The organism is Devosia limi DSM 17137, from assembly GCF_900128975.1.
In the GTDB taxonomy this organism is placed as follows: domain Bacteria; phylum Pseudomonadota; class Alphaproteobacteria; order Rhizobiales; family Devosiaceae; genus Devosia; species Devosia limi.
In genome coordinates this window covers 1-55578 of record NZ_FQVC01000015.1, presented here as the reverse complement: position 1 = coordinate 55578, position 55578 = coordinate 1, and the positions used below count along the sequence as shown (strand labels likewise).

The following is a 55578-nucleotide window of genomic DNA, read 5'->3' as shown; positions in this document are numbered from 1 at the left end:
AGATAGCCCCAAAGGACCTCCTGCCGGTCATATCGGTCTTTCCGTGTGGTCGCTGGCGTAAGCATCTTATTTGCCTTCCGAGGCGAGAACCTCGTTCATCTTCGTGGCCACAAGGCTCGTTGCCTCATCCACCGACACGTCACCCGCCAGAGCCTTCTTTAGCTCCTGGTTCATTATGCTGGACCAGCCGGGCGTATTGAACGAGTGGGCAACCACTTCGGCATAGTCCACCATGTCGAGGAAGGCCTGCAGGTTGAACTGCGGAATGGCGTCGACCCAGATCTGGGCCTGATCCATATGCGAGGGGATCACCGCGCCGGCCGAGGCCTGAATCTGCGCGGCTTCCGGGCTAGCGAGGAATTTCAGCAGGTCCCAGGCTTCTTCCTTATGCTCGGAACCCGAATAGATCGAATAGCCCAAAGTGCCCGAGCTGCTCGCCCGGACCGTGCCCTGCGGCAGCACGGCGATATTGGCGTTTTCGAGCGTGTAGGGATCGTCGGCGAATTCACGCGCACGCCACGAACCATCAAGGATCATCGCGGCCTGCCCGGTCTTGAAGCGGGTCTGGGCATTGACCTCTTCGGTCTGCTGCACGGTGGGCGAAACCTTGTCCACCAGGATGAGGTCGGCCATGAACTGCACGGCGGCCGCTGTCTCTGGCTGGTCAAAACCGGACTTGAGATCGTCGGTGAGAACGTCCCCGGCATTCTGTGCGATGAAGTTGTAATAGCCGGCGCGCGTGCCCGCATTGACCACGAAGCCATAGACGCCCTTGCTGGGGTTGGTGAGCTTCTTGGCGTTTTCACGCAGGGTTTCCCAGGTCCAGCTGTCATCGGGGTAGGCCACGCCCGCAGCGTCGAACAGCGCCTTGTTGTACCACAGGCCAACGGTGTCGAAATCCTTGGGAATGGCGTAGAGCGAGCCTTCATAGGTGAAGGCTTCGAGCAGAGCCGGCGCGATGGGGCTCAGATCGACGCCATCGGCCTTGATCCGCTCATCGAGGTTCTCGATGAGGCCCGAACGCGCCAGTTCCAGAAACCGGTCCGGCAGCGCGTTCCAGAACACGTCCGGCGCATTGCGGCCCACGATCGAGGTTTCGAGCTTGGTGACATAGTCCGAGCGCGGCACCACTTCGATGGATACCTTGATGTCGGGGTTTTCTTCCGAGAAGCGGGCGGTGATCTGGTCAAGCGCCGGCTTCTGGTTGGCGTCCCAGATCGAGAGGCGCAACGTCACTTCGGCAAAGGCGGGGCCAGCCAAAGCGACAAGCATCCCCAGTGATGACATGCCGATCAGGGATCTTTTCATTAGCTTCATAGTCTTCTCCTCCAGTTTTTATGGTTTGACGCAACGCGGCTAGGGGCAGGGGACTGCCCGCAGGCCAGCGCGGCCGCATGGAAAAATCAGCCGGTCTCCGACGCGAATGGGCCGGTCGGGATTGCCCGGCAGATGCAGATAGGCCAGCGTTCTGGGCGCATTGGCATTGGTCATGTCCAGAATGCGCGCGCTGCCGGTGGCGCGATTGGTCACGACGATCCGGTCCGCTCCCACCGATTGCGGATTGCCGCTGAAGAAGCGGCCCGGCTCGCCGATATGGTCGGCGCCACAATGGGTTTGCGGATGGTCTGCGCTGGCGAGGTAATAGCCGCCGGCCTGGAAAATCAGCGCCTGACCATTGTGGATCGTGATCCCTTCGGTGATAGGACACAGCCGCGCATCAGCCGATCTGGGCCGCTGTTCGGCCAGCGCTGTGTCGGACAGGTCGAACCAGTTGATGCCACCGCCCTGCGATGCGCCGATGGCGTATCTGCTATCGACCAGACCGTCGGCCAGAAGCCGCGCATAGACCAGCCCACCAACGGGGTGGGTGGCAACGCGGCGCGGCGCGGTGGGATCGGCAAGGTCCAGAATGGCAAAAAGGCCCGCGCCAGCCACGGCAATGCCTAGAGACAAAGCCTCGGGGATCATGACCTGCCTTATGCCGGCGCCGTCGCGCCACGCGCCGACCTGCTCAAGCGCCGTCCCGCGCCGCTGCCAGACGCTAAGCCCGCCGGTGCCCTGCGAGACATAGACAAGCCCGCGCGCCGCAAAGACATGCTGCGTGATCCCGTCAACGTCATGGTGGGCGACCACATCCCCGTTTTCCGCGTCGAGCATATAAAGCCCGCCACTCCCTGCCGCCGCAAAAAGCACTTCGTCATCACCGGCGACCCAATGGACCTGACCTTCCGTATCGAGCAGGCTTTCGCCACTGGTCGCCTGCGGAATATCGGGATCGGGATAGCGCACCGGAAACGGCGAGGTCAGCGGCGTGTCGTTGGTGGTGCGGGCCGCTGTCAGGTCGCACCGGTAAAGGTCCGAAGTCGCGCTGGCGATCAGCAGCGTATTGCCTGTTATCGCCATGCCCGTTGCGGGATAGCGGTCCTTTTGCATCGACAGGGTCGCCAGTTGGCGATGCGTCTCATGCTGCGGCAATACGGCAAAGGCCAGCGGCGTCGGCCGCAGGGGATCGGTCAGGTCGTGGACGAAAACCCCGTTCTCGGCATCGGCATGCACCAGCAGCCCGTCATGCTGCGTCACGCGCCAGGTATCGGGCGAATTGACGAAGCTCGGCGGGCTCTTGATACGCGCAACGCAATGCGGATTTTGCGGGTCGGCGACATTGTGGATTTCGATCCCATGCCCCTGCCCATAACCAGTCTTGAGCATGTCGAAGGTGATATGCCGGGCTGGCTCGAAATGACGCGGATCGCGTTGCAGCGCGGAGTGATGGCCCGTGGCCACGTAGGCCAGGTCCTGCCGCACATAGACGCCGTCGCCAAAGCCATCGAGGGCCGAGCGGCCAATAATGGTCGGGCGCGCAGGGTCGCTGAAGTCGACCAGAACCAGCTCTTTTTCATACCACACACCGGCATAGGCAATCGTGCCGACACTGGCAACGGACTGCGCCTCCCCGACCAGTATGGAGGACAGAAAACGCGGCGCGGACGGCTGGCTCAGATCGACAAATTCTAGCCCGTAATGTCGACAGCTCAGGATGGCCAGGTCGGGGCGGGCAAGATGGACACCGGTGGCAAATTCCACCGGATCATAAAGCGCGACAAGGGCTGGCGCTTCGGGGCGCGAGGTATCGACGATATAGACGCCGCAATCGCGCGCCGTCACCACCGCGACACCTCCGTTGACGGCCAGCTGGCGGGCGCTGACCAGTCCTTCAAGCCTGCCGATTGTCTTGAAGCTCTTCGCATCGAGTATGTTCAGGCTTGTACCAGACAGCGCATAGACGTGGTCGCCTGCCACGACGACTTCGATGGTTGGACCCAGGCCCAGAGGCGCCACGTCCAACTGACGGCCGGAGACAGGACGATACAGCTCATCGCTGAAATCGGTCATCGACCGATATGGATAGTTGTAGGTGTTGGTGTCGTTCTCGGACATTACCCTGCCCTTCTTCCTGTCAGCCGTAGTTATGCGCGCGCCCAGCGCGGCAGCCAGTCCCCGTGCGCCTCGACCAGTTGGTCGACCAGAGACCAGATCTGATCGAGATCTAGTTCGGCGGCAGTGTGGGGGTCCATCATTGCGGCGTGATAGATGTGTTCCCGGTTTTCGGTGATCAGGGCCTTTACCGTCAGTTCCTGCACGTTGATGTTGGTGCGCATCAGCGCGGTGAGTTGCGGCGGAAGTTCCCCGATATAGGTCGGCTGAATGCCGCTGGCATCAACGAGGCAAGGTACTTCGACAGCGCATCCATCTGGAAGGGACGTAATAAGGCCGGTGTTGCGGACATTGCCGTACACGACGCTGGGGGTGCCGGTGCAGACCGAATTGATGATGTCGGCGGCATATTCGTGCGTTTCACGAACCTCAATGGCGGTACCAGCCTTTAGCCGGTCGGCTTCAGCCTGCCAGTGCCGGGCCTGCGCAATGCAGCGTTTCGGGTATTCGTCCAGCGGGATGCCAAACTTCTCGATCAGGTCCGCGCGACCATCCTTGATGAAGTAAGGGACATATTCTGCAAAATGCTCTGAGCTCTCGGTAACAAAGTAGCCGAGGCGAGCCAGCATTTCATAGCGCACCTTATTGGGGCTTCGCGGATGGCGCATGCGCCTTGGAAATGTGCCGGACCTGTAGCCGGCGAGCAGGTCCGGATAGAGGTTTCGGTATGAACCGTCGGTCTGCCGCTGCTCAAACTCCAGAAAAAATGCCATGTGATTGATGCCCGCTGACCGATAGCGCAAGGTCGCCGTATCGATCTGAAGGTCGTGAGCAAGTTCCTGAGCCGTGCCCTGCACTGAATGGCACAGGCCAACCTGGCGAATGGTGGGATAGCGCTCTGCGATGGCCCAAGTGTTGATAGCCATCGGGTTCACATATTGCAGCAGCAGGGCACCGGGACACACTTCGAGCATGTCCTCACAGACTTTCCACAAATGCGGCACAGTGCGAAGGCCCCGCATGATGCCACCAATTCCCAGTGTGTCAGCGATTGTCTGGCGCAGCCCGAAGCTGTTGGGAACTTCGAAATCTGTAATCGTGCACGGATCGTATCCGCCGATCTGAAAACAAACGACGACAAAGTCGGCGCCTTCAAGTGCCGCACGCTGATCAGAGTATGTGGTGATAGTTGCCTTGCTGCCGATGGCCTGGGCCAGTTTGCCCGCGATGACGGCACTCTCCTCCAGCCTGATGGGATCAATGTCCATTAGGGCAATGCTGGAGTTGGCGAGTGCTGGCCGCATCAGGATGTCGCCCACCAGGTTCTTCATGAACACGGTAGACCCTGCTCCAATGAAGGTAACTTTCGGCTTATTGGCTAGAATGGACATAATCTTCCTGCTGGGCATGACTGGACGAGCACGGCTATTGCCGCGCGGACTTTGAAGAGTGTGTGGGGGCAGCGGCCTGTGCAGTTCATCTGGCCGCAAGGGCGGCAGCTGATACCTGTATGGCGGACACTAGTGGTCGTCGAGCGATGGGATATTCATTGATGTCCCTCCTTGGGCGCCGATCTTCGGGTCTAAACGCCCATTGTTGATCATGAATTGCCAAAAAGCGGCAGGAACAGCAATTCGGATTTTACATGAACTCTTCCGGAAAAGTAACCTTACGCCTTTAGCCGGTAGATTCCGCCGTGCGGAAGTCTCATCATAATTCGGGGCTTGGCCGTCAAGAATTCGGCGTCTCGCGGAACGGTGCGGCGACGGCCAATGGACCTGTCGATGGAGGCGACATGTATCACGAAGACACACGGACAAAATCAAGAGCGCCGGTGACTAGGCCGGACAGAAGCTTCTATTCCTCGATGTCGGCATTTGGACGCTTCGGCATGCGTTGGTTTACGCCGCAATTGATGACTGCTCCCCACAGTCACGGGCACATCGAGTTCAACTGGCTCACCGAAGGATCCATGACTTATGTATTCGACGGGCGGCAGGTGCACACGCCATCGAACAAGCTTGTGCTATTCTGGGCCGGCGTGTCTCACCAGGCCGTCGGAATCCCGAGCGACGCTTCGACCGGTATTAGGCAGTGCAACATCTACTTCCCACTGGACAGTTTCCTGTACCTGCCCAAGCTTGGACAGATGACTGAGTGCGTCATGGGCGGTGGTGTTGTCGCGCTTTCTCCCGATGCGGTCGATGCCAATACATTGCAGCGATGGTATCGCGACTACCGCAGTGGGGACACCGACCGCGCGGACCTACTAAAGGTTGAAATTGGCGTTATGTTGCGTCGAGCCTCCATGGTGGGTTGGGAAACTTTGCTTCCCCCTTGGATCGTGGCGCGGGACACCAATTCGCATAGGGCAACACCACTGCGCCATGTAGTGGCGATGATCCGTTTCATCTCCGAACACATCAGCGAACCATTTGACATTGCCGAGATCGGCCTAGCTGTGGACCTGCATCCCAACTATGTACAGACCCTTTTTAAGCGTGTGATGCACATTTCCATTCACCGATTTGTGGTCCGCATGCGCCTGATACGGGCACGGGAGCTTCTGTTCAGCAGCAATCTCTCAGTGGAAAATATCGCCTTCGCAGCCGGATTTTCGTCAATAAGCCAGTTCTACGAGCAGTTTAATCGAGCCTATGGCCTGCCGCCGTACCGATTGAAGAAGGAATATCTCTAACAACCGTCGGTGGGGACGATTCGATCCGCTTCGGGACAAACGGCAGGCCTGACGAGCGATCGGAATGGGGAGCGAAGCCAATGCCGTCCCGTGCAACTAATGGCAGCTTCAGGATTTTGAAATTTGGCTGCAAATGGCGGAGATGGGGTCGTTAGCGCCCATTAAGGTCGCCGGCGATCGCATGAGGGCTTTCGCCCGATTGAGGCCCAAAAGCGACCGAAACCGGCACCACTACCTCGCCGAGAGTCACCCGGGAAGAGCATCGACCGTTATGTTCCGCTGCTATCAGCAATATAGCCGGCAAGCCGAGCAAATTCGCCGGTCTGGACTAACGAGACCGCGAATCTTACAGGACAGATGTTTATTTGCAAATTTTGAGGCTGATAATTGAACTCGTTGAATACGTTGATTTGCGCTGCCGTGCTTTTGTGCTCATCGTCCACCATCAATGCTGCGGAACTGGCGGTTGCATCCAGTAACATCGGAAACGGTCTGGAGCTTCTGCGGAGTCAGATCGATCAATTCGAGGCTCGGACGGGCCACAAGGTGTCTCTGGTGCCAATGCCAGACTCGTCTTCTGATCAGTTTGGTCAATACAAAATTTGGTTGTCCGCGCAAAGCGGGGATTCACGGCACTGCCGGAAACCCTCAAGACCCTGCGGGATGCCATTGCCGCGGGCGAACTTGATGAACAGCTGAAGGTCTCGCCGTTTGTACGCGTGATACCCAAGGCCAAGCCGGCAAAGGTCTGACCATTGCACGCTCCGACAATCGCATACCTCATCGCCACAAGCCTAAGGCCGGTGATACGCCAAACTGCCCACCAGCTCACGCTGTTGGGCCTTATCACGGACACTGATGATTATTCCCAAAAATGGCTTGGCAACCACGATGCTTACCAGCGGCTCAGTGCGTTCAGCCTGCTTGAGTTGGCCAGCGTGGTTCACTCTTTGGAATTCGGTCTAGGCCTGCAGGAGTGCATCTACGCGGATCAATGGGAAGAAGCCAAAACCGACCGAGATCGCTGGCAATCGCGTGTTCGGCTCAGCGCGCTGCGCCTGCAACTGATCCGCCTACGCCGTTGGAAGCGCGAAAGCGGCTGGCAGGCTCTGATGTTCGACTAACTGCCCATACCGGTCTTTCGTGAAGCCCAGCAGCCCACGTTGCTGCCCCCCCATCATGCTCTCCTGCGCATCATCCCGCTGTGGTTAGAAAAACTTCAGATCACCGCCTGGAGCGACGGAATACCCCTCTCCCCTTATGGCGTTTAGCAATTCCTCTGCTCGGTCCTCGCCGATGAACCAAAAATAGCCATTGATAGCAGATGACTGACGACTGCCAAATCGCTCCAGCAGCTGCCGAGGGATAAACTCGTGCATCGAACTTTGAATCCATGGCGGATAGTCGCCATCGGAAGCCGCTGGAATATCCTCATAGCCATCGAACTTATGGTGTCCAAACTCCCAAATGGCCACTCCATCGTCATCGTAAAACTCATCGATGCCTTCCAAAATTTTACGACAACGTCCCACTCCCCAGCTGGAAGAAGGATGCGAAACTCACCCCAAGTTTTGGCGTTGGAAAGCGCGCGGTAAATGTCATTTGCTCGACGAGCAACTTCAATTGGAGCGATCACCAGTCCTCCATTCGGGTGGACCCGATACACTAGGTTTTTTGTGTTTGGGGGCACAAATTCTACTCGATTTAATCGGCTCCTAGATCAACAAAAAAGCTGCGCCATGCAGCCGAACAATCATCAGCTTTGCGTGGGTATCACACGTGCTTCGTATGTGACGCCATCACCAATGCTTGCTATGCGCCAAGGGACCTCGCTCAGAGCAGCGCCTGCAACCGTGGCCTGATCTCCATTTCCCTTGCCCGGCTTTAAGAGGATCAGTCGAACTTCCGTACCAACCGCAATGCTGCCAGACTCCCACAAAGATTTGAGCCCGCCGTAGTTCTTTTGAGGTTTCCAAACTGGGTACGTCCCGTCAGCCTCCCTTGTACCCAACCAAGACGTTAACACTGGCACTCCATCCTCGGCTCGGCCGCCCCAAAAACCCCTGCCTGAATTGGTTTGCACCCCTGCGCGTTTCAATGCAGCAGCAAACGGCCCAAACTTGTAGCCACTGGCCTCTTCAGCCTCGCGCTTAAGCTTGTCGAAATAGCCCACCACGACTTCGATGCTTTCGCAGAAAACACCCCGCTCCTGACTTCCGAAATGCATCATTATGTCTTTTGCGTGGGTGATGATCGCAGCCTGATCTTCAGCACTTAGCAGCAACCTGCCGAAGCTAGAAACCTCGATTGCGTCGCCGATTTTCCGACGCACGTAGAAAAGATCACCCTGCACCACAGCAGCGTTAGGGGCCTCCCACACACCCATTGACGTGGCGCGACGACCGGAAAAGTCAAAATCTATGAGCCAATCGCCTGGATTGAGCAGATCGGACATGCCTTCGTATGGCTCTAAACCTGCGAAACCTGCATCAAGCTTAAGGACATTGTGCTGTTCCTGCGCTTCGCTGCTCAGAGGTCGAGTTGTAATCACGACCTTGACGGAGCTCCAAGCACCATGCCCGGCATGGTTCCGGACGGCCTCAAACAGATCGAAGTTGAGACGCGCCCCCGAAGGCGCAATCGCTCTACGCTGATCCCACAAGATTTGTGCCTGAGCTAATTGCTGGTCACCTATTTCGTAGGCCTCATCACCTTCAAACATCATATCAAACCAGTGTTCAGCTGACACAAGTAGATGACTCTCGTCAGTTAGCACGTTTGCTTCTATCCATCCTGCAGTGCTGGTGACCTCCACCGCAAGTCCATTCGATGACGCGTTGGAGGAGCCAATGACGGCACCCTTTGGCGTCCAGTATACTTTGCCGTGCAGCCTTGGGTGAGAACGGACGACCGCACCATCAACCGCCAACAGCTTTCGTATCTCAGATGGGTTGCATGCTCCCGAGTCCAGATTACAGATGATCTTCAGATTTTTGCCTGATTGACCAATTCCAATGCGTTCTGCCGCGCCAGCGCCCCAAAAAGCGACTGCTACTTTGGCAACATCACTAGTCCCAAGCAGAGATTTTATGGCACCTACAATGCCAGATTGATCTAGGAATACTGTGCTCATTATTGACGCCCTGACATTTACGGAGCGACTTTAGCTAATATCGTGAATTAGGAAAGCATTCTCGCAGAATGTGGGCGCCACTTTCCCTCGGCCAGCCGACGGCGGACATGATTGCGGTACGCCTCTGGACTTAGAACAGGCTTCATTTTGTGGCGTGTGTGGTTGCAGTACCTGCAAGCCGCTTTGATGTTGACCGAAGAGCTGGCCCCGCCTTCTGACTTCGGGATCATATGTTCAGCGGTGCAGGCAGATTGCATCGAACCACGAGGCGCTGAAGCTTTGACCATCTGGCAACCGCAATAGAAGCACTGCCCATTTTGAAGGATGAAGGCGGCATCCCGAAGTTTGATGATTTTGTTTTTAGCCATGTGCACACCGGTTTCATTTGTCCCCCGCTGAGTGCTAGGGCAATGAAACAGATTTGCAGCCGGTGTAATCGCCGGCTCCCGCATTGGGCCGCATAAACGGGCAAAGGAGAGCGCCAAATAACGCCACCCTGTAGTATGCACGCTAAGCCTAGCTGAATTTGGTGGGCCCGACAATATGCAGGGCAATGGATGTTCAAGAGCGCCCACGATCCTTGATGTTCCTTTGATGGAACGCGGGCATACACGCCTTGTCTGTTTGACAGATTTAACGTCCTATTTGCTGGCTTAACCAAGGGGCGCGAAATGTCGTATGTGCCGAGATTGAAAGAGGAAGAAGCGCTTGTTCTCATCTTACGGGCTCTAGCAGACGAACGGAAAGGCCAAGCAACTGTTCGCGAAGTCAAGGAACTCATAGGGGAAAGAAAACTTCGTGCATGGAGCAACGAAGATGCAGCGATGAATGTTGTCCGAAGTGGTGCGCCAATGTGGCATCAGATCGTCCAAAATGCTTCCGACCGCCTCGGTGCAGATCGTCACTTTTATCGTGCCCGGTTCATCAGGATTGTTTCAAGCTCCCCGCATAAAGTTTTGCAGATTACGGATGATGGGCGGAAGTTTGACGACGATCTACATGGCTTCGAAGAACGGCTGCTCGAATACGGTTTCAAGCTCTACGACTATTTTGACGAATCGCCGCTTGACGAAGGCGGTGCGTGGAGCACGCTCAAAAAGGAATTGACGAAAAGAGAAATCAGTTATGAGCGTGGCAATGAACGCGACGACCTTTTGCGATCACTGCGTTCGCGGGAATACGCGGTGAAGCATCACCTCAATTATGAAAATGCTGACCTACACACAATAATCTCTGGCGCGCTAAAGAAGCTTTGTGACCTGCCTGTCGCTAGGTCAATCGATGCCTGGATGGCAGGGCGCAACTATGTGGGTGAATTGGCGAATATTGAATCTAGACGAGAAAGCCATCTCGCAAAACTGAAAGAATTCGGTTTCTGAAACCGTGAATTTCAGGCCTGATCCATCAAAGCGCCTGGTTCAGCCCCCAATGCCTTTGCTAGCTTCTCAACCACATCCAAGCTGACATTGCGCTGGCCATTCTCGACCTCACTCAAATAGGCCCGTTTCACACCGGCTTCGAACGCCAGCTGCTCTTGCGTCCAGCCCTTGTCTTTGCGGGCCTGGCGAACGTTACGGCCAAAAGTCTCGATCAATGTCATGTCCGCAAACTCTGTTGCGGGACAACGCTTCTCGATCCCCTATAGGGGACATTTATGTTTACTCTCAGACAGCCTGGCTGTAATGTTTCCTTTAGAGGACATTTCAGGGGTTTTGCATGAGAGCTTTGGTCTTGGCGGCGGTTGTGGCAACCGCAATGTGTGGAGTTTCCATAGCGGCAGATACTGCTGCGGCAGTGCCGGTGAGCATGGCCACCCAAGCCAATGGGATCAATCCATATGACCTGCTGGAGCTGAACCAACAGCAGCTAGCGCAGCGCTTTCCCAACATGCCGCAGCGCGAACTTGAAAAGCTGATGTTTCGGATCGCCGACATCAATTCGATGCGGTCGCTTCAGCGCTGAACGAATAGCAGGCAAACGGATCCCTCTGCGCGCTTGCTGACTTGCCCTGCTTTCCGGCCTGGAAAGTGGGGCTTTTTGCCATTTGGAGCAAGTTCACGCGGCCTCTGCACGACACCCTACGAAGCCTCAATTTTGCCCTTTGATGTGCGGCGCTAGTTAGCTGTACGAATGCGGCGCCGTCGTGCAATAAGGGTTCCGCTAGCATTGCTCATTTGCTATCCAAAGGCAGTGGTCCCGTAGCTCAGTTGGATAGAGCGTAGGATTCCTAATCCTAAGGTCATGAGTTCGAATCTCATCGGGGTCACCACGAACACGCCCACCCGCACCGCCTCATCTGTCAGCGCCGCCGCCCATCGCGGTCCGCGAGAACGCTGACAGTCCCATCCTGTCCCTTTGATCTGTGTCAACGCCGTCTGCCACAACGAGCGTAGGGTGCGCCACCATGGAGGTGCGCATGCAGATAAGAGATAAGGTCGCAGTCGTCACCGGAGCCGCGTCTGGGATAGGCCTCGCCATTGCCCGGCTGTTTGTCGCCGAGGGCGCAAAGGTCGTGGCTGTCGACTGGCACGCCGAAGCCATTGCCGCAGCGGTCGCCGACATAGGCGGCACCATTATCGGCATGACCGGCAATGTCGCCGTCGAGGCCGACTGCGTTGCCATGATCGACCGCGCCATTGCCGAATACGGGCGCATTGATATTCTGGTGAACAATGCCGGCGTCATGGACCTGTTCCAGTCGGTTGCCGACCTCGACAATGAGACCTGGCGTCGGTGCATGTCGGTCAATGTCGATGGTCCGATGTATGCGATGCGGCGCGCCGTCCCCTTAATGCTGGCGCAGGGAGGCGGTTCCATTATCAACATTGCGTCGGTGGCCGCGACCGGCGGCGGTGCGGCCGGCGCCGCCTATACCGCATCAAAGCACGCGCTGATCGGTCTGACCAAGAGCACGGCGTTCCAATATGCCAGGCTTGGCCTGCGCTGCAACGCTTTGGCGGTTGGCGGCGTCAGCACCAATATCATGGATAGCGTCGACAACAGCAGGCTTGATCAGGCCGCCTTGGGCCGCCTGGGCGCATACCATTCAAGCAGCCCTGGCACCCTGGAGCCGATCGATATCGCCAACGCCGTCTTGTTTCTCGCCTCCGACGCGGCCCGCCACCTCAATGGCGCGGTGCTTCCGGTCGATATGGGATGGAGTGCGGCCTGAAGCACGCTGCGCCGGTTTGTCTGGCGCCCCCCCCTTCTGTCTAACGATTACGGAGACGTTCGATGATGCTACCAAAAGGCACGACAATTGCGGTCGCCGATGTCGAGAAGCTCAACCTGTTTCGCAATTCGGGTGACGAGGCTGGACTGAACCTGACGCCGGCCGCGCATCCCGGTGTCGACGAGGACATTCAGGGCTCTGGTTCGCGGCAGAACAGTACAGGCAATCCAGACAAAAATCAGGCCGCCGAGGATGGCTTTGCTGCTGGCATCGTCGCCCTGCTCAACAGGGGCATACTGGAGGGCAAGATCGACGGCCTGGTGATCATCGCCGCGCCGCGGGCCCTCGGCGAGATGCGCAAGCACTACCACAAGGCGTTGACGGCCAAGCTGCTGGGTGAGATTGCCAAAGATCTGACCGGGCACCCGATCAGCGACATCGAAACAGCGATCCGGGCAGCATGAGCATGTCCATACGCATTGCCCTGGGCGTCGCCATATCGCTATGCTGCGTTGCTGGCCTGGCCGCACAAGAGTTCGACCCGGTCGAGAACGGGCGGGCCTTGGTGACCATGTATTGTGCCGATTGCCACGCGACCGCATCGAGCGGCGAGAGTCCCCTGGCAATTGCGCCGCGGTTTCGCGACCTGCACCTGCGCTACGACGTGGAGTTTCTCAGCGAGGCTCTGGTGGAAGGCATCGTCACCGCCCATCCCGAAATGCCCCAGTTTGAGTTCGACCCCGATCAGGCAGCGGCGATTGTGGCTTACCTGAAGTCCCTGGAGCCTTAGCCCAAGCCTGCAGGGGCCATTCACCGTCGCACCGCCGGCGCGCGCCCGCGCTGCAGGCTCGCTCCGTACTCGGAACGGGGAGACACCACCTGTTGCGCCCAGGCCGCCCGCGCGCGCTCGGGCGTTCCGGCCACTTCCGCCCCGTTGCACCGGAGCAAGCAGGCATATCGGCCGCCTTCGCCCCTTGTGGCCCGTGCTCGACGCGACCATTCCTGCGACAGGCCCGGTGTTTCCTGCGGCAAATCTGGCCTGACCGCAGCCGCAGACCCGGCGCTTCACCACGGCGTTGACTGCAATTCAACATATCGATAAAGCTCGATACATGGAATCAAATCACGCCCTCACCGTTTTCGCCGCCCTGTCCCAGGCAACGCGTCTCGATACGTTTCGCCTCCTCATGGAGCATGAACCTGAAGGCCTGCCGGCGGGTGACATCGCGCGGCGCCTCGCGGTTCCGCAAAACACGATGTCGACGCATCTGGCCATTCTGACCCGCGCCGGGCTTATCGAGTCCGAACGGCACAGCCGGTCCATCGTCTATCGAGCGGTGGTTGATCGCGTGCGGGAGATCGCGAGTTTTCTGGTGCAGGACTGCTGTGGCGGTCGACCGGACCTGTGCGAACCCCTGATTGCCGAATTCACGCCCTGCTGTGCGCCAAAGGAGCCGAGCCATGCCTGACCGCATCTACAATGTCCTGTTCCTGTGCACCGGCAATTCGGCCCGCTCGATCCTGGGCGAGGCCATGCTCAACCATATCGGCCAAGGCCGCTTCCACGCCTATTCGGCGGGTTCGACCCCGAAAGGCGCGATCCACCCGATGACCCTGGAAACACTCGCAAAGCTGGGCATCCCCACCGATGGCCTGCGCTCCAAGGCCTGGAACGAGTTCGCCGTGCCCGGGGCACCGAAGATGGATTTCATCTTTACCGTCTGTGACAACGCCGCCGGCGAGACCTGCCCGGTCTGGCCCGGTCAGCCGATAACAGCCCATTGGGGCATCGCGGATCCCGCAGCGGTCGATGGGCCCGCGTTCCGGCAGCGTGCTGCCTTCGAGGATGCGCTGCGCTACCTGCGCAACCGCATCGGCGCCTTCGTCAACCTGCCACTCGCCAGCATTGATCGCATGGCCTTGAACTCGAGGCTCGAAAGCATCGGCGCCATGGAGGGAACCACCGCCAGGGCGCCGGACGTGGCTTGACGCGATCAGGCATCGACCACCGCGCCTGATGCCGGCTTTTTCCCGAACAAACCTGGTTATCCCTCCATGTCAGTCAATCCGGCGCCCCTGCGCCTTTCCTTCCTGGACCGCTACCTCACGGTCTGGATCTTCGCCGCCATGGCGCTCGGTCTCGCCCTGGGGTCCCTGATCCCCGGTCTTCCCGCTGCCCTCGATTCCATGGCGGTCGGCTCCACCAATATTCCGATCGCCATCGGCCTGATCCTGATGATGTATCCACCGCTGGCAAAGGTGAAATACGAAGCCCTGCACGAGGTCTTCGCCGATAAACGCGTGCTGGCGCTCTCGCTCGTCCAGAACTGGATCATCGGGCCGGTTCTGATGTTCCTGCTGGCCGTGATCTTCCTTCGCGGCCACCCGGAATACATGACGGGACTGATCCTGATCGGGCTGGCCCGCTGCATCGCCATGGTGCTGGTCTGGAACCGGCTTGCCGGTGGCTCCAACCAATACGTGGCCGGGCTCGTCGCCTTCAATTCGATTTTCCAGATCCTGTTCTTCTCGAGTTATGCCTGGTTGTTCCTGAGCGTGCTGCCGCCCCTGTTCGGGCTGGAAGGCAGCATTATCAATGTCGGGTTCTGGACCATCACCGAAGCGGTGCTGATCTATCTGGGCGTTCCATTCCTCGCCGGGTTCCTGACACGGTTCTTCCTGATCCGCGCCAAGGGCAATGCATGGTATGAGCAGGTCTTCCTGCCCCGCATCAGCCCCATCACGCTCCTGGCGCTGCTCTTCACCATCGTGGCCATGTTCAGTCTCAAGGGCGGCGATGTGGTGCGCCTGCCGTTCGATGCGCTGCTGATCGCAGTGCCGCTGACCATCTATTTCCTGATCCAGTTCACCGTGAGCTTCTTCATGGGCAAATGGATCGCCAGGGATTATCCGCGATCCACGGCAATCGCCTTCACTGCAGCCGGCAACAATTTCGAGCTGGCCATCGCCGTTGCCATCGCGGCATTCGGCCTGGCATCCCCGGTCGCCTTCGCCGCGGTCATCGGACCGCTGGTGGAGGTGCCCGTTCTCGTCGCCCTGGTGCATTTGGCACTCTGGTTCGGCCGGCGATACTTCTCGAATTCGCCGGAACTGGCCGCCCCCAACTAAGCGTTGCGGACATTGCCCGCGCCACCGCCAATCTCACCCCTGCTGGAATGGTCATGACCGTCACCATCTTTCACAACCCCGACTGCGGCACGTCGCGCAATACGCTGGCCATGATCCGCCAATCGGGTGTCGAGCCGCTCGTCATCGCCTATCTGACCAACCCGCCTGACCGCGCGCGCATCCTCGCCTTGGTGCGGGCCGCCGGCATCGGGCTGCGTCAGGCCATTCGACAGAAGGGCACCCCCTATGCCGACCTTGGCCTCGATAACCCCGCCCTGACCAACGACGACCTGCTTGACGCGATCGCAGCGCATCCCATCCTGCTCAATCGGCCATTTGTCGAAACACCGCGCGGCGTGCGGCTCTGCCGTCCGTCGGAACTGGTCCTGGACATTCTGGAAAACCCGGACATCGGCCCCTTCAGCAAGGAGGACGGCGAAGTCATTATCGACGAACAGGGCAAGCGCCTTGCCTGAGCTGGCCGCTATCGATGACGGCCTTTCAGTTGCCAGCAAGCAAGAACCAGCAGCGGCCAGCATGACCCGCCCTACCGAGCCAGCATGAGCAGCATGCTTGTCAATTAGCAGTGGACACGCCGCCGCGATATCCGTCATACCGGAATGGAGCGCGGAGTGTGACAGTGAATTCCAGTCCCAAAATTGGCCCGGTCATTCAGACCGAGCGCAAGGCCAGGCGCCTGACCCTTGAGGCTTTGGCGGGGATGTCTGGCGTCTCGAAATCGATGCTCAGCCAGATCGAACGCAGCGAGGCCAATCCCACCTTTGCGGTATTGTGGAGCCTGACCCAGGCTTTGGGACTGGATTTCGCTGACCTCATCGCCGGCGGTGCTACCACCAATGAGCATGACGTCATTGAAGTCACGCCCGCCTCCCATACGCCGGAAATCCGGAGCGGTGACGGACTTTGCCGGCTCAAGATATTGAGCCCGCCCAGGCTGGCAGGGCACACGGAATGGTACGCAGTCGAGATAGCGGCAGGCGGCCGGCTGGACAGCGACCCCCATGCCAAGGGCGCGGTGGAGCACTTCACCGCCTGGACGGATGGCATCATCATCAGGAGCGGCCGCGGCGAGGCGGAAGTCAAGCGCGGCGAGACCGCTCGCTACCCGGCCGACGTCCCGCACGCCATCGCGAATGGCGGCACCGAAACCGCCACGGGCCTGCTGGTCTTGCTGTATCGCTAGAAGTCCATTGCCCCGCCGGAATTTCCGATATATTGGATTAGTGGCCAAAAGGGAGGTTCCAGTGGAATCCGGTTTTCTCAAGCACCTGCAAAGCGAGCTCGATACAATAGCAAGCGCCGGCATGCTGAAGCGCGAACGGCAAATTACCGGACCGCAGGGCGGCCGCATTGCGGTGGGCCCTCGCACAATGGTCAACCTGTGCGCCAACAATTATCTCGGCCTCGCCGACCATCCCGAAATCGCGAAGGCCGCGATCGACGCTATCCAGCACTATGGCTTCGGCATGGCGTCCGTCCGCTTCATTTGCGGGACGCTGGATCTGCATCGCGAGCTTGAACAGGCAACGGCCAGGTTTCTCGGCAAGGACGATTCCATCCTGTTCGCGGCATGCTTCGATGCGAATGGTGGACTGTTCGAGAGCCTGCTCGGGCCAGAGGACGCCATCATCTCGGACGCCCTCAACCACGCCTCGATCATCGATGGCGTACGCCTGTCCAAGGCCAGGCGATATCGCTATGCCAGCAGCGACATGAACGATCTCGAGGCCCAGCTGAAACAGGCGATATCGGATGGCAGCCGCTTCCGGCTGATCGTCACCGATGGCGTTTTCTCGATGGACGGCCACATCGCCAAACTGGCCGAAATCCGCGCCCTGGCCGACCGATACGACGCCATTATTGCGGTCGATGACTGCCACGCAACCGGCCATCTCGGGCCCGGGGGACGCGGCACCGGCGCCCTGACCGCCACCCATGTCGATATCATCACCGGAACGTTCGGCAAGACCCTCGGCGGCGCGATGGGCGGCTTTATCGCCGGGCCTCAGCAGGCCATCGATCTGCTGCGGCAACGCGCCCGGCCCTACCTCTTCTCCAACGCACTTGCACCAGCCGTCGCGGCAGGCTCATTGAAGGCGCTCGAGCTTGCCGACAAGTCCGATGATCTGCGAGCAACGCTGATGAGCCACACGCGCAGGTTCCGCACTGGACTGGCCGCAGCCGGCTTCGACCTGCTGGAGGGTGAGACCCCGATCATTCCGGTCATGCTTGGAGAGGCTGGCAAAGCCCAGGATCTGGCTGCGGCCCTCGATAAACGTGGTGTCTACGTTGCAGGCTTCTTTTTCCCCGTGGTGCCGAAGGGCAAGGCGCGCATTCGCACCCAGATGTCGGCTGCACTGAGCGAAGCGGACGTGGACTTCGCGATCGGCGCATTCGCCGAGGCCGGCAAGGAATTGGGGATCATCGGATGAAAGCACTCGTCAAGGCCAAGTCGGAACGCGGCATCTGGATGGAGGATCGTCCGATCCCCCAGATCGGACCAGAGGATGTCCTCGTCAAGGTTCACAAGACCGGCATTTGCGGGACTGACATCCACATCTACAACTGGGATGAATGGGCCGCCAAAACCGTGCCTGTCGGCCTCATCACCGGCCACGAATATGCCGGCGAGATTGCCGCCCTGGGCGCCGATGTCCGCAATCTGAGAGTTGGCCAGCGGGTTTCGGGCGAGGGCCATGTGGTGGGCATGAAAAGTCGCGCCAGCCGGGCGGGGAAGTTTCACCTCGATCCCGAAACCAAAGGTATTGGTGTCAACCTGCCGGGCGCCTTTGCCGAATTCGTCAGGATACCGGCCTTCAACATCATCCCCCTGCCCGACGGCATTGATGACGAGATGGGGGCGATCCTCGATCCCCTTGGCAACGCTGTCCATACCGCTCTGGCATTCGACATCGTGGGAGAAGACGTTCTGGTGACCGGCGCCGGCCCGATCGGCATCATGGGTGCCGCCGTTGCCCGCCATGCCGGTGCCCGCCGCGTGGTGATAACGGACGTCAATCCTGAACGGCTGAGACTGGCGGCCGAAGTGGCCGATGTCGTTCCGGTAAACGTCGCCAACGAAGACTTGCGCGAAGTAATGTCCAGGCTGGGCATGAAGGAAGGTTTCGATGTCGGCCTTGAGATGAGCGGCTCCCCGGCCGCACTCGACCAGATGATCGACCACATGGTCATGGGTGGCCGCATTGCCCTTTTGGGTGTGCCGGCACGGCCCTTCAACTTCGACCTGGGCAAGATCGTCTTCCGGATGATAACGCTGCGCGGCATTTACGGACGGGAAATGTTCGAGACCTGGCACAAGATGCTGGCAATGCTGGAATCGGGGCTCGACGTCCGCAAGGTCATTACGCGCCGTATGCGCGTCGACGACTACGCACAGGCTTTCGAACTGGCTGCGGCAGGCGAAAAGGGCAAGATCGTGCTGGAATGGTAGCACCCTCTGCATAGCGCCCCACGATGACCAAGCCGGGGACTGGCCGGGGCATGGTGTTATGCGCTTGGCTTGCCGCCGGCACGCCGCAATGCTACGCGATAGACAGACAAGCGGGCGCTCAACACTTGTAGTTAAGAATTCGTTATTAAAATCAGCGCCTTACAAAGGCCATTTTACCGAGTTGTGGTTGAGCAGACAATCTTGCCAGCTCTGTACCAGCGTAAGGATCATTCATGTCCGTTATGTCCCGCACCAAGCCGATGCTGGTGCCTGCACTTGCCCTGATGGCGATTGCCGCTCTGGCCGGCTGCAGCAGCGGGCCGGCCAGCGTCGGCCTGGCCCCCGGCCTGAGCGCGCGCATGGATGCGCCCGGCGCCAGCCTCGACCGCGTTCAGGCATTATCGATCGTCAATGCCTACCGCGCCACCAATGGCCTGCCACCGCTGGCGTCCGACGCTGGCCTGGATGGCACTGCGCAGGCTTTGGCCTCGCAATATGCGGCAACCGGCAATGCGCCCAAGACCCCTGCTGGCGTTGTCGGCATGAAGCTCAGTGCCGGTTACGCCACCTTTGCCGAAACCTTCTCGGGTTGGCGCAACAGCCCGGCCGACGCCGCCGGCCTCAATGCCAATGCGACCAAGGCCGGCGTCGCAGTCGCCTTCAACCCCAATTCGAGCTACGGCATCTACTGGGTTCTCGTCCTTGCCAACTGAGCCTGAACGCATCGACGCCCGCGGGCTGAAATGCCCGCTGCCGGTGCTGAAGATGGAGAAGCGGCTGGCCAGCCTGCCCGGCGGCGCGTCGCTGCTGGTGCTGGCCACCGACCCCATGGCCAAGATCGACATCCCGCTGTTCTGCCGCCAGAACGGCCATGCCTGCACGGCCAGCGCCGATGGCGATGTGCTGAGCTTTCTGATCGTTCGGGGCTAGGCAGGGCGGCAAAGGCTACCAAAGCCACGCCAGTATTCATCCCACAGAGATATCCGTCCCCACGGAGTCAGTCCCGCGCGGGCAGGAATCCATTCGTCCTACCGCTCCGCACCAGGAAGATTCCCGCCTGCGCGGGAATGACCCGGTGGGTGGAGTGTGTCGATGGATGGCACGGCGGGCAAAAATGCGCAGTCACCCGCGCTTCAGCCTTAGTTGAAATTCGGCCGCGGCAGTGGAAACGGTGCGTCCGCAGTAGCTGTTACCGTCAGCCCTGGACGCAAGTCGGCTTCGAGGGCCGCTGCGGTGCTCGGCGCGGGGAAAGTTGCCAGATGCGGCGGGCGCGGACGCGGCAGGTCGATGCCGGTGCGCACGCGGCCAAGATTGACCGCGGTATAGGTCTGCGGCGCGACGACGTCATTGAGATAGCTGGGCTGGCCCTTCATCCCCATCGGGAAGGCTGCCTGCTGCGCCTTGGTGAATTCTGCCGCTTCCTTGCCGCAGATCTGTGCGCGCATGTCGACCGGCGCTGCTCCGGCGTTGTTGCCCAGGGTCAAGACCGACTGCCCGGTCCCGCCAGCGCTACCCGACAGCCCGCGCAGCACCAGTTCGGCCGCCCGCTCATTGCGCTCGCGCGCCGATGAGCCACCCAGCACCACTGCCAGCAGCTGGCGGCCGTCGCGCTCCACCGTGGCCACGATATTGAGCCCCGAAGCGCAGACATAGCCGGTCTTCATGCCGGTCGTACCGGCAAACTTGGTCAGCAACTCATTGTTGGATTCCAGCCGCGCCTTGCCCAGCTGCACCGATTCCGTTCCGAAAATCGGCAGATATTGCGGGAAAGTCTGGCGAATATAGAGCGACAATATTGCCAGATCGCGGGCCGACATCACCTGTGTCGCATCGTGCAGGCCATTGGGATTGGCGAAATGACTGGCCGTCAGCCCCATGCGGGAAGCAACATCGTTCATTTTGCCGACGAAGGCCGCTTCGCTGCCGGCGATGGTCTCGGCAATCGCCGTTGCCATGTCGTTGGCCGACTTGACCAGCATCAGGTAAAGCGCATCCTTCATCGTGACCGCGCTGTCGACCGGCAGGCCGGACTTGCTCGGCGCCTGGTTGATGGCATTGCGCGATAGGATCACCGGCGTGTCCAGCGTCACCGTGCCCTTGGCGATTTCCTCGAACGCCACATAGGCGGTCATCATCTTGGTCAACGAAGCCGGATGCCAGGGCTGGCCCGCTTCATCGGAATACAGCACTTCCAGCGTCGTCATATCCACGAGCAGCATGGGGTTGGCCCGCGCCGCGCCAAGGGCTGCGGAAAGGCTCAGAAGGCTGGCGAGGGCAATAGCGCCAATGTGTCGGGCAAGCTGCACGAGGACGAGGCTCCGGATTGTTAGGCTGATTTCGGTCCCTCTCTTAACAGCGGCTTAATGCGACCTCAATGCGGCGCCCCGTCGCCTGACGGGATTTTGCCCCCCCCTCAGGTCAGATCCGGCAGATTGTTGCGGGTCCGCCACCGATGAAACAAGGTCCGTCGCGGCTCAGGCAGGCGTTGGTCAAGAACATCCAGCGTTTCCATCCGATCAATCCGGAAACTGCGATAATCGTTGCGCAGGACGCACCAGCTCACCAGGATTTGCCGGTTGTCGTAATAGCCCAGTGCCAACGGATAGATCACCCGATCGCTCGCCTCCCCTGCCTGCGTCCGATAGCTTATCCGCACCTGCCATTCCTCGCGAATGGCGCGACGCAATTGCCCCAGCCGCCAGTCGGTGCCAGTCACCGCCCGCGGCATGGCAAAGAGCCCGACCGCGTCCATGTCGCCGCGGCGCTCTGGCGGCAGTACCGCCGCAATCTTGGTCGTGGCGTCGCGCGCCGTCTGGCTCATCTCGGCATCGGGTCCATGGACCAATGTGCGCAGCCCCAGCACCAGCGCCTCGACCTCCTCCTCTGAGAACATCAGCGGCGGCAGGAAATAGTCCGCCCGCAGCACGAAGCCCAAGCCGGCTTCGCCGTCGATTGCCGCACCCATCGTTTTGAGCGTTTCGATATCGCGATACAGCGAGCGCAGCGACACCCCGGTTTCCTCTGCCAGCACCTGGCCTGTCACCGGCCGGCGCCGACGGCGCAATGCCTGCATCAGGACCAATAATCGTTCGCTTCGTTTGGCCATGTTTGACTGCTGACAAAAACTGGTGTGGAGACTGGTTACGGTCGAGCCATGATGAATAACGGAGATCGCCGATGACCACTATCGTCACCATTCTCACCGATGGCTATGCCGATTGGGAAACCGCCCTGCTCAATGCCGCCGCGCGGCAGTATTACGGGCTCGAAACCAAATTCGCTACGCCCGGGGGCAAACCGGTTGTCTCCAGCGCTGGCCTCAAGGTCACCCCGGACATGGCGGTTGAAGATATCGATCCAGCCCAGATCGATGCGCTGGTGGTCAATGGCGGCACCATCTGGTCCACGCCGAATGCGCCCGATATTTCGCTCGCCCTCAAGGCAGCCCGCGATGCCGGCAAGACGGTAGCCGGCATTTGCGATGCCACCTTGGCCATGGCCAAGGCCGGGCTGCTGGACACTGTGCGCCACACCTCCAACTCGACGGAAAACTTGCCACCGACCGGCTACAAGGGCGCCGCCCTTTATCAGGACCAGCCCTACGCCGTGCGAGACGGCAAGATCGTCACCGCGGCGGGCAGCGCACCGGTGACCTTCATGGGCGCCGTGTTTGAAACGCTGGGCCTGCGCAATGACGAACTGGACTATTACATCGGCATCCACGGCGCTGAGCATCGCCCGGCCACCTAGACCGCGAGCATCAACATGTCGCTCGGACGACCTGCGCCGCCTGCGGCAGGTCGTCCGACAACAGGGTCAGACCGCCCTAGGCACAACCAGTAACTATGTATATATTACTGCCCAGGTTACCCTCGCAGGCAGGCACAGAAATGTCACTGACAGACACGAGCAAATCGGCGAACTGCAATGCCATGTCCGATGTGCTCAACCGCATTGGCGACAAATGGAGCGTTATGGTGGTGGGCATTCTATCGCGCTCCGGCACCATTCGCTTCAATGAACTGAAGCGCTCGATCAATGGCGTCTCCCAGCGCATGCTGACCCTGACGCTGCGCAATCTCGAGCGCGATGGCCTGGTCACGCGAACCATCTATCCGGAAGTGCCGCCGCGCGTTGAATATGGCCTGACCGAATTGGGCAAGACCCTGACCGGCCCGATCAATGCTCTCTGGGACTGGTCGGCCCAGCATCACGGCGCCATCATCGACGCCCGCGCGGTCTATGACATCCGCCAGACTGCCATTGCCGACGAAGACGCATCGCGCAAGGTGGCCTACGCCGCCCGGGATTAATCAACGATCAACCGGCTGAATACCAGACAGGCGGTGGAAGCGCGTCCACCGCCCTTGCCTGGCCTCAGATCAACGCCTTGATCTTCTTTTTCTTCCACACGAACTGGTACCAGCCCGCCTGCAATACCAGCATCATGGTGAAGCTGGCCGCATAGGCGACCCAGATGCCGGTCAGCCCCAGGCTGGTTCCGCTCAGCCACACCGCCCCCGGCAGTTCGATGAAGAGGATGCAGGCCAGCGACAGCAGCATCGGCGCATAGACCGTACCGCTTGCCCGCATGATGCCCGAGAACACCACGCTCCAGCCAAAGCATATCATGCTCCACAGCACGACATGGAGCAGCGTCTCGGTGAGCGCCACCACTTCAGGATCGGTGATGAACAGCGCCACCAGGTGTTCGCTGAACAGATAGGCCAGTGCCACCAGCGCCCCGGTGATGACCAGGTTGAGCAGCAGCGCGGTGCGGGTGATCGCTCCCAGTTGCCCGACCTGCCCGGCACCGATCGCCTGCGCCGCAAAGATCGAGGCAGCAATGCCGATCGACATGGCGGGAAACTGCACATAGCTCATCACCTGCCCCAGCGCGCCATAGGCGGCCGTGGCGTCCGAGCCAAAGCGATTGACCAATCCAACCACGACAATCCCGGCGACCGACGAGATCACCATCTGCAGTCCGGCCGGAACGCCCAGCTTGAGGATCAGGCCGAGCAGCTTGAAATCGGGGATCATCGCCCTGAGCAGCACGGCATCGGGCGCCAGCGGCATCTTGCGCGCCCGCATGTAGAAAAACAGGAACAGCAGCACCGACACGAAGCCCGAGATAAACGCCCAGGCAGCGGCATTGACCCCCAGTTGCGGCAGCCCGAACCACCCCTGGATCAAGGCCGGCGTGACCAGCAGGCTGACCGTCATGGAAAGGATCAGCGAAAACAGCGGCGTTACCGTATCGCCCACCCCGCGCAGCACCGAGGTGACCACGAGGAAGATGAAAAACCCCGGCATGCCGATCAGCATGATGCGCGCATAGCCGACCGAAATGGCCCGGATATTGTCCGGCGCCCCCAATACGGTCATGATCTGCTCGGCCCAGACGCCCCCAACAATGGCGACGAGCACGCCCAAAGCGATCGTCGCCGTCAGTGTGGTGCCGGCGACCTGCTTGACCTTGTCGAGATTGCGCGCACCCCAGGCCTGACCGATCAGGATGGTCGAGCCTGCCGACAACCCGATGATGAAGCTCATCAGAAAGAACATGATCGGGAAGAACGTGGCAGTCGCGGCCAACGCCTCGACACCGATCATCTGGCCGATATAGATCGAATTGACCGTACCTGACAGCGCCTGCAGGATATTGGAGGCCATCAACGGCACAAGGAAGATAGTGAACCGCTGCCAGAGCGGTTTGGAAACGGGGTTCATTGAGAACTCTCCAGAAAGCCTCGAATAACTACACAGCGTCGCCGGGCCCGGATTGCAGCTTTGCCATGACCCTAAAGGGTCGCAATCTGCAGGGACCACTTCACACCCCGAAAAATGGGGTGCCGGCTGGACGGGCGCTGGAGGCATGGAAACGGCACGGCGAAATCTCTACGCCCCGCACCGGGAGGCGTCAACGGGCAGCACACCCCGCCCGATGCGTCGCACGCATGGCCAAGCTTTGCGCCGCAGCCGACAGAAAAAACCCACCAAGGAGATCCCGCTACCCGTCGGTAGTTCCAGCCGGCAGCGCCAACGCCGTCGCGGGGCGCGCATCCCGGCAAGGGCCGCCTTCGTATCGCCGCGGGTCATCACCAGATTGAATAAGCGCGATCATCAAGTGTCATGACGGACGCTCGCTTTTGCCGTGCACATGCCTCCGCGCCCAGCTAGTAAAATTTCATGCACGCTCCCGCCCCGCCCGCCTCATGGACCCTTGACCAATTCTTCGCCGGTGCTCGGGCCTGCATTCCCGTTGCTATTTCGGTTGCGGCCTATGGCATAGTCTGGGGCGTGCTCGCCAAGCAGGCCGGATTGAGCCTGTTTGAAGTCGCGCTGATGAGTGGACTGGTCTTTGCCGGCTCGGCCCAGTTCGTGGCGCTTGACCTCTGGACCGCCACCCCGGCCAGCCTGCCCATCGGCCCGCTGATCCTGGCCGCACTGATCGTCAATCTGCGCTATCTGTTGCTCACCGCCACGCTGCGCCCCCTGTTCCGGTCCAACGAGATGCCCCGCGGCACCGCGATGATGTGGCTTGTTACCGATGAGAACTGGGCCATGACGGTCGGCGAAATGGCCAAGGGGCGCGGCACCCCTGCCTTCCTGCTGGGCGGCGGCGTTCTTGCCTGGTGCTGCTGGATGGCCTCTACCGTTTCCGGGCGACTGCTCGGATCGATCATCGATGACCCCACAACCTACGGGCTCGATTTTGCCTTCACCGCGACATTCCTGGCCCTGCTGCTGGGGATGTGGAAAGGCCGGGGCGATCTCATACCCTGGCTTGTCGCCGCCATCGCTGCCATCGCCGCCGCTCGCCTCATCGAGGGCAGCTGGTACATCCTGATTGGCGGCATTGCCGGCAGCCTGGCCGGTGCCGTTGCAGAAAGGATGCGCGTCCGTGCTGACCAGTCCTGAGGCCCTCTTTGCCATTGCCGGCATGGCCATCGTGACCTTGCTGGTCAAGGCCGGCGGCCTGCTGCTTGCCGATCGATTGCCCCGCCATGGCTTCGCCGCTTCCTGGCTACGGCATATTCCGGGTGCGGTTCTGGCCTCGCTCGTCGCGCCCGCCATTGTCACTGGCAGCGCCGCCGAACTTCTGGCGGCTTTGGCGACGGCACTGGTGTTTTTCGTCACCCGCAATCTGTTCGCTGCCATGGCGGCCGGCGTCGCCGGCGTCTATTTTGCCAGGCTGGCCCTGGGCATTTGAAGGAACGCCTTGGCAGGTTGATCGTTTAGTCTGGCTAGGCATCTGTGTGCGGAGACAGCGATGAAAACCGTTACCGCCTTGTTTGACGACTATCAGGACGCGGCAGCAACCGTCCGCGCGCTAGAGGCCGCAGGCTTTCGCGCCGACGAGATTTCGCTTGTCGTCAGCACATACGAAGATCAGGTCGGCGAGACCTATATTGAGGATCAGGCCGCCGATGGCGCCGGCGCCGGTGCTGGCATCGGCGCCCTCCTCGGTGGCACCGGCGGGCTTCTCGCCGGGCTGGGTGCTTTGGCAATTCCCGGCCTCGGTCCGGTCATAGCGGCTGGCTGGCTGGTCTCGGCTGCGGTCGGGGCAGTCGCAGGAGCCGCACTGGGGGGCGCCACCGGCGGCATTATCGGCACCTTCACCGGCTCGGGGGTCCACGAACAGGATGCCCATGTCTTTGCCGAAGGCGTGCGCCGCGGCGGCAGTGTCGTCTCGGTGCGCACTGAAGAGAACCGCGCCAGTAGTGCCGAGGCGATCTTCGGGCGCTCCAACCGGGTCGACATCGCCGAACGGCGCGCCCGCTATGAAGAAGAAGGCTGGCGCGGCTTCGACCCCGACTCGCCGCCCTATGATCGGGAGGCCATGCGCGACCGCATCGACTTCATGCCCGGCCCCTATTGACCACAATATCCAGTGTTTCTCTGTGCCGCAGACAGTTGCGGCGCGCGCACGGCTGCGCTAGACAAGCCGCCGTGCCCCTCTGGCGGAATGGTAGACGCAGAGGACTCAAAATCCTCCGTCGCAAGACGTGCCGGTTCGAGTCCGGCGGGGGGCACCATTATTTCATCCCCAAATTGCCGCGTTTTTTGAGGTCACAGGCGCGTTACGCCAGGACCGATGCCCGCGCTCTTCCGCTTGCCATGCGGTCCCCGAAATGATGGGTTTCGGGCATGGCGACGCAAGAGAGCCACCCGCCCCCTGCCGGGCCGACATCAGGAGAATGCAAATGCCAAACGACAAACACCACGACGAGAAGGTGCGCCTGGCCGGATGGACCGCCGGCGCTTCAGAGCAAGACAAAAGCAAGAACCCGCATCGCGGCAAGAAGAACGACGATGAAATCAACTGGGACGAGGCTTGGGAACAGGGCAACGCCGGACAGGACTACACCATCTGGAAATGAGTGCACGCCGGGTCGGAGGGCCTGCCCGGCACTCCGCAGCAGCAGAACTGTACCGAGCAGCGCAAATGCGACTGGCTTTGGTTCAGCGCCAGGTGTTCCCTCCATGTACTGAAAGTAAATTTGCTAATCTGGCAAATTCTATTCAGTCTGCCCCCCTTGCTCAGCGGGGAAGAAATTGACCTACGATTCCAAGCGTCTGCTTCTTGTCACCCATGTCAGTCTTCGCCTGGACGGCGACCGGCTGCTTATCGACGACCAGACCGCCGCCGGCCTGCGGCAATGGTGCAGGCATTTCGACGCGGTGACCTATTATGGCGTGGAAGCCGATGCGGACGATAGTTCCGTCACTTGGGTCGATGTTTCAGACCGGCCCTTTGGCGATCGGTGTGAGTTGCATGCCTTGCCGCGCGCCTACAAACCGCAGCAGATGGCCCGAAGCTATCGACAAACCCGGGCGACACTGGCACGGGCGATCGCATCGCATCACTATCTCTGTTTCACCATAGGGGGCCTTGTCGGCGATTGGCCCGCTGTGGCAGCGCTTGAGGCGAGCAGACAGGGCCGCCCTTATGCAGCCTGGCTCGATCGGGTTGAGCCCGCAATCATCCGGCAAAGTCTTGGCAATGCCTCGCTGAAACGGCGGCTTGGAGCATCGGCCACATTGCCGCTGATGGAACGCTACCATCGACACTTGCTCAAGCGCAGCCGGGTGGCCCTCCTGCAAGGCGGCGATACATTCGAGCATTACAGGCCCTGGAACGAAAATTCCCACTGCATCTACGATACCCACACCACGGCCGACGACCAGATCGGCCCCGCCCAATTGGAGCAGAAGCGCCAGCGCGTTCGCAGCGAGCAACCGCTGGCAATCATCTATGTTGGCCGGGCCGCCGAAATGAAGGGCCCGGACGACTGGCTGGACGTGCTGGAAGGGCTTGCCCGCCAGAACGTGCCATTCCAGGCGCGCTGGATTGGCGACGGCCCTGCCCTTGCCGACATGCGGCATCGGGTTGACGGCGGGCCCTTGCGCGACCGCGTGCAGCTGACCGGTTTCGAAGGTGACCGCGACGCTGTGTTTGCCGCATTACGCGCCAGCGACATCGTGTTGTATTGCCACAAGACCCCCGAATCCCCCCGTAGCCTGATCGAGGCCCTGGTCGCCGGTTGCCCGATCGTGGGCTACGAAACCGCCTATCCGCGTGAACTGACAAGGCTACGGGGCGGCGGCGCCTTTGCGCCCCAGGATGATGTGGAAGGCCTGGTGGCCACCATTGCCAGACTGCATCGCGACCGCGCGCTTCTCGAGCGTCTGGTGACCGCGGCGGCGGCGAGCGGCTCAACCTATGACGAGGACACGGTTTATGCAGCTCGAGCCGCGCTGATGCAGCAGGCAGGCTCGGCTCCAAGGCAATGAACTATGTTTGAGCGTCCGGTTCACGCTCGGTGAGCCGGACGGCTTTTCCAGGAGAGCCTGGCCGCCCTGTTGATCTGGGCATCCGACGGCACGACTTCCCCCGGAACGGCCGGTCGCGACAGTCGCCCCCCCTGATCCCCGGCGGGTCTGGCCGACCATCCCGGCCGGTTTCCAACTTTGTGATCGCGCTCTCGCAATAAGCGGACGCGTTAACCTTGTTCCTTACCCAGTCATTAATTTTCTCGTTGCATTTTCCGGACTGAATTAACGACGAGGAAAGCATCATGAAGCGCGCAATCCCCTTGCTGCTCGCCAGCGCAGCCCTGATGGCCGCCCCTGCCCATGCAGCCGATCTCGGCTGGAACAATGGTGGCGGCTCTGCCCCCGTGTTCAGCTCGACTTCGGCGTTTAACTGGTCCGGCTTCTATGCCGGTGTGAACGGCGGCTTCGGCTGGGGCAGCCTGGAACGCCAGGCAACTGGCGGCGGCCCAATCACCAAGAACAATACCGGCGGCTGGGACATCGGCGCCCAGGCTGGTTACAACATGGACATGGGTGGTTTCGTGCTGGGCGGTGAAGCCGACCTGCAATGGAGCTCGATCAACCACAGCGACGACCTGGGTAGCGGCAATACCCTCAAGGCAAGCATCGATGGCTTCGGTACCATCCGCGGCCGCGCTGGCGTGACCTTCGATCGTGTCATGCCCTATGTCACCGGCGGTTTCGCCATCGGCCGCGGCAGCGTCGCTCATACCAACAATACCGGTGTCGTCACCTCCCAGTCGGCCACCCATATGGGTTGGGCTCTGGGTGGCGGCCTTGAAGCTACGGCAACCGACAATGTCACCCTCAAGGCCGAATATCTTTACGTCGATCTGGGCACTCAGAGCTATGCTGGCCTGCCCGGCGGCAGTGTCGATGCCACCCAGCGTTTCAGCGTGGTTCGCGCCGGTTTGAACTTCAAGTTCTAGGCATCGGTCCGCCTGCTTCGCGGCGGCGGCTCCGAACACTGGGCAGTTCAAGCAACGGAAGGTGGACGGGAACTAAATCCAATCGCCTCCATGATTGCGTTTTCGGCGCAGGCACCGGCCTGCGCCGAAAGCTCTAGAGCAAGTCCGAGAGTGCGCGGTCGATTCCGGCTTTCTGTTCGTCACTGACCTGTTCCATAGGCGACTTCGGATAGTACATGGCGATACCCTGGCGATGTTGGGCATATTTGGTGCAAGCGGGCAGGTTATCGTGGTTGAAGGCATTGTAGAGCGCGCCGAGCTTGAAGTGCAGATCCTTGGCGAGTTCATAATCTTTTGCCGCGACCGCGTCCCACAGCTTAACCACTGCACTGGGCGCAGCGGCTGTTAGCGCGGTGATAGCGCCGTGGGCGCCAAGCGCGAAGGCGGGGTAGAGCATCGCGTCGATACCAGTGATGATGACGTTGTGTGGCTTGAGGCGCGTCAACAGGTCCGAGACGGACTTCAGGTCGCCATTGCTCTGCTTCATGCCGACGACGCCCGGCACTTCGTCCATGATACGCAGCATCAGGTCGACGCTGAGGTAGTTCCACTGGATGACATTGTAGATGAGGATCGGTATGTCGGTGGTGTCGGCGATGGCCTTGAAATGGTCGATGGTGGCCTGCGCACCCGGTTTGAACAGGTAGTGTACGGGCGTTACCTGCAAGGCATCGACTTTTAGGCCGTCAAGCACCTTCACCCTGTCGATGGCTTCTTGGGTGCTGTTGACGATCAGCCCGGCCAGAAGGCCCCCGCGCCCCTTGAGGGCATCCGAAGACGCGCGCATGGAGGTTTCAAACTCCTGGCGATTGAGCGTGTGGCCCTCGCCAGTGCTGCCGCCGATGACAATGCCGCGGGCACCGGCATCCATGATGAAGTCGACCTGCTCGGCAAAACCGCCGGCGTCGAGCGCGCCGTCTTGGCCGAACGGGCTGGTGATGGGCGGCAGGATTCCCGTGATGAGGTGGCGCTGCTCGTTGGATAGTGCGGACAAGTGTCTTCTCCCCTAGATCAAATGCTGAATCCCGTATTGCGGGATTTAAATCCGAATATGAGATCATGTAGCAGCGGCTCGACCTGCCGTCAATTTCGCTTTGCCGCCTCTTGTTACGCGCCGCTATTGTGCTGCGACCGGCGATTGGCTATTCCGGATACCGGGAAACCGAGGAGCTAGACATGTCCGAAACCAGAGCGTCAGGCGACGAAAACCTCAAGTCGTTAAACAAAGTCGCCGCAATCCTTGACTGTTTCTCGACTACGCATCGCGCCATGTCACTGGCCGATATCTGCAAACAAACCGGTTATCCGCGCAGCACGACGCATCGGCTGCTCGCGTCAATGCGCGAAGTTGGCCTCTTGGACCAGGATCGCGAGCGCCAGAACTATCGTCTTGGCATCAGGTTATTTGCGTATGGCAATATCGTGCTGGCGAACATGGATCTTCACCGGGAGGCGCGCCCATTTGCCGAAGCGCTGGGTCGCATGACCGGCCTGTCTGTTCATCTGGCTGTTTTTGGCGGCGAACGGGCCGTCGTCATACACCGGGCGGAACCAGCGCCGGGCGGGCTCACGCCACTCAATCTCCTGGAAAATGCACCGATGCATTGCACCAGCATCGGCAAGGCCATTCTGGCCTACCAGCCCGAATCTGTCCTTGAGCGCATCATCGAGGCGGGGCTGCCGCGCTATACCGACGCCACAATCACCACCGGAGCAGGGCTGCGCCAGGAGCTTCAAAAAGTGCGCGAGCGCGGATACGCCGTTGACAATGGCGAGCACCAGCCAGGCCTGCGTTGTATTGGCGCGCCAATCCATGATCAGTTTGGCCGCGTCTTTGCCAGTATCAGCGCAACCGGATCTGCCATGCAGTCGCCTGGAGACCGGGAGGCCTCTGTGGCCGCAATGGTCATGCATCATGCCGCGCAGATTTCCAGCCATCTCGGATATGAGCCAACGCCCAAATAGCGGCCTTGACATATCCAGCCACTTGAATGATGTTCCGGTATCCGGGATTGAATTCCATGGAGCTCGGGATGCGAGGGGGCATGCCGAGATAGGATTGGGAGGAACACCACTATGAAAAAAACTCTTGCCGGCCTGGCCGCGCTACTGATGATGAGTTCGGTGGCACTGGCACAGGAATATACTGTCCGCCTGCCGAACGTTGACCCGCCGCTCTCAAATGTCGGCGAACTGACCTATCCCAACCACACCTACGCGATGATGCGCACCTTCAAGGACGCGCTCGAAAGCCTGTCGGGCGGACGTATTGCCGTGGAACTCTATCCGAGCGGCACTTTGGGTGATCTGCGTGAAAACCTTGAGGCCGTGCAGGCCGGTGTGTTGGAGGCTGCCACCCCGAATGAAGCGACGATCTCGGGCTTCTTCCCCAAGATTCAGTTGACCACAATTCCCTATGTCTTCTCCAATGCCGTTGTGGCTTGGGATGTGCTGGACGGTGATTGGGGTGACGCCCTGTTCGACGAGATGGCTGCAACAACCGGTCTGCGTGCCGTGGCCATTGGCGAAAACGCGGGCTTCCGTATCTGGGCCAACAATGTCCGCCCGGTGGTGGAGCCGGCAGACATGGAAGGCCTCAAGATCCGCACCATGGAAATCACTGCACACCAGGAAATGGTGTCGGGCCTTGGCGCCCTGCCCACGGCTATTCCGTGGCTGGAAGTCTATGGCGCGCTGCAGACGGGCGTTGTCGATGGCGCAGAACTGCCAATCATCGGCACTCTGCAGCAGAACCTGCAGGAAGTGCTGAAATACGCCACCATCGACCAGCACGTGTATAGCCTGGTCTTCATCGTGGTGAACGAGCAGTGGTTCCAGGACCTGCCACCCGAACTGCGCCAAGCCGTGATTGTGGCTGGCCGTCAGGCTGCCGTTGCGGGGCGTGGTCTATCCCAGACTCTGGTTAGCGATGTGGTCGAGGAGTTCCGCAATCGTGGCGTCGAGGTAACATCTTCAAGCCCTGAGCAGATTGCAGCATTCCGCGACACCGCCCAGCCGAAGGTTCTCGACTGGATGGTTGGCCAGTTCGGTCAAGAACAGGTGGATGGCTTCTTGGCCGCCGTCGCCACGGCCGAGGCCGATCTGTCGGTCGAATAATGCGTCCCTCTGCCAAGAAGGCAGGCGCCAAAGCGCCTGCCTTTACAAGGCGTGTCGAACACGCCCGTCTAAAATGAGGAGGAGCAACGCATGTCTGCCTTTATGAAGTTTGCAGACCTTACGCTGGCCTTGGCCAAGCTGCTGACAATACTGATCATCGCCACCATGGTATTTTCGGTCCTGGTGGGCGTGTTCTTCCGCTTCATCATCCCCATTCCGATGGCTTGGCCGCCCGAACTGGCGCGATTTCTTATGGTTGCCGTTACCATGATCGGAGCCAGCGTTGCTATTCGCCAGCTCGATCATGTGGGCATCACGCTGCTGGTCGATGCCTTACCCGTCCGTGTCAGGGGGGTGATCTACATCTTCGGCAATATCATGGTTGCCGTGTTCCTGGCGGTGTTCACTTGGTTTAGCTGGCGGCTGACGCTCGAAATGGGTCCGCGCCAGACATCGTCCTCGCTCGGCGTGAATATGGCCTTCGCCTACGCCGCCATGCCGATCGGCGGCGTGATGATGCTGATACAGATCATTGCTGTCTCGATAGAGGGTTGGCAGCGAACGCTCGAGAACCAGTCTCCCTTCGTTCCGCCGCCCGGCGCCTGATCGGAGCAAGGAGAACTTAGTATGACATTCGCCGCGATTGCGTTCGTTTCTTTATTGCTTGTCGGCATTCCAATTGCCTTTGTCGTGGGTCTGGTCTCGCTGTGGCTGATGTTTGAAGCTGGCGGTGCACAATTCCTGCTTCTCGTGCCGCAGCGTGTCTTTGCGGGCCTCAATGTTTTCACCATCATGGCGATCCCCTTCTTCTTTCTCGCCGCGGAGCTGATGACCGCTTCCAAGGCGATTGATGACATCGTGAGATTTGCCGATGCGCTGGTCGGCCGGCTGCGTGGCGGCCTCGCTCATGTCAATATTTTGGCCAGTGCGTTCTTCTCGACCATGTCCGGCTCGGCCCTTGCCGATATTGCCACCCTTGGCTCCATCGAAATCAAAGCCATGGAAACCATGGGGTATGACAAGCGCTTTGCTACGGCCCTGACGGTGGCATCCTCGATCGTTGGTGCAATTATCCCCCCCAGCATCATCCTGATGCTCTATGCATCGATTGCCCAGGTCTCGGTCGCCTCGATCTTTCTTGCGTCGATCGTGCCGGGCCTGCTCCTCATTCTCCTGCTGATGGGCCTCGTCGTCTTCCTGGCGCGAAAATATGATTTTCCGCGCCGCGAGACCCGCTATACGCCACGGGAGTTCATGGAAATTTCCTTCAACGCGGCCTTGCCGCTCGCCATGCCCATCATTATCCTCGGTGGCATCTTGAGCGGGATCTTCACGGCCACTGAGGCCGCCGCCGTATCGGTCGCCTATATTCTGATCATCGGCCTCTTCCTCAAGCGCACGCTGAAGTTTTCCGATATTCCGGGCTGTTTGCTCAGGGCAGGCGTGATGACCTCGGTCATCTTCATGGTGCTGGCCACCGCCAATGTCTTTGGCTGGTTCATTGGTCTCGAACGCATTCCCGAGAACATTGCCAGTGCCCTGATCGGCGTTGCATCCGATCCGCTCTCCCTGTTGCTTCTCATTGTTGGCGTCCTGCTCCTGGTCGGCATGTTTATGGATTCGGGTGCTGCCCTTATCGTCATGGCGCCTATCCTGGCGCCCGTGGCAGTCAGTGGTGGTGTCCATCCGATCCACTTCGGCATCGTCATGGCGCTCACGCTGGTCATCGGGCTGACCACGCCACCTGTTGGACCATGCCTGTTTGCAGCAGCCAGCGTCAGCAAGCTCAAGATCGAAACGATCAGTCGTGCCATGCTGCCATTCTACGCCCTGCAGGTCGTCTTCCTGCTGCTGCTGATACTCGTGCCAGAAATGTCCTTGGCCCTGCCGCGTCTTGCCGGCTTCATCAACTGATCGCTCTCCCGGGAAGCACCATGAAGAAACTGATCAACGACCCCCGCCACCTCGTCCGCGAAGTTCTGGAAGGCATAGCCGATACCACGCCCGGATTGGCACTCCTCGACACTGAGAACGTGCTCATACGTTGGGATGAAAGCGTGCCCGACCAGCGTCCTGTGGCCGTCCTCTCCGGTGGCGGCAGCGGTCATGAACCCGGTCATGCCGGCTATGTTGGCACTGGCATGTTGACAGCGGCGATTGCCGGGGACGTCTTCACGTCTCCAAGCGTCGATGCGGTGCTGGCTGGTATCAAGGCGGTCGCCGGTCCTCGGGGCGCTGTCCTGGTTGTCAAGAATTACACCGGTGACCGCCTTAATTTCGGCCTTGCCGCAGAAATGGCGACGGCGCAGGGCATCCCCACCGAGATCGTCGTCGTTGCCGATGACGTGGCGCTGCGGGATATCGTTCCGCGCGAACGCCGCCGCGGCATTGCCGGCACCGTACTGGTCCATAAAGTCGCCGGTAGCGCTGCGGCAAGCGGACTGCCGCTGGAACAGGTCGTCGCGCAGGCACGGGCGACCGCGCAAGCTGTCGGTACCATGGGCGTGGCGCTGGGAGCCTGCACGGTCCCTGCCGTCGGCAAGCCCGGCTTCACCCTGGGTGAAGACGAAATCGAGATTGGTCTCGGCATTCATGGCGAGAAGGGCGTGGAGCGTGTGCAAATGCAGTCCGCAGACATGCTGGTGGACCGCGTTGTTGATACCATTATCCTCGACAAGGGACTGGTTGCTGAACAGCGTGTAGCGATCTTGGTCAACGGGCTTGGCAGCACGCCGCCCATTGAACTGACGATTGTTGCCCGGCGCGCGTTGGCGCGGGCTCGGGAGAAGGGGCTGGTGGTCGAGCGTCTCTACTCAGGCGTGTTTTTGTCGGCGCTCGATATGCCGGGCTTTTCAATCAGCATGCTGCCACTGACCGATACGCTTCTGCACGCTCTCGACGCACCGACTGAGGCGCGCGCCTGGAACTGCGACGGACGCATTGCGCACCAACGTCGCATCGTGGCCACACCGCAAACTGCCAGCACTGAACTGAACCAGCCAAGGGGAAAGGATGCCCACACCATCCGCGCCGTTGCAGAGGCCATCGCGACCGAATTGATTGCGCAGGAACCGTTGCTCGCTCATCTCGACAGCCAGGCCGGAGATGGTGACCTGGGCGCCAGCATGGTGCGCGGAGCCGAGGCCATTCGGGCGCTTCCCGACAATGCCTTCAATACGCCTGCGTCTGCCTGCACCGCCATTGCCGATGCGCTTCGTCGCGCCATCGCCGGCAGTTCCGGCCCGTTCTACGCCGTCGGCCTTGTCCGTGCGGCCAGTATTCTGGTCGACAAGGCGGAAGCTTCGTCAGAGGACTGGTTGGCCGCCTTCACCGCGGCTGTCGATGCTGTTGAAGAGCTCGGCGGGGCACGCGTGGGCAATCGGACCATGGTGGATGCCTTGCGTCCCGCCGCTGATGCCTGGCGCATCGAACTCGAGCGTGGAGCACAACCCGCCGCCGCATTCGACGCGGCAACAATGGCGGCACAAGATGGTGCCGACCTAACTGCCTCGATGGCTCCCTCCCTTGGCAGGGCCAGCTATCTTGGCGACCGCGCCAAGGGCATCAAGGACGGCGGCGCCGTCGCCGTAGCAATCTGGCTCAATGCAATTCGCGAGCAGATTGGCGGCAAAGCCGATTAGGATCCGCCGAGGACTTCGACGCAGTGTTCGCGAATTGAGCTGAAGTGAGGGTCGCCGTCGACCGCTTCGTCCGACCTCAGCAAACTCATTCTGCTATTGGCATTGGCCGCTGGCGCTTTCGTCATCGCTCCTGTCCAGACCGTGGTCCGCTGCACAACTTCACGCGTGTGGACGGGATTGGAGCGAGGGCCTCAACCGGCTGGACCTGCCGGTCTTCATGCCACGGCTGCCGTCGCATCTGGTGCTGACCTCGGAGCGGGGATTGATGCCGATCGACATGAGCATCCTCCGGATGGTGTGTTCAGCTTCAGCATGCACGCCTGCGCCCCGAGCACAGCCAGTTCTAGCCTGCCCAGGCACCTCGATTTCTCGGGTCAGTATCGTGCTCGAACCGCCGACCTGAATGTGCAGAAAAGTCCGGCGCCGACGATGGGCGAACGACCGCACTCCGGACCTCGGCTCAATCAGCTCTTGGCAAAGGTGACGCTGATTGAAACTCGGAAAAGGCCGGCCACCGGGCAATCCACGGCGGCCGACCTATGCGGTATGGGCTACCGTCAGCCGACCGAGTAGCCACCATCGATAACGAGCGTGGTGCCGGTAACGAAACGCGCCACTGGAGAGCACAGATATAGGGCCCCATTGGCAATGTCCTCCGGCTCGCCCCAGCGCTTGATGACCGAACGCGACATGATCTGCGCTGTGCGCGCCGGGTCCGCTTGCAGGTCTGCCGTCAGTGGTGTGGCGATCCAGCCGGGTGCCACTGCATTGACGCGGATATCGTCGGGACCATAGGCGATTGCCAATGACTTGGTGAGCTGGCTGATGCCGCCCTTGCTGGCTGAATATCCGGGCACCATGCCGCCGCCGAAGATGGACAGCATGGAGGCCAGGTTGACGATTGCCGCGCCTTTGCCGGCGGCCAGGAGTGGCCGCGCGGCCGCGCAACACCGCATGGTGCCGTTCAGGTTGATGTCGACAACTGCTTCAAACACCGCTGGATCGAGCTCGGCGCCGCGCTGGATCACCCCGGCGCAATTGACCAGAATATCCAGCCGGTCGAGGCCGGCAAACAGGTCCGAGACCGCAGGGCCGTTGCGCACATCGAGAACGCGCAGCTGGGCGCCCTCGAGATTGGAGCGCTGCCGCGCAGCCTCGATGTCCGCCGACGAAACACCCGTGGCGATGACCTCAGCGCCCGCATCAAGAAAGGCCCGAGCCACGCTCGCGCCAATCCCCGAGCTGCCGCCCGTAATGACGACCTTCTTGCCCGCGTACCACTGCGATGCCCAATTGCCTTGATTTGGGTGCATTGCGGCCTACCGGATGAACTGGTCGACATAGTCCGCGCCCAGGCCAACGGCCTGGTAATGGGCGCGGCACATATCAATCTTGGTGAACACGTCCTCATAGCCAACGTGCCTGTTGGCTTCGTCCAGATAGATCATCGAACCGGTGATATTGAAGAAGGTGATCATCTCGGCGCAGTCCTCGGGAACCACCAAAGTGTGGATTTCGCCCGGCGGCTCGAACACATAGGAGCCGGTTTCGGCGACCCAGTCGTGCTCGCGATAGAACCACCGACCGCTGATCACGTAGCCATGGACCGGGTTGGGGTGCAGATGACGCGACAGGACCCCGGCGCGTCGTACCCGCAGCAGGTTGCACCACTGCCCCTGCATCGTATTGAGCATCAGCGGGCGGAACCACACGCCTTCGGCCTGTGGCACCCATACCCGTTCATCATCGGGCATTGCAGGCACGGCGATCTCAGCCGCTGCCATGGGATGAACCGAACCATTCAGTGATTGATACATGTCTTGACGTTCCAGTTTGGGAGGGGACTAGCCGGCGGTCGCCTTGGCGCGCGACCGGATCGCACGCAAGATCAGCGGCGACAGCCAGATGGTTAGGAAGACGGCCGCAAGGGTTCCCGCAATGGGGCGGTCGACGAACGCCACCAGATTGCCATTGGCCTTGATCATGGAGTTTACGAAGCTTTCCTCGACGATCTTGCCGAGCACCAGCCCAAGCACCATCGGCGCAACCGAAAAGCCGTTCTCTTCCATCAGCCAACCGATGAGGCCCAGGGCCAGCACGATCCACAGATCGAATACAGCGTTGTTGACCGCAAAGGCCCCCACGATCGAGAACATCACAATGATCGGCAACAGCACGCGCGCATCGATGGACAGGACATTGCGCGCCGCCCGGATCGCCAGCAGGCCAAGTGGAATCAGGATCAGGTTGGCGAGAATGAACACGACGAAGATCGCCGCAACGATGTCGCCGCTTTGGGTGAACACGGTCGGCCCGGGCGTGAGGCCCTTGATCAGCAGCACGCCGATGACGATGGCCGTGATGGAATCGCCGGGAATGCCAAAGACCAGCGCCGGTACATAGGCACCGCCAAGCGAGGCGTTGTTGGAGGCGCTGGCATCGACGACGCCTTCAATATGGCCGGTGCCGAACTTCTCCGGCGTCTTGGAGAAGCGACGGGACACCGCATAGGAGATCCAGCCGGCAATATCGGCGCCGGCACCGGGCAGAATGCCCAGAAGCGTGCCGATGATGCTGCCGCGCAGGGCGTTGCCCTTATATTGGCGAATGACGGCAAAGCCCTGACGAAGGATGGCGCCCTCGACCTGTGGCACTGGCGGCAGGCGCTCCTGGATCGTTGTCGCCTTGCGGAACAGTTCGGCAACCGCAAACAGGCCGATCAGGGCCGCAATCAGGGACACGCCGCCCATCAGGTTGACCGAGCCGAATGTGTAGCGGGGGAAGCCCGTCACCACGTCGAGCCCGACCGTAGCAAGCAACAGCCCGAGGAACAGGGAAATGATGCCCTTGATAGGATTGCTCGCGCTGACCAGCGTGGCCGCCGAAAGCCCGATCAGCGCGAGCCAGAAATACTCGTAGCTGGAAAAGCGCAGGGCAACCAAGGCAAGCTGCGGTGCTAGAAAGATCAGCAACAGGGTGCCGAAAATGCCGCCGATGGCCGACGCCAGCAGATTGACGCTCAAGACTTTCGAGAGCTCGCCCCTGCGGCCCATCTGATAGGCCTCCCCGACATAGGCAGCAGAGGCCGGGGTGCCCGGAATGCGCAGCAGGGCGCCGGGAATGTCACCGGCAAAGATCGCCATGGCAGAGCAAACGACGATGGCGCCGATGGCAGGAACCGGGTCCATGTAAAAAGTCAGTGGCACCAGCAACGCTGCTGCCATGGTCGCGGACAGGCCCGGCATGGAGCCGACAAACAGTCCGAACGCGGCCGATGCCAGCAGCACCATCAGCGTCGTGGGTTCGAAGACGAGTTGGATTGCAGTGAGAAAATTCATGGCAGCATCCGCTCAATCAAGCCGTAGGGCAGTGGCACGCGCATCAGCACGGCAAAGAGCACGTGGAGCACGACACTCAGGGCCAGCGCGGCGCCAAGGCTCGCATACCATCTGACGCCAAACGCCAGCAGCAGCACAGTGGTCACAAGCATCGCGGTGGCAAGAAAGCCGAGCTGCGCACTCAACACTGCATAAAGCACGATTGCCGCCACGATGGCGCCGACAGCCAGAACGCTCCTGGGCTTGCGCGTCCACCCAGGCAGGGCCACGACCGGCAAGGCGGTTCGCTGCTTGATGCTGCTGATAGCCAGAGCCACTCCGCACACGAACAGGACCCCGCCGATCAGACCGGGATAGAATGAAGGACCAACGGGCACGCCACCGGCCGCCGGGAAGCTGCGCGATTGCGCAAAGACAAGGGCACCGAGACTGGCAATTGCCAGTCCCGAGCCAAGATCACTGACCTTGAGCATTGATCAGTCTCGCTGACGCAGGCCGAGGAGCCCCATGATCTCGCCATTGCCCTTGTGCTCGTTGGCCAGGAACGTGGCGAAGTCGGCGCTATTGCTATAGGTCAGGCCAAAGCCGCGATCGGTCATGAAGGTCTGGAATTCGTCGGAATTCCAGGCGGCCTCGACAGCGGTTTCGAGCACGGCAATGGCCTCGGCGGGCACGCCAGCCGGTGCAACCAGGCCGCGCCAGGTACCAGCCACCCATGGCTTGCCAATGGCCTCTTCGACAGTCGGAACATCGGGGAATGCCGCCATGCGAGTGCCAGCGAGCACGGCGAGCGACTTGACCTGGCCGGCCGCGATCATCGACTGCGCTTCGGGCAGAGACGATGGCACGAGGTCCACGCCACCCGATGCGAGTTCCTGGAAGCCCGGAGCAGCGCCCTGGCTGGGAACGACGGTGATGAATGTGGGGTCGATACCCTCGGAATGCAGCAGGCCCGACAGGGCCAGGTGGTAGCCGGCGCCCGGCGCCATGCCCGAGAGCTTGTAGGTGCCGGCAGGCGCAGCCTTGATCGCGTCAAGTGCCATGCGCAGGTCGGTCCATTCGCTGCCCGAAGAGACGTTGAAGGCCGAGGCGTCGAGATTGACGAGCGCGATCGGGGTCACGTCCTCATAGGTGAATTCGGCAGTACCGGACCAGTAATAGGTGGCGAGCTCGGCAGTCGCCAGACCGATCGTGTAGCCGTCTGGCTGCGCATTGATCATTTCGGTATGCCCGATGACGCCGGCGCCGCCCGTGCGGTTGACGACGTTGACCGGCGTGCCCAGCTGCTTTTCGATCTGCGTGGCCAGCGCGCGGGCCACAGCGTCGGTGCCGCCACCGGCCGCCCACGAAACCAGCAGGGTGATCGGGCGCTCGGGATACTGCGCCACAGCGGGCATGGCCGTGCCGGCCAGCAGAATTGCCGCGAGCGAAATTGCCTGGGTCTTGTTCATGATTTTCTCCTCCATGAATTTGCGAGAACTTGGTTAGAGCTTGAGCCGCGAAGTGAGATCGTGCTCGGTCGCTGCGAGGACCGCGTGCATCGCCTCGTAGGCGGCGTCCTGGTCTCCCGCGGCAATGTGCTCGGCGACTTTGCCGTGCGCCGCCAGGTTGCTCGGGAAGACTTCAGGATTCTGGATGCTGATCTGGAAGAACGCGCTGAGGATCGCCGTGATGGCCGGCGAGAACGCGGTCAGGATCATGTTGTGGGATGCGCCAAGAATGGCGGTATGGAATCGGATATCGGCATCGACGGCGGCGGCCGGATCGTCGACGGCCGCGACCATCGCCTGGTAGATGCTGGTGATGGCCTGCTTGTCGGCATCGGTGGCGTGCCGCGCGGCGAGACGCGCTGCCTCGGGCTCGATGATCTTGCGGGCGACCAGAATGTCGCGCACCAGTTCGGGCGTCACGGCGTCGGTCTTGAGCAGCCAGTTCAGGACGTCCTGATCGAACAGGTTCCACTGCTCGCGCGGCAGGATGACGGTGCCGATGCGGGGGCGGGCGGACACCATGCCCTTGCTGGCCAGAACCTTGATGGCCTCGCGCAGCACGCTGCGGCCCACCCCGGTCTCATTGGCCAGGTCGGCTTCGACTGGCAATGGCGTATCGGGCGGGAAAGCGCCCGATACGATCTTTTCTCCGAGCACGGAGACTGCGGTGGCAATCTTGCCCTTGCCCAGATTGCGGGCTGCTGCCGGTTTTGCCACCGCCCGTGCCATCAGAACTTGCCGTACTTGACGTAGGCTTCCTGCGGGTCCTGCCCCTCCAGAATGGCCTTGCGCACCAGGCTTTCGGTATTCATCGCCACTTCGGAGCGCGAAATGACCTCTTCGGCATGGGCTTTGGGAATGACGACGACGCCGTCTTCATCGCCCAGGATATAGTCGCCCGGATGGATCACCACATTGCCGATGGTCACAGGCTCTTCCATGGCTTCCGGGCGCCAGTTGCCGACAACGTCGATCGGCGAGGTGTAGCGGCAGAACACCGGGAAACCGATCTTCTTGATGAAACTGACGTCGCGGGCACCGCCATCGACCAGGTAGCCGAGAACGCCGCGCAGCTTGAGCGCCTCGGCCGAGAGTTCGCCCATCAGGGCCCGGTTGGAATCCTGCGGCTGGCAAACGACGACATGGCCAACGGCAGCCTTGGACAGGAAGCTGGTCCATTCGAGCAGCGATTCATGTGCTCCAACGCTGGGGTCCGGACGGCCGCGCAGCGTAAACACCGGGCCGGCAATCTTGACGTGGTTTTCCAGCGATTTGATCGAGTGCGGCAAAACGGCCGGCGGGAGCCCCATGTCACGCATGATGTCGTAGACGACACCGGAATAGCAGGTGGCAAGGCGCTCAGTCAGGCTGGTCATGATCCCTCCGAAGGGGCCGCAGGATTGCGGCATTGGCGATTGCATAAACTGTGGCACAGCTCTAAATGGTTGGCAACCATTCATCAGATGAATCAATTTCGACAAGGATTTATCGTTATGTTACAAAGTGATAAGCAGACCTTGCAGGGCATTTACCCGATGCTCTATGCGTTCTGGACCGCGCAAGGAACGCTTGATCAAGAGGCCATGACCCTTCAGGTCGAGTACGCCATTTCGAGCGGGGCCGATGGGATTGCTGTGCTCGGGCTGGTGACCGAGTCGCACCGCATGGATGGTGCGGAACGACTGGCGCTGACCCGCATGGTGGGCCGCATTCTGGCGGGACGACTGCCCTATTCCGTTACCGTGGCCGGCCACAGCATGGACGAGCAGATCGCCTTTGCGCACGCCGCCGTGGCGGCTGGTGCCGACTGGCTGATTCTGCAGCCGCCGAACCATCAAAAGCTCAGCGAAGACGCTCTCATCGACTGGTTTGTGACGGTCGGAGAAACCATCACCTGTCCGCTTGGTATCCAGAACAATCCCGAGCACCTGATCAACGCACTTTCGGCCGAGGGGCTGCTGCGGCTCAGCGAGCGCATGCCCAGTTTCACGGTGTTGAAGGGAGAGGGGCCGGTGGTCGGCGTCGAGCCATTGATCGCGCGCACGCATTCCAGCCTCGCCACTTTTGGCGGCCACGGTGGCATCGAGCATATTTCCCTATTGCAGGCAGGAGCCGTCGGGCTCATTCCAGCCCCCGACTGCTTGCCGCTGCAGGTCAGGATCCACCGTCTATGGCAGAATGGCGATGTTGAATCGCGGCGGCAGGCCGTCGCCATTCAGGCCGAGATCTTGCCCCTGATCGTCTTCATGAACCGCTCGCTGGATGGTCTGCTCTGCTACGGTCGTCAGTTCATGGCCCGCCGTCTTGGCCTGTCCGCGACCTTCGACCGGTTTGGAACGCAGCTCCCGACTGTCTTCGGCCTGCAGCAAATCGACGCTTTCTTCGCGGCCCTGGCGAAAAGTGAGGCCGACTGGCTTAGTTAGGCTCACCCGGAAATTGTCCACCGCCTCATGGCACGGCCCCGCTGAGCGCCGAAGCCATGAAGGTTGTTCATTCGAGGAGGGACCGGGAAGCCGGGGTTGCGAAACACCGCTTCCATAAAGGCTTCCTACGCGAAAGCGCCACGCAGGCATGCAGCATGGTTTGCATCGCGTGATGCGTTGCTCATGACGTGAGCAGCATCTAGTCTCGCTCCCGACACTGGAAGCGAGGCCGGCCATGACGCCCACACCGACACTCGAGCGCTGGCCAGCCGCCAATGGGCTGGCCAGTATCGAAGAGGCGGTCGCCGCCTTCAGCCTGCTGCGGGATTTCTTCGAGGGCGCCATTATTGTCGACGCCCAGACCCGCATCACCTGGATGGACAAGCGCTACCGTGAATTGCTCAAATTGGCACCCGACTTCGACCCCATCGGCATGCCGGTGGAAGACATCATCCCCCATTCATTGCTGAGACGGGTGGTCGAGACGGGCCGGCCGATCCTGCTCGACATCATGAATTTCGATGACCGTCAGTTCGTTGTCTGCCGGATTCCGCTCAAGGATGCCGCGGGCGCGGTCGAGGGCGCAATCGGCTTCGTTTTCTACGACAATGTCGACTATCTGGCCCCCATCCTCGACAAGTTCGAAGCGCTGCAAAAGCAGCTGACGCGCGCGCAGGCAGCCCTGACGCGGGAGCGACAGACCAAATATTCCTTATCGAGCTTCATCGGTCAGAGCGAGGCCATCAAGGAACTCAAGGCCATGGTACGTCGCTTTGCGCTGCGCGACGGGGCGGCGCTCATCCTGGGAGAGACCGGCACCGGCAAGGAATTGCTGGCCCACGCCATCCATCAGCAATCTGACCGCGCCGATGGCCCCTTCGTGGCGGTGAACATGGCGGCGGTGCCCGAGGCGCTGCTCGAGGCGGAATTCTTCGGTGTTGCCCCTGGGGCCTATACCGGGGCCGAGAAGAAGGCGCGGCAGGGCAAATTCGAACTGGCTCATGGCGGCACGCTGTTCCTGGATGAAATCGGCGACATGCCATTGGGCATCCAGGCCAAGTTCCTGCGCGTGCTCCAGGAAGGCGAGATCGAAGCGCTGGGCTCCAATACCGTCAAGAAGATCGATGTCCGCATCATCGCGGCGACCTCGCAGGACCTCGAAGCCAAGATCGCCGACAAGAGCTTTCGGGCCGATCTGTATTATCGCGTTGCGGTGCTGACGGTGCACGTCCCCCCGCTGCGGGAGCGGCGCGAGGATATGGCGCTGCTCTGTGAAACGCTGCTGGAGCAGACCATGCGGGCAGCTGACCAGCGTGGCTGGGTGATCACGCCCGAAGCCGTGGCCCTGCTGCAGGATCATGCCTGGCCAGGCAATGTACGCGAATTGCGCAACGTGCTGGAACGGGCCGCGGCGCTCGCGCCGAGCGAGGTGATGGACGCAGGGGTGATCCGTCGCGCACTCCCGCCAGGAGGGCGGCCGGGTCTGCCACGGCAGGGTCTGGCCAATGCCATGGCTGATACCGAGCGCCAGGCGATCCTGGATGCACTCCAAGCCACCGGCGGGCAGAAATCAGCGGCGGCGTTGCGACTGGGCGTGTCGCGATCGCAGTTCTATGAAAAGCTGAAACGCCACAATATCGGCCTCTGACCTATCCTGGTTTCCGGACAGTGTCGTGTCCGCCGCACATCGTTGAGCTCCTGGCCCGTCGAGAAAGCCCCTGAAGCCTGGCTTTGCGCGCTTGGCACGGAACTTGAAAGGGAGTTGGCAAAAGACCGGACCCCTTAAAGTCCGCTACAGGGTGGAGCATGACAACAAAGCGCGTGGCACTGGTCACCGGCTCGACGAGTGGCATTGGCCTCTCGATCGCCAGCAAATTCGCGGCGATGGGTTATGACGTGGCGATCAACAGCTTCGAGGCCGAAGCCGACATCATGAACACGCTGCGGTCATTGGCCGGCAATGGCACCAAAGTGCGCTACTTCCAGTCTGACCTGTCTCTCGATGGCGGTGGTTACGATCTGGTCGGCGAGGTGGTCTCAAGCTTTGGGCAGCTCGATGTGCTGGTTAACAATGCAGGTATCCAAAAGGTGGCGCCGGTAGAGGAACTGCCCCCCGCCGACTGGGACCGTATCGTCGCGGTCAGTCTGGATTCCGCCTTCCACACCATCCGCGCGGCACTGCCCGGGATGACCAGACGCGGCTGGGGTCGCATCATCAACATCGCCTCCGCCCACGGATTGCGCGCCTCCCCTTTCAAGTCGGCCTATGTGGCAACCAAGCATGCTGTGGTGGGATTGACCAAGGCGGTGGCGCTGGAAACGGCAGAGAAGGGCATTACCGTAAATGCCATCTGCCCAGGCTATGTGTGGACGCCTCTGGTGGCCGCCCAGGTGGCCGATCAGGCCCGGGTCCATGCGATGAGCGAGGAACAGGTGGTGCGCGAGGTCATGCTGGCGCCCCAGCCGACACGGCAATTCGTCCAGCCCGAGGAGATTGCGGAATTGGCGGCTTATCTATGTGGCGATCTCGCGCGCTCGATCACCGGATCGGCTATTTCCATTGACGGCGGATGGACGGCAAAATGAACGCAGCCATGACAACCCAGACGGCCTCGGCAGCCGACGTCATCCTTTCAGCGCGCGGCCTGAGCAAGCGCTTTGCCGGGTTCGTGGCGGTGAACGGCGTTGATCTTGATGTGCAGCGTGGCTCGATCCATGCACTGATCGGGCCGAACGGGGCGGGCAAGACCACCTGCTTCAACCTGCTGACCAAATTCCTGCAGCCGAGCGCTGGCACCATTACGCTGAACGGTCGCGACATTACTCGCATGCCGGCGGCCGATATTGCGCGGCTTGGCCTGGTGCGCTCGTTCCAGATCTCGGCAGTGTTTCCCAAGCTCAGCGTACTCGAGAACGTGCGCATTGCGCTGCAGCGGCGGCGCGGTGACAGCTTCGACTTCTGGCGCTCGCAGACGGTGCTGCATCAACTCGACGCAGAAGCGATGGAGCGCATCGACGAGGTTGGCCTGTCGAGCTTTACCAATGAAACGGCAGGCGAGCTGAGTTATGGCCGCAAGCGGGCGCTGGAGATCGCCACGACGCTGGCGCTCGAACCCGAAATGCTGCTGCTCGATGAACCCATGGCCGGCATGGCGCAGGAAGACGTCGCGCGCATATCGGCGCTGATCCGCAAGATTTCGGCCAATCGCACCATCCTGATGGTCGAGCACAACCTGTCCGTCGTTGCCGACCTTTCCGACCGCATCACGGTTTTGGCGCGCGGCCAGGTCCTGTCAGAGGGGTCCTATGAAGTGGTGTCCAAGGATCCCCGCGTCATCGAAGCCTATATCGGAGCCGGCCATGAGTGAACCAATGGCGACGGTCGGTGCGCAAGCCGACAGCCTGCTCGCGGTGCGCGACCTCAACGGCTGGTACGACGAAAGCCATGTGCTGCATGGTATCAATTTCGACGTGTACCCTGGCGAGGTCGTGACCCTGCTTGGCCGCAATGGTGCCGGCAAGACCAGCACGCTGCGTGCCATCATGGGGCTGCTGGGCAAGCGGAAAGGCTCTGTGCGTTTCGACGATCGCGAACTGATCGGGCTAGCGCCGCGCCACATCGCCCATGCCGGGATTGCCTTCTGCCCCGAAGAGCGCGGCATCTTTTCCAGTCTCTCGGTCGAGGAAAACCTCATGCTGCCACCACAGGTGCGGCCCGGCGGGCTGACGCGTGAAGCGGTGCTCGACATGTTCCCCAACCTGCGCGAGCGGCTGGGCGGCCAGGGCACCAAGCTCTCCGGTGGCGAGCAACAGATGCTGGCCATCGCCCGCATCTTGCGGACCGGCGCCAAATTCCTGTTGCTGGACGAACCCACCGAGGGTCTGGCCCCGGTGATCGTGCAGCAGATCGGCCGCACCCTTGGCCAGCTCAAGAGCCAGGGCTTTACCATCGTATTGGTCGAACAGAATTTCCGCTTCGCCGCATCGGTAGCGGACCGGCACTACGTCGTCGAACAGGGTCGGGTGATCGACACCATTCCCAATGCCGATCTCGCCGCCAACATGAACAAGCTCCACGCCTATCTGGGCGTCTAGCACCAAGCCGAAAAATCGGCACCATCAGGAGGAGACGCAATAATGAATTTCAAGACCATCATCCTGGCTTCGGCCACCAGCCTGCTGCTGGCGGGTACGGCCATGGCCCAGACCGAAGTCAAGATCGGCGTGCTCAACGACCGCTCGGGCGTCTATGCCGATCTGTCGGGCGAAGGCTCGGTGATCGCTGCCCGCATGGCCGTCGAGGATTTCGACGCCGCCGGCAAGGGCATCACCGTCGAAATCGTCTCGGCCGATCACCAGAACAAGCCCGACGTCGCCTCCAATATTGCCCGCCAATGGTATGACCAGGATGGCGTCGACCTGATCGTGGACGTACCGACCTCGTCGGCAGCATTTGCGGTCAACGAAATCACCCGCGAGAAGAACAAGATCTTCATGAATTCGGGAGCCGGATCGGCCGACCTGACCGGCGCGCAGTGCTCGCCCAATACGGTGCACTGGACCTACGATACCTGGGCACTCGCCAAGGGCACCGGCACCGCCATGGTGGAACAGGGCAATGACAAGTGGTTCTTCATCACCGCCGACTATGCCTTTGGTCATGCGCTTGAGCGCGATACCATGGCCATTGTCGAGGGCTCGGGCGGCGAAGTGGTCGGCACCGTGCGCCATCCATTCCCCGGCACCGATTTTTCTTCCTACCTGCTGCAGGCCCAGGCCTCGGGTGCCCAGGTGATCGGCCTCGCCAATGCGGGCGGCGACACCGTCAACACCATCAAGCAGGCATCCGAGTTCGGCATCACCCAGGCCGGCCAGGCGCTTGCGGGTCTGCTGATCTTCATCACCGACATTCACGCGCTGGGCCTTGAAACCGCGCAGGGGCTGGTGCTGACAGAGAGCTTCTACTGGGACCTCAATGACGAGACCCGCGCCTGGTCCGAGCGCTTCGCCGCCCAGAACGACGGCAAGAAGCCGACCATGGTGCATGCCGGCGTCTATGCCAGCGTGCTGCACTACCTCAAGGCGGTGGAATCCACCGGAGCCAAGGAAACTGAAGCCCTGATGGCGGCAATGAAGTCCACACCGACCAGCGATCCGCTGTTTGGCGACGGCATGATCCGCGAAGACGGTCGCAAGATCCACGACATGCACCTGTTCAGGGTCAAGTCACCGGCTGAATCCACCGGCCCGTGGGATTACTACACCTTGGTCGCCACCACCCCGGCCGCCGATGCTTTCCGGCCGATCGAAGACGGCGGCTGCGCCTTCATCGCCGAGTAGTTCACCAATGGCGCTCCGGCACCGCCGGGGCGCCTCCCCTCGTTTGCATCGGGATCGTTTGTCATGTTCGAGCTTTTGGGCATACCGCCACAGGCACTTTTCGGGCAATTGCTGCTGGGGCTGATCAATGGCTCATTTTATGCGCTGCTTAGCCTCGGGCTGGCGGTCATTTTCGGCCTGCTCAACATCATCAATTTCAGCCACGGCGCGCAGTATATGATGGGTGCCTTCGTTGCCTGGATGCTGCTGACCTATACCGGCATCAACTACTGGTGGGCGCTGCTGATCGTGCCGCTGGTGGTTGGCGCGACGGGCGTGGTGATCGAGCGGCTGATGATCAGCCGGCTCTATCATCTGGACCACCTCTATGGCCTGCTGCTGACCTTCGGCCTGGCGCTGATCATCCAGGGCCTGTTCCGCAACCAGTACGGCGTCTCGGGCCTGCCCTATTCCATCCCCGCCGAACTCTCGGGCGGCACCAATCTCGGTTTCATGTTCCTGCCCAATTATCGCGCCTGGGTCATCGTCGCCTCGGTCGTGGTGTGCTTTGCCACCTGGTTCGCCATCGAAAAGACCCGGCTGGGCGCCTATCTCCGCGCCGCTACCGAAAATCCAACGCTCGTCGGGGCCTTCGGCATCAACGTGCCGCGCATGATCACCCTGACCTATGGTTTCGGGGTGGCGCTGGCCGCGCTGGCCGGCGTGCTGGCCGCGCCGATCTATTCGGTCAACCCCAATATGGGCGCCGACCTCATCATCGTGGTCTTCGCTGTCGTCGTCATTGGCGGCATGGGCTCGATCCTGGGCGCCATTCTGACCGGCTTTGGACTTGGTGTCGTCGAAGGCCTGACGCGGGTGTTTTATCCCGAAGGCTCGGCCGTGGTGATTTTCGTGATCATGGCCATCGTGCTGCTGGTCAAGCCCGCCGGGCTGTTTGGAAGGACGCAGTGATGACGACCCAATCGGAAACCGGCTACCGTTCCGAGGCTGCAGCCTTGCCGGTTGGCACGCCGCGCCATCACATGGTGATCTTCGCTGTGCTGTTCGGCCTGTTGCTGGTGGCGCCCAGCCTGCTCTATCCCGTATTCCTGATGAAGGTGCTGTGCTTTGCCCTGTTCGCCAGTGCGCTGAACCTGCTGCTCGGCTTCGGCGGCCTGCTGTCATTCGGTCACGCGGCCTTCTTCGGCTCGGCAAGCTATGTCGCTGCCTATGCCGCCAAGGCCTGGGGCTTCAATCCCGAATTCGCCATCCTGCTCGGTGTGCTGGCCGCGGCGGTGCTGGGCCTCGGCATCGGTGCATTGGCGATCCGGCGGCAGGGCATTTACTTCGCCATGGTGACGCTGGCCTTCGCACAGATGGTATTCTTCTTCGCGCTGCAGGCGCCGTTCACCGGCGGCGAGGATGGCATTCAGGCCGTGCCGCGGGGCAAGCTGTTCGGCCTCATCGACCTCAGCTCCGATCTCACGCTGTATTTCGTGGTGCTCGCCATTGTCTTCGGCGCGCTGCTGCTGATCTACCGCATCATCCACTCGCCCTTCGGCCAGGTGCTCAAGGCTATTCGTGACAACGAGCCCCGTTCGATCTCGCTGGGCTACAAGGTCAATCGCTACAAGCTCGCCGTCTTCGTCATGTCGGCCGCGTTGGCCGGACTCGCTGGCGCCACCAAGGCCATTGTCTTCCAGCTCGCTTCGCTCACCGACGTCTACTGGACCATGTCTGGCGAGGTGGTGCTGATGACCCTGCTCGGAGGCATGGGCACCGTCTTCGGGCCATTGATCGGCGCCGCGATCATTGTCAGCATGCAGAACTATTTTGCCGGCTTCGGTGCCTGGGTGACAGTGTTGCAGGGCGTGATCTTCGTCGGCAGCGTGCTGTTGTTCCGCGAGGGCATTGTCGGGGTGCTGGCCAAGTGGTTGAAGAAACCGCTTTAGTCACAGATGCTCGGCAGAAATCGCGACCAAAAGGCTTGCCGGATGCGGTGTTCGCAACGCTTCCGGCGAGCGGAGAAACAGGCTGGTTTTTCCTTGGGATTACGGTGTAGTGCCATGCGCGCAATACCAACATCCTGGATTGTCCATGTCCTCTGCCCGCCGCAATGCCCTGATGCTGATCAATCCCAATGCGCGGCGTGGCAGCGACACGCTTGATCCGGTAATCGCCCGGTTGGAGCGCGGCGGCATTGATGTCAAGGTCGAGCGCTTCCACACACCCCGCGAAGTTTCGGCCGATATCGAGCGCCGGCACAACGAAGTCGATCTCGTCATCGTCTGCGGCGGTGACGGCACCATTAATTCTGCCGCCAAGGGGATCATGGCGACGGGCCTGCCCATGGGCATCATGCCGATGGGGACCGCCAATGACCTGGCACGGACGCTGGCCATTCCGGACGACCTGCTTGCCGCCGCCGACATAATCCTGGCCGGGCAGACCCGTCGCGTCGATCTGGGAGAAGTGAACGGCCACCCGTTCTTCAATGTCGCCAGCATGGGGCTGAGCGCGGATCTCGCAAATTCGCTATCGCGCGAAGCCAAGCGCCGCTGGGGCAAGCTGGGCTATGCGCTGGCGGCCGCGAGAGTTTTGCTGAAGGCTCGTCCGTTCAGCGCCACCATTATCAACCGGTCCGGCGAAGTGCAGGTCAAAACCCTCCAGATCGCGGTCGGCAATGGCCGCCACTATGGCGGCGGTACCGTGGTCGAGGCCAATGCCGCCATCGATGACGGTCACCTCGATCTCTACAGTCTCGAGCAGGATAATGTGTTCCGCCTGCTACTGCTGCTCGGCGCGTTCCGCAAAGGCACCCATGGCGCCTGGGAGGAGGTGCGCACCGACAAATGCGTCGAGTTCGACATCCGGACCAAACGGGAAATGCCAATCAATACCGATGGCGACCTGGTCACCACGACGCCCGCCCACTTCGTTATCCGGCCATCGGCAGTGGCTATCTTCGCACCCGGGCCAGCTCGACCTGGCCGATAGCAGCGCCAGCACTGGACAAGCGGGCCATCTTGTTGGACCGTCAGACACTGTATCTGGGCGATGAGGTGGACCGTGACGATCAGGACCGGAACGGCTGGATGGGTATTTGAACCCTGGCGCGGTGAATTCTATCCGCCGGGCCTGGTGCAGAAAAGGGAGCTGGCCTATGCCAGCTCGCGCCTCGGCACCATCGAGATCAATGCCACCTTCCGCGCCAACCAGAAACCCGCGAGCTTCCTCAAATGGGCCGGCGAGGCCCGCGACGGCTTCGTCTTCTCCATCAAGGGCCCACAATTGGTGACCCATATCAAGCGACTGAAGGACTGCGCACCGGAGCTGGCCAATTTCTTTGCCTCTGGCCCCCTGGCGCTTGGCGATAAGCTCGGCCCCTTCATCTGGCAATTGCCGCCCAATGTGAGCTTCAAGCCCGAGGTGATCGAGGCCTTCCTAAACTTGTTGCCGCATGACGCGGACAGCTATGTCGCGCTCGCCAGCAAGGCCGATGGCCGCCTCAAATCGCCGCCCTACCTCGACACCTCAGGCATCGGCCTCGTTCGTCATGCCATCGAAGCGCGCCATGCAAGCTTTGACAGCGACGATGCCCGCGCCCTCTTTGCAGCGCACAATGTGGCGATGGTGATTTCCGACACGGTCGAATTCCCCTCGCGTCAGCTTACGGCCGACTTCGTTTATTGCCGCCTGCAGGGACCACCGCGCCCCGATGCCGCTGGCTATCTGGCCACCGATATCGCCGCCTGGGCCGATCAAATGGCGCAATGGGATACCGAGGGACGCGACGTCTATGCCTATTTCGTGCACGAGGACAAATTGCACGCCCCAGCCAATGCCATCGCCTTGCGCCAGGCTCTGGGCATAGCCCTGCCGGGCGATTGATCACATCGCTGTTCCGGGCTGGAAATCGCCGCGATCTCCCTCTATCCAGCCAACATTCTTCAGCGTCACACCGAAAGTCTGTTCATGGCCGCTTCGCTCTTCGCCCCCCTCGACAAGAAGGCCGCGCTGCTGGCCTTTCTGATCGGGCTCGTTGCCATTCTTGGCGCCCTGGCTTCGCAGGTTTTCGGCGGGCTTGTGCCGTGCGAGCTCTGCCTGGAACAGCGCATGAGCTATTATTGGGGTCTGCCGCTGCTGGCAGTGATCCTGCTCACCTGGAACCGCTTGCCGCTGACGGTCTGGTACACCGCCATGGCTGTCGTCACCGCCATCTTCATCTGGGGCGCCTATATGGGGGCCTATCACGCTGGCGTCGAATGGGGCTTCTGGCCCGGTCCGACCGCCTGCACCGGTGTCGGCGAAATGGTCAGCTTCGATGCGATGAGCAATCTCAACGCCGCCCATGTCGTGGGTTGTGATGTGGTGCAGTTCCGCCTCTTCGGCATCTCGATGGCTGGCTACAATGCCCTGGCTTCCTTGGCCATGGTCGGCCTGCTGGCACTCTCGATCTTCGCCCAATACCGCCGGCAGGCCCGCTAAGGGTCACGGTCGCACCGGCCCCGCCAGGCTGTGCATCCGCCACGCCCCATCAGGTCATGCCCGCGCAGGCGGGAATGACCTGGTGGACGCGAATGTAAATTGAGTGCAGCCAGGACGCCGAAGCAACGGCACCCCGCCTACTCGACCAGCTCGATATCCCAGTAGAGATAATCCAGCCAACTCTGGTGCAAATGGTTGGGCGGGAAAGCCCGGCCATTATTGTGCAGATCATGCACTGTCGGGTGATACGGGGCCTGCTTGGGGAACATCTTGATGTCCCATGGCACGCGATTGGCCTTGCGCAGGTTGCACGGGGCGCAGGCGGCAACGATGTTTTCCCAGGTCGTTCGCCCCCCTTTGGAGCGCGGAATGACATGGTCGAACGTCAGATCGTCCTTGGAACCGCAATACTGGCACTGGAAGCGATCACGCAGGAACACGTTGAAGCGTGTGAACGCGGGATGCAGCGCCGGTTTGACGTAGTCCTTGAGCGAGACCACGCTCGGCAGCTGCATGTCGAAGCTGGGGCTATGGATGACAGTGTCGTAGTTGGACACAATGTTCACCCGGTCCAGACACACCGCTTTGATCGCATCCTGCCAAGACCACAAGGACAGTGGATAATAGCTGAGCGGCCGGAAGTCGGCGTTCAGAACAAGCGCGGGACAGGCCTCAGGCGACACGTGGATCGTCACTTGAGTCTCCCGGATCGGGAATCGAGTAAGTCCATAGCCCCCTTATAATAGGCCCTTTGTGTCAGGCCTGTGAAGCGGGGGCACCCAAGCTTTCGTCGTTTATTTTTGCGCGACGGCCGAAGCGATGAAATCGGTCGCAAATGCCAGGCCATCCGGCGAAATTCCGTGCGCTACGCCGCGCGACACATGGTGGCGCACGTCCACGCCGACCGCACGCAACGCCGTTTCCGCCGCCGAACTCAGCTCCGGGTCGACCACCTGATCCATATCGCCATGCACCAGGCAGACCGGCGGCTGCGCCAGTCCCGGACCGCCAAAACCCTCTGGCGGCACGAAGGCCCCCGAAAACGCGACGATGCCCATGAGCTTTGTCGGCAGCGACAGGCCGACATGCAGCGCCATCATCGCCCCCTGGCTGAACCCGGCCAGGATCGTGTCCTCTGCGCCCAGCCCGGTCTGGGCCCATAGATCATCGAGAAACTGCACCAGAGCCGGCGCCGCCATGGGCAATCCCTGCTGTCGGTTGGCCACCCTGTCGCTCTCATAATCCAGCGCGAACCACTGGAAGCCGAAGGGGTTGCCCGGGCAGGGCTCGGGCGCATTGGGTGCCACGAACAGCGCGTCGGGCAAAACCGCCTGCCAATGCGGTGCCAACCCGATGAGGTCGGCCCCATCCGAACCATAGCCGTGTAACAACACCACGATCTGCTTGGGGGCGGCGCCGGATATGGGCGCCAGCATCGGACCGGAGAGCTTTGGCGGCATGAACATAGACCTGACTGATGAGCAGCGTTGCTTGGCGCTAACACACCAGCCCGGCTAAGCCAAGCAGCGCACCGCATCGATATGCGGCGCCGGCCGGCGACCGGGCACAGGCTCTAGGTAGCGGACTCATAAAAGCGCATCCAGAGGCGTGAACAAGCGATGAGAACGGCGGCGAGATAGTTGCGCGCCGTCTTTTCGTATCGGGTTGCGATCTTGCGGAAGTGTTTGAGCTTGTTGAAGAACCGTTCTACGAGGTTGCGCTGGCGGTAGATGGCTGGGTCGACGCTGCGCTGCTGCTTGCGGTCCCGTTGGGTTGGGATGTGGCCGCGGCCGCCTCTTTGCTGGATCATCTCGATAATGGCTTGCGCGTCGTAGCCGCGGTCCGCGACCACGTCACCGACGACTGCTCGTGTTGCCAATAGGGCGGGAACCGCTGCTTTGTCTGAGGCCTG

At 61.0% G+C, this 55578-nt stretch carries 63 protein-coding genes and 2 tRNA genes (1 of these 65 only partly in view); 42 read left to right on the top strand and 23 right to left on the bottom strand.

The genetic code is table 11. The annotated features are described in order from the left end of the window. The 4 genes in view from BUA69_RS18360 to melA are tightly spaced (at most 39 nt apart) and all read right to left on the bottom strand, a layout consistent with a single transcriptional unit that may run on beyond the window. Window positions 1-65: the beginning of a carbohydrate ABC transporter permease gene (locus tag BUA69_RS18360; RefSeq protein ID WP_046134051.1), read on the bottom strand. It extends 844 nt beyond the left edge of the window; the window shows 65 of its 909 coding nt (coding positions 1-65); it begins with the start codon at window positions 63-65; the stop codon falls past the left edge of the window. A 1-nt stretch (window position 66) separates the two neighbouring features. Then, entirely contained in the window at window positions 67-1317 is a 1251-nt protein-coding gene (locus BUA69_RS18355) for an ABC transporter substrate-binding protein (protein WP_072866629.1), read from the bottom strand. Between the two features lie 39 nt (window positions 1318-1356). Next, window positions 1357-3438, bottom strand: a complete 2082-nt coding sequence (locus tag BUA69_RS18350) for an LVIVD repeat-containing protein (protein WP_046134050.1) — start codon at window positions 3436-3438, stop codon at window positions 1357-1359. Between the two features lie 29 nt (window positions 3439-3467). Continuing rightward, window positions 3468-4826 (bottom strand): alpha-glucosidase/alpha-galactosidase, encoded by a 1359-nt coding sequence (gene melA, locus BUA69_RS18345; RefSeq protein ID WP_046134049.1) that lies wholly within the window; start codon window positions 4824-4826, stop codon window positions 3468-3470. 404 nt (window positions 4827-5230) lie between these two features. Between melA and BUA69_RS18340 the strand changes: the two genes are divergently transcribed. After that, window positions 5231-6133 (top strand): helix-turn-helix domain-containing protein, encoded by a 903-nt coding sequence (locus tag BUA69_RS18340; RefSeq protein WP_082093714.1) that lies wholly within the window; start codon window positions 5231-5233, stop codon window positions 6131-6133. A gap of 269 nt (window positions 6134-6402) precedes the next feature. Here BUA69_RS18340 and BUA69_RS20820 read toward each other — a convergent pair whose 3' ends face one another. Then, window positions 6403-6615 carry a hypothetical protein gene (locus BUA69_RS20820; RefSeq protein ID WP_143154580.1) on the bottom strand — a complete coding sequence of 71 codons (213 nt, stop codon included), beginning with the start codon at window positions 6613-6615 and terminating at the stop codon, window positions 6403-6405. Between the two features lie 321 nt (window positions 6616-6936). Between BUA69_RS20820 and BUA69_RS18335 the strand changes: the two genes are divergently transcribed. Further along, window positions 6937-7257, top strand: a complete 321-nt coding sequence (locus BUA69_RS18335) for a hypothetical protein (protein ID WP_178371406.1) — start codon at window positions 6937-6939, stop codon at window positions 7255-7257. 84 nt (window positions 7258-7341) lie between these two features. On the opposite strand, the gene BUA69_RS18330 is transcribed toward BUA69_RS18335, so the two are convergent. The 3 genes from BUA69_RS18330 to BUA69_RS21580 all read right to left on the bottom strand — a co-directional run bounded on the left by BUA69_RS18330 (window position 7342) and on the right by BUA69_RS21580 (window position 9634). Further along, the gene (locus BUA69_RS18330) at window positions 7342-7644 is read right to left on the bottom strand and encodes a hypothetical protein (RefSeq protein WP_046134046.1); all 303 of its coding nucleotides are present in this window, start codon (window positions 7642-7644) and stop codon (window positions 7342-7344) included. A 245-nt stretch (window positions 7645-7889) separates the two neighbouring features. After that, window positions 7890-9266: a phospholipase D family protein gene (locus BUA69_RS18325; RefSeq protein ID WP_143154578.1), complete on the bottom strand. Its 1377-nt coding sequence runs from the start codon at window positions 9264-9266 to the stop codon at window positions 7890-7892. Between the two features lie 47 nt (window positions 9267-9313). Then, on the bottom strand, window positions 9314-9634 hold the full coding sequence (locus tag BUA69_RS21580; RefSeq protein ID WP_072866627.1) for an HNH endonuclease: 321 nt from the start codon (window positions 9632-9634) through the stop codon (window positions 9314-9316). Window positions 9635-9937: 303 nt separating this feature from the next. Between BUA69_RS21580 and BUA69_RS18315 the strand changes: the two genes are divergently transcribed. Beyond that, entirely contained in the window at window positions 9938-10645 is a 708-nt protein-coding gene (locus tag BUA69_RS18315) for a hypothetical protein (protein ID WP_143154577.1), read from the top strand. An 11-nt stretch (window positions 10646-10656) separates the two neighbouring features. Here the strand turns inward: BUA69_RS18315 and BUA69_RS18310 are convergent, their stop codons facing one another. Then, window positions 10657-10866, bottom strand: coding sequence for a helix-turn-helix domain-containing protein (locus tag BUA69_RS18310; RefSeq protein WP_046134043.1), 210 nt, complete (start codon window positions 10864-10866; stop codon window positions 10657-10659). 206 nt (window positions 10867-11072) lie between these two features. Here BUA69_RS18310 and BUA69_RS21095 point away from each other — a divergent pair, with 206 nt between their 5' ends. The 14 genes from BUA69_RS21095 to BUA69_RS21350 all read left to right on the top strand — a co-directional run bounded on the left by BUA69_RS21095 (window position 11073) and on the right by BUA69_RS21350 (window position 19969). Then, window positions 11073-11228 carry a hypothetical protein gene (locus BUA69_RS21095; RefSeq protein WP_160300094.1) on the top strand — a complete coding sequence of 52 codons (156 nt, stop codon included), beginning with the start codon at window positions 11073-11075 and terminating at the stop codon, window positions 11226-11228. A 230-nt stretch (window positions 11229-11458) separates the two neighbouring features. After that, window positions 11459-11535: transfer RNA gene (locus BUA69_RS18305), tRNA-Arg, on the top strand. A gap of 147 nt (window positions 11536-11682) precedes the next feature. Then, window positions 11683-12438 carry an SDR family oxidoreductase gene (locus BUA69_RS18300; RefSeq protein WP_046134081.1) on the top strand — a complete coding sequence of 252 codons (756 nt, stop codon included), beginning with the start codon at window positions 11683-11685 and terminating at the stop codon, window positions 12436-12438. A 62-nt stretch (window positions 12439-12500) separates the two neighbouring features. Then, window positions 12501-12902, top strand: a complete 402-nt coding sequence (locus BUA69_RS18295) for a host attachment family protein (protein ID WP_046134042.1) — start codon at window positions 12501-12503, stop codon at window positions 12900-12902. Window positions 12903-12904: 2 nt separating this feature from the next. Then, window positions 12905-13228 carry a c-type cytochrome gene (locus tag BUA69_RS18290; RefSeq protein ID WP_178371405.1) on the top strand — a complete coding sequence of 108 codons (324 nt, stop codon included), beginning with the start codon at window positions 12905-12907 and terminating at the stop codon, window positions 13226-13228. Between the two features lie 322 nt (window positions 13229-13550). After that, window positions 13551-13907 carry an ArsR/SmtB family transcription factor gene (locus BUA69_RS18285; RefSeq protein WP_046134040.1) on the top strand — a complete coding sequence of 119 codons (357 nt, stop codon included), beginning with the start codon at window positions 13551-13553 and terminating at the stop codon, window positions 13905-13907. Then, the gene (locus BUA69_RS18280) at window positions 13900-14427 is read left to right on the top strand and encodes an arsenate reductase ArsC (RefSeq protein WP_046134039.1); all 528 of its coding nucleotides are present in this window, start codon (window positions 13900-13902) and stop codon (window positions 14425-14427) included. The genes BUA69_RS18285 and BUA69_RS18280 overlap by 8 nt, the downstream gene beginning before the upstream one ends. Window positions 14428-14493: 66 nt before the next feature. Further along, window positions 14494-15567 (top strand): ACR3 family arsenite efflux transporter, encoded by a 1074-nt coding sequence (gene arsB, locus BUA69_RS18275; RefSeq protein WP_046134038.1) that lies wholly within the window; start codon window positions 14494-14496, stop codon window positions 15565-15567. Between the two features lie 53 nt (window positions 15568-15620). Beyond that, window positions 15621-16043, top strand: a complete 423-nt coding sequence (arsC, locus tag BUA69_RS18270) for an arsenate reductase (glutaredoxin) (protein ID WP_046134037.1) — start codon at window positions 15621-15623, stop codon at window positions 16041-16043. Window positions 16044-16207: 164 nt separating this feature from the next. Continuing rightward, the gene (locus BUA69_RS18265) at window positions 16208-16771 is read left to right on the top strand and encodes a helix-turn-helix domain-containing protein (protein WP_244468696.1); all 564 of its coding nucleotides are present in this window, start codon (window positions 16208-16210) and stop codon (window positions 16769-16771) included. A gap of 61 nt (window positions 16772-16832) precedes the next feature. Then, window positions 16833-18020, top strand: coding sequence for a glycine C-acetyltransferase (locus tag BUA69_RS18260; RefSeq protein ID WP_072866626.1), 1188 nt, complete (start codon window positions 16833-16835; stop codon window positions 18018-18020). Next, on the top strand, window positions 18017-19039 hold the full coding sequence (gene tdh, locus BUA69_RS18255; protein ID WP_046134035.1) for an L-threonine 3-dehydrogenase: 1023 nt from the start codon (window positions 18017-18019) through the stop codon (window positions 19037-19039). Before BUA69_RS18260 ends, tdh begins: the two co-directional genes overlap by 4 nt. Before the next feature lie 233 nt (window positions 19040-19272). Then, window positions 19273-19752 carry a CAP domain-containing protein gene (locus tag BUA69_RS18250; protein WP_046134034.1) on the top strand — a complete coding sequence of 160 codons (480 nt, stop codon included), beginning with the start codon at window positions 19273-19275 and terminating at the stop codon, window positions 19750-19752. Beyond that, window positions 19742-19969: a sulfurtransferase TusA family protein gene (locus BUA69_RS21350; RefSeq protein WP_072866625.1), complete on the top strand. Its 228-nt coding sequence runs from the start codon at window positions 19742-19744 to the stop codon at window positions 19967-19969. Before BUA69_RS18250 ends, BUA69_RS21350 begins: the two co-directional genes overlap by 11 nt. Window positions 19970-20178: 209 nt before the next feature. Here the strand turns inward: BUA69_RS21350 and BUA69_RS18240 are convergent, their stop codons facing one another. Together BUA69_RS18240 and BUA69_RS18235 are read right to left on the bottom strand one after the other, a co-directional pair. Then, window positions 20179-21345: a D-alanyl-D-alanine carboxypeptidase family protein gene (locus tag BUA69_RS18240; protein ID WP_052950383.1), complete on the bottom strand. Its 1167-nt coding sequence runs from the start codon at window positions 21343-21345 to the stop codon at window positions 20179-20181. A 107-nt stretch (window positions 21346-21452) separates the two neighbouring features. Next, window positions 21453-22145: a helix-turn-helix transcriptional regulator gene (locus BUA69_RS18235; RefSeq protein ID WP_046134033.1), complete on the bottom strand. Its 693-nt coding sequence runs from the start codon at window positions 22143-22145 to the stop codon at window positions 21453-21455. A gap of 71 nt (window positions 22146-22216) precedes the next feature. Between BUA69_RS18235 and BUA69_RS18230 the strand changes: the two genes are divergently transcribed. Continuing rightward, entirely contained in the window at window positions 22217-22789 is a 573-nt protein-coding gene (locus tag BUA69_RS18230) for a DJ-1/PfpI family protein (RefSeq protein ID WP_046134032.1), read from the top strand. A 140-nt stretch (window positions 22790-22929) separates the two neighbouring features. After that, window positions 22930-23352, top strand: coding sequence for a winged helix-turn-helix transcriptional regulator (locus BUA69_RS18225; protein WP_046134031.1), 423 nt, complete (start codon window positions 22930-22932; stop codon window positions 23350-23352). Between the two features lie 64 nt (window positions 23353-23416). On the opposite strand, the gene BUA69_RS18220 is transcribed toward BUA69_RS18225, so the two are convergent. Continuing rightward, window positions 23417-24772 carry an MATE family efflux transporter gene (locus tag BUA69_RS18220; RefSeq protein ID WP_046134030.1) on the bottom strand — a complete coding sequence of 452 codons (1356 nt, stop codon included), beginning with the start codon at window positions 24770-24772 and terminating at the stop codon, window positions 23417-23419. Window positions 24773-25231: 459 nt separating this feature from the next. On the opposite strand from BUA69_RS18220, the gene BUA69_RS18215 reads away from it, so the two are divergent. From BUA69_RS18215 to BUA69_RS18190, 7 genes are all read left to right on the top strand, one after another. Then, window positions 25232-25963 (top strand): AzlC family ABC transporter permease, encoded by a 732-nt coding sequence (locus BUA69_RS18215; RefSeq protein WP_046134029.1) that lies wholly within the window; start codon window positions 25232-25234, stop codon window positions 25961-25963. Continuing rightward, window positions 25947-26255, top strand: coding sequence for an AzlD family protein (locus BUA69_RS18210; RefSeq protein WP_052950382.1), 309 nt, complete (start codon window positions 25947-25949; stop codon window positions 26253-26255). The genes BUA69_RS18215 and BUA69_RS18210 overlap by 17 nt, the downstream gene beginning before the upstream one ends. 60 nt (window positions 26256-26315) lie before the next feature. Beyond that, window positions 26316-26924: a hypothetical protein gene (locus BUA69_RS18205; protein ID WP_046134028.1), complete on the top strand. Its 609-nt coding sequence runs from the start codon at window positions 26316-26318 to the stop codon at window positions 26922-26924. Between the two features lie 73 nt (window positions 26925-26997). Further along, a tRNA-Leu gene (locus BUA69_RS18200) sits at window positions 26998-27081 on the top strand. Between the two features lie 168 nt (window positions 27082-27249). After that, the gene (locus tag BUA69_RS21090) at window positions 27250-27426 is read left to right on the top strand and encodes a hypothetical protein (protein WP_160300093.1); all 177 of its coding nucleotides are present in this window, start codon (window positions 27250-27252) and stop codon (window positions 27424-27426) included. A 175-nt stretch (window positions 27427-27601) separates the two neighbouring features. Further along, complete coding sequence (locus BUA69_RS18195) at window positions 27602-28840, top strand: glycosyltransferase (protein ID WP_046134027.1); 1239 nt, start codon at window positions 27602-27604, stop codon at window positions 28838-28840. A 284-nt stretch (window positions 28841-29124) separates the two neighbouring features. Continuing rightward, entirely contained in the window at window positions 29125-29811 is a 687-nt protein-coding gene (locus BUA69_RS18190; protein WP_046134026.1) for an outer membrane protein, read from the top strand. Between the two features lie 133 nt (window positions 29812-29944). Here BUA69_RS18190 and BUA69_RS18185 read toward each other — a convergent pair whose 3' ends face one another. Beyond that, on the bottom strand, window positions 29945-30844 hold the full coding sequence (locus tag BUA69_RS18185; protein ID WP_244468695.1) for a dihydrodipicolinate synthase family protein: 900 nt from the start codon (window positions 30842-30844) through the stop codon (window positions 29945-29947). Window positions 30845-31026: 182 nt separating this feature from the next. Here BUA69_RS18185 and BUA69_RS18180 point away from each other — a divergent pair, with 182 nt between their 5' ends. The 5 genes from BUA69_RS18180 (at window position 31027) to BUA69_RS18160 (ending at window position 36608) form a co-directional block, all read left to right on the top strand. Continuing rightward, window positions 31027-31815: an IclR family transcriptional regulator gene (locus tag BUA69_RS18180; RefSeq protein WP_046134025.1), complete on the top strand. Its 789-nt coding sequence runs from the start codon at window positions 31027-31029 to the stop codon at window positions 31813-31815. Between the two features lie 111 nt (window positions 31816-31926). Next, window positions 31927-32967, top strand: coding sequence for a TRAP transporter substrate-binding protein (locus BUA69_RS18175; RefSeq protein WP_046134024.1), 1041 nt, complete (start codon window positions 31927-31929; stop codon window positions 32965-32967). Window positions 32968-33057: 90 nt separating this feature from the next. Next, entirely contained in the window at window positions 33058-33573 is a 516-nt protein-coding gene (locus BUA69_RS18170; protein WP_046134023.1) for a TRAP transporter small permease, read from the top strand. A 21-nt stretch (window positions 33574-33594) separates the two neighbouring features. Continuing rightward, complete coding sequence (locus tag BUA69_RS18165) at window positions 33595-34881, top strand: TRAP transporter large permease (RefSeq protein WP_046134022.1); 1287 nt, start codon at window positions 33595-33597, stop codon at window positions 34879-34881. Between the two features lie 20 nt (window positions 34882-34901). Next, window positions 34902-36608 carry a dihydroxyacetone kinase family protein gene (locus BUA69_RS18160; RefSeq protein WP_046134021.1) on the top strand — a complete coding sequence of 569 codons (1707 nt, stop codon included), beginning with the start codon at window positions 34902-34904 and terminating at the stop codon, window positions 36606-36608. 557 nt (window positions 36609-37165) lie between these two features. On the opposite strand, the gene BUA69_RS18155 is transcribed toward BUA69_RS18160, so the two are convergent. The 7 genes from BUA69_RS18155 to BUA69_RS18125 are packed head-to-tail and all read right to left on the bottom strand — an operon-like array spanning window position 37166 to window position 42812. Next, window positions 37166-37921 carry an SDR family NAD(P)-dependent oxidoreductase gene (locus BUA69_RS18155; RefSeq protein WP_046134020.1) on the bottom strand — a complete coding sequence of 252 codons (756 nt, stop codon included), beginning with the start codon at window positions 37919-37921 and terminating at the stop codon, window positions 37166-37168. A 6-nt stretch (window positions 37922-37927) separates the two neighbouring features. Beyond that, window positions 37928-38425: a 2,4'-dihydroxyacetophenone dioxygenase family protein gene (locus BUA69_RS18150; RefSeq protein WP_046134019.1), complete on the bottom strand. Its 498-nt coding sequence runs from the start codon at window positions 38423-38425 to the stop codon at window positions 37928-37930. A 27-nt stretch (window positions 38426-38452) separates the two neighbouring features. Further along, window positions 38453-39946: a tripartite tricarboxylate transporter permease gene (locus BUA69_RS18145; protein WP_046134018.1), complete on the bottom strand. Its 1494-nt coding sequence runs from the start codon at window positions 39944-39946 to the stop codon at window positions 38453-38455. Beyond that, window positions 39943-40419, bottom strand: a complete 477-nt coding sequence (locus tag BUA69_RS18140; RefSeq protein ID WP_046134017.1) for a tripartite tricarboxylate transporter TctB family protein — start codon at window positions 40417-40419, stop codon at window positions 39943-39945. The genes BUA69_RS18145 and BUA69_RS18140 overlap by 4 nt, the downstream gene beginning before the upstream one ends. Window positions 40420-40422: 3 nt before the next feature. Next, the gene (locus tag BUA69_RS18135) at window positions 40423-41397 is read right to left on the bottom strand and encodes a tripartite tricarboxylate transporter substrate binding protein (protein WP_046134016.1); all 975 of its coding nucleotides are present in this window, start codon (window positions 41395-41397) and stop codon (window positions 40423-40425) included. Between the two features lie 33 nt (window positions 41398-41430). Then, the gene (locus BUA69_RS18130; protein WP_072866623.1) at window positions 41431-42165 is read right to left on the bottom strand and encodes a FadR/GntR family transcriptional regulator; all 735 of its coding nucleotides are present in this window, start codon (window positions 42163-42165) and stop codon (window positions 41431-41433) included. After that, on the bottom strand, window positions 42165-42812 hold the full coding sequence (locus tag BUA69_RS18125; RefSeq protein ID WP_046134014.1) for an RraA family protein: 648 nt from the start codon (window positions 42810-42812) through the stop codon (window positions 42165-42167). The genes BUA69_RS18130 and BUA69_RS18125 overlap by 1 nt, the downstream gene beginning before the upstream one ends. A gap of 39 nt (window positions 42813-42851) precedes the next feature. Here BUA69_RS18125 and BUA69_RS18120 point away from each other — a divergent pair, with 39 nt between their 5' ends. The 11 genes from BUA69_RS18120 to BUA69_RS18070 all read left to right on the top strand — a co-directional run bounded on the left by BUA69_RS18120 (window position 42852) and on the right by BUA69_RS18070 (window position 53666). Then, on the top strand, window positions 42852-43859 hold the full coding sequence (locus tag BUA69_RS18120) for a dihydrodipicolinate synthase family protein (protein WP_143154576.1): 1008 nt from the start codon (window positions 42852-42854) through the stop codon (window positions 43857-43859). Window positions 43860-44094: 235 nt separating this feature from the next. Beyond that, window positions 44095-45507 carry a sigma-54 interaction domain-containing protein gene (locus tag BUA69_RS18115; RefSeq protein WP_052950380.1) on the top strand — a complete coding sequence of 471 codons (1413 nt, stop codon included), beginning with the start codon at window positions 44095-44097 and terminating at the stop codon, window positions 45505-45507. Between the two features lie 158 nt (window positions 45508-45665). Then, a complete protein-coding gene (locus BUA69_RS18110) occupies window positions 45666-46445 on the top strand; it encodes a 3-hydroxybutyrate dehydrogenase (RefSeq protein ID WP_046134012.1) in 780 nt (259 codons plus the stop codon). A gap of 8 nt (window positions 46446-46453) precedes the next feature. Next, window positions 46454-47227, top strand: coding sequence for an ABC transporter ATP-binding protein (locus BUA69_RS18105; RefSeq protein ID WP_046134075.1), 774 nt, complete (start codon window positions 46454-46456; stop codon window positions 47225-47227). Then, window positions 47220-47954: an ABC transporter ATP-binding protein gene (locus tag BUA69_RS18100; RefSeq protein ID WP_143154575.1), complete on the top strand. Its 735-nt coding sequence runs from the start codon at window positions 47220-47222 to the stop codon at window positions 47952-47954. The genes BUA69_RS18105 and BUA69_RS18100 overlap by 8 nt, the downstream gene beginning before the upstream one ends. Before the next feature lie 42 nt (window positions 47955-47996). After that, on the top strand, window positions 47997-49199 hold the full coding sequence (locus tag BUA69_RS18095) for an ABC transporter substrate-binding protein (RefSeq protein ID WP_046134011.1): 1203 nt from the start codon (window positions 47997-47999) through the stop codon (window positions 49197-49199). 63 nt (window positions 49200-49262) lie between these two features. Continuing rightward, window positions 49263-50150, top strand: coding sequence for a branched-chain amino acid ABC transporter permease (locus tag BUA69_RS18090; protein ID WP_046134010.1), 888 nt, complete (start codon window positions 49263-49265; stop codon window positions 50148-50150). Further along, complete coding sequence (locus tag BUA69_RS18085) at window positions 50150-51130, top strand: branched-chain amino acid ABC transporter permease (protein ID WP_046134009.1); 981 nt, start codon at window positions 50150-50152, stop codon at window positions 51128-51130. Before BUA69_RS18090 ends, BUA69_RS18085 begins: the two co-directional genes overlap by 1 nt. A gap of 145 nt (window positions 51131-51275) precedes the next feature. Then, the gene (locus BUA69_RS18080) at window positions 51276-52175 is read left to right on the top strand and encodes a lipid kinase (protein WP_046134008.1); all 900 of its coding nucleotides are present in this window, start codon (window positions 51276-51278) and stop codon (window positions 52173-52175) included. Window positions 52176-52247: 72 nt separating this feature from the next. After that, on the top strand, window positions 52248-53069 hold the full coding sequence (locus BUA69_RS18075; RefSeq protein WP_160300092.1) for a DUF72 domain-containing protein: 822 nt from the start codon (window positions 52248-52250) through the stop codon (window positions 53067-53069). Window positions 53070-53153: 84 nt separating this feature from the next. Then, a complete protein-coding gene (locus BUA69_RS18070) occupies window positions 53154-53666 on the top strand; it encodes a disulfide bond formation protein B (RefSeq protein WP_046134006.1) in 513 nt (170 codons plus the stop codon). A 137-nt stretch (window positions 53667-53803) separates the two neighbouring features. Here BUA69_RS18070 and BUA69_RS18065 read toward each other — a convergent pair whose 3' ends face one another. The 3 genes from BUA69_RS18065 to BUA69_RS18055 form a co-directional block, all read right to left on the bottom strand. Continuing rightward, the gene (locus BUA69_RS18065) at window positions 53804-54361 is read right to left on the bottom strand and encodes an HNH endonuclease (protein WP_046134005.1); all 558 of its coding nucleotides are present in this window, start codon (window positions 54359-54361) and stop codon (window positions 53804-53806) included. 99 nt (window positions 54362-54460) lie between these two features. Continuing rightward, window positions 54461-55126, bottom strand: a complete 666-nt coding sequence (locus BUA69_RS18060) for an alpha/beta hydrolase (RefSeq protein ID WP_046134073.1) — start codon at window positions 55124-55126, stop codon at window positions 54461-54463. Between the two features lie 113 nt (window positions 55127-55239). Then, on the bottom strand, window positions 55240-55578 hold a 339-nt coding region (locus BUA69_RS18055), incomplete at its 5' end, for an IS5/IS1182 family transposase (protein ID WP_072866590.1).

Bases quoted from the DNA above. Each gene is read 5' to 3' on its own strand.
- BUA69_RS18355 (WP_072866629.1), bottom strand. From the start codon at position 1,317: ATGAAGCTAATGAAAAGATCCCTGATCGGCATGTCATCACTGGGGATG.
- BUA69_RS18350 (WP_046134050.1), bottom strand. From the start codon at position 3,438: ATGTCCGAGAACGACACCAACACCTACAACTATCCATATCGGTCGATG.
- melA (WP_046134049.1), bottom strand. From the start codon at position 4,826: ATGTCCATTCTAGCCAATAAGCCGAAAGTTACCTTCATTGGAGCAGGG.
- BUA69_RS18340 (WP_082093714.1), top strand. From the start codon at position 5,231: ATGTATCACGAAGACACACGGACAAAATCAAGAGCGCCGGTGACTAGG.
- BUA69_RS20820 (WP_143154580.1), bottom strand. From the start codon at position 6,615: ATGTTACTGGATGCAACCGCCAGTTCCGCAGCATTGATGGTGGACGAT.
- BUA69_RS18325 (WP_143154578.1), bottom strand. From the start codon at position 9,266: ATGAGCACAGTATTCCTAGATCAATCTGGCATTGTAGGTGCCATAAAA.
- BUA69_RS21580 (WP_072866627.1), bottom strand. From the start codon at position 9,634: ATGGCTAAAAACAAAATCATCAAACTTCGGGATGCCGCCTTCATCCTT.
- BUA69_RS18315 (WP_143154577.1), top strand. From the start codon at position 9,938: ATGTCGTATGTGCCGAGATTGAAAGAGGAAGAAGCGCTTGTTCTCATC.
- BUA69_RS18310 (WP_046134043.1), bottom strand. From the start codon at position 10,866: ATGACATTGATCGAGACTTTTGGCCGTAACGTTCGCCAGGCCCGCAAA.
- BUA69_RS21095 (WP_160300094.1), top strand. From the start codon at position 11,073: ATGGCCACCCAAGCCAATGGGATCAATCCATATGACCTGCTGGAGCTG.
- BUA69_RS18300 (WP_046134081.1), top strand. From the start codon at position 11,683: ATGCAGATAAGAGATAAGGTCGCAGTCGTCACCGGAGCCGCGTCTGGG.
- BUA69_RS18295 (WP_046134042.1), top strand. From the start codon at position 12,501: ATGATGCTACCAAAAGGCACGACAATTGCGGTCGCCGATGTCGAGAAG.
- BUA69_RS18290 (WP_178371405.1), top strand. From the start codon at position 12,905: ATGTCCATACGCATTGCCCTGGGCGTCGCCATATCGCTATGCTGCGTT.
- BUA69_RS18285 (WP_046134040.1), top strand. From the start codon at position 13,551: ATGGAATCAAATCACGCCCTCACCGTTTTCGCCGCCCTGTCCCAGGCA.
- BUA69_RS18280 (WP_046134039.1), top strand. From the start codon at position 13,900: ATGCCTGACCGCATCTACAATGTCCTGTTCCTGTGCACCGGCAATTCG.
- arsB (WP_046134038.1), top strand. From the start codon at position 14,494: ATGTCAGTCAATCCGGCGCCCCTGCGCCTTTCCTTCCTGGACCGCTAC.
- arsC (WP_046134037.1), top strand. From the start codon at position 15,621: ATGACCGTCACCATCTTTCACAACCCCGACTGCGGCACGTCGCGCAAT.
- tdh (WP_046134035.1), top strand. From the start codon at position 18,017: ATGAAAGCACTCGTCAAGGCCAAGTCGGAACGCGGCATCTGGATGGAG.
- BUA69_RS18250 (WP_046134034.1), top strand. From the start codon at position 19,273: ATGTCCGTTATGTCCCGCACCAAGCCGATGCTGGTGCCTGCACTTGCC.
- BUA69_RS18235 (WP_046134033.1), bottom strand. From the start codon at position 22,145: ATGGCCAAACGAAGCGAACGATTATTGGTCCTGATGCAGGCATTGCGC.
- BUA69_RS18230 (WP_046134032.1), top strand. From the start codon at position 22,217: ATGACCACTATCGTCACCATTCTCACCGATGGCTATGCCGATTGGGAA.
- BUA69_RS18225 (WP_046134031.1), top strand. From the start codon at position 22,930: ATGTCACTGACAGACACGAGCAAATCGGCGAACTGCAATGCCATGTCC.
- BUA69_RS18220 (WP_046134030.1), bottom strand. From the start codon at position 24,772: ATGAACCCCGTTTCCAAACCGCTCTGGCAGCGGTTCACTATCTTCCTT.
- BUA69_RS18215 (WP_046134029.1), top strand. From the start codon at position 25,232: ATGCACGCTCCCGCCCCGCCCGCCTCATGGACCCTTGACCAATTCTTC.
- BUA69_RS18205 (WP_046134028.1), top strand. From the start codon at position 26,316: ATGAAAACCGTTACCGCCTTGTTTGACGACTATCAGGACGCGGCAGCA.
- BUA69_RS21090 (WP_160300093.1), top strand. From the start codon at position 27,250: ATGCCAAACGACAAACACCACGACGAGAAGGTGCGCCTGGCCGGATGG.
- BUA69_RS18190 (WP_046134026.1), top strand. From the start codon at position 29,125: ATGAAGCGCGCAATCCCCTTGCTGCTCGCCAGCGCAGCCCTGATGGCC.
- BUA69_RS18180 (WP_046134025.1), top strand. From the start codon at position 31,027: ATGTCCGAAACCAGAGCGTCAGGCGACGAAAACCTCAAGTCGTTAAAC.
- BUA69_RS18175 (WP_046134024.1), top strand. From the start codon at position 31,927: ATGAAAAAAACTCTTGCCGGCCTGGCCGCGCTACTGATGATGAGTTCG.
- BUA69_RS18170 (WP_046134023.1), top strand. From the start codon at position 33,058: ATGTCTGCCTTTATGAAGTTTGCAGACCTTACGCTGGCCTTGGCCAAG.
- BUA69_RS18165 (WP_046134022.1), top strand. From the start codon at position 33,595: ATGACATTCGCCGCGATTGCGTTCGTTTCTTTATTGCTTGTCGGCATT.
- BUA69_RS18160 (WP_046134021.1), top strand. From the start codon at position 34,902: ATGAAGAAACTGATCAACGACCCCCGCCACCTCGTCCGCGAAGTTCTG.
- BUA69_RS18155 (WP_046134020.1), bottom strand. From the start codon at position 37,921: ATGCACCCAAATCAAGGCAATTGGGCATCGCAGTGGTACGCGGGCAAG.
- BUA69_RS18150 (WP_046134019.1), bottom strand. From the start codon at position 38,425: ATGTATCAATCACTGAATGGTTCGGTTCATCCCATGGCAGCGGCTGAG.
- BUA69_RS18145 (WP_046134018.1), bottom strand. From the start codon at position 39,946: ATGAATTTTCTCACTGCAATCCAACTCGTCTTCGAACCCACGACGCTG.
- BUA69_RS18140 (WP_046134017.1), bottom strand. From the start codon at position 40,419: ATGCTCAAGGTCAGTGATCTTGGCTCGGGACTGGCAATTGCCAGTCTC.
- BUA69_RS18135 (WP_046134016.1), bottom strand. From the start codon at position 41,397: ATGAACAAGACCCAGGCAATTTCGCTCGCGGCAATTCTGCTGGCCGGC.
- BUA69_RS18130 (WP_072866623.1), bottom strand. From the start codon at position 42,165: ATGGCACGGGCGGTGGCAAAACCGGCAGCAGCCCGCAATCTGGGCAAG.
- BUA69_RS18125 (WP_046134014.1), bottom strand. From the start codon at position 42,812: ATGACCAGCCTGACTGAGCGCCTTGCCACCTGCTATTCCGGTGTCGTC.
- BUA69_RS18115 (WP_052950380.1), top strand. From the start codon at position 44,095: ATGACGCCCACACCGACACTCGAGCGCTGGCCAGCCGCCAATGGGCTG.
- BUA69_RS18110 (WP_046134012.1), top strand. From the start codon at position 45,666: ATGACAACAAAGCGCGTGGCACTGGTCACCGGCTCGACGAGTGGCATT.
- BUA69_RS18105 (WP_046134075.1), top strand. From the start codon at position 46,454: ATGACAACCCAGACGGCCTCGGCAGCCGACGTCATCCTTTCAGCGCGC.
- BUA69_RS18100 (WP_143154575.1), top strand. From the start codon at position 47,220: ATGAGTGAACCAATGGCGACGGTCGGTGCGCAAGCCGACAGCCTGCTC.
- BUA69_RS18095 (WP_046134011.1), top strand. From the start codon at position 47,997: ATGAATTTCAAGACCATCATCCTGGCTTCGGCCACCAGCCTGCTGCTG.
- BUA69_RS18090 (WP_046134010.1), top strand. From the start codon at position 49,263: ATGTTCGAGCTTTTGGGCATACCGCCACAGGCACTTTTCGGGCAATTG.
- BUA69_RS18085 (WP_046134009.1), top strand. From the start codon at position 50,150: ATGACGACCCAATCGGAAACCGGCTACCGTTCCGAGGCTGCAGCCTTG.
- BUA69_RS18080 (WP_046134008.1), top strand. From the start codon at position 51,276: ATGTCCTCTGCCCGCCGCAATGCCCTGATGCTGATCAATCCCAATGCG.
- BUA69_RS18070 (WP_046134006.1), top strand. From the start codon at position 53,154: ATGGCCGCTTCGCTCTTCGCCCCCCTCGACAAGAAGGCCGCGCTGCTG.
- BUA69_RS18060 (WP_046134073.1), bottom strand. From the start codon at position 55,126: ATGCCGCCAAAGCTCTCCGGTCCGATGCTGGCGCCCATATCCGGCGCC.